This is a genomic window from Oceanimonas marisflavi (genome assembly GCF_003049725.1).
In the GTDB taxonomy this organism is placed as follows: Bacteria; Pseudomonadota; Gammaproteobacteria; order Enterobacterales; family Aeromonadaceae; genus Oceanimonas; species Oceanimonas marisflavi.
This window is the reverse complement of sequence record NZ_QAGM01000006.1, coordinates 57,672-113,680: the sequence shown is the minus strand read 5'-3', so window position 1 is coordinate 113,680 and position 56,009 is coordinate 57,672. Positions and strand designations below refer to the sequence as shown.

Genomic DNA, 56,009 nt, shown 5'->3' with positions numbered 1-56,009 from the left:
TGAAGGCAAACCAGATCAGGGGCGCCAGGGTCTGGCCCGCCACCGGCACCAGAAACAGCAGCAGACAGCCCAGCGCCCGGGGCAGGTAATAGGCCATTTTGCGCCATTCCCGGGCCAGCATGCGGGGCGTGTCCTTTATCAGATCCAGCCAGCCGCTGTCGGGCACCGGAGTGCCGGTGAGCTTGAGCTCCACCCGCTCCGCCAGCAGGCCGTTAAAGGGGGCCGCCAGCATGTTGGCGAAACCGGTAAACACAAAGGAAAACCCCACCACTATGGTGAGCATCGCCAGCGGCCACAGCAGGTAGCCCAGCCAGTGCAGGTAGTCGGGGGTCTGGACTGCCAGCCAGGCAAACAGGGCCTCTAGCTGAGTGTAGAGATAATAAAAAGCCCCCCCGAACAGCAGCAGGTTGACCAGCAGCGGAATAACGACAAAAGGACGCAGGTCGCGCTCACCGATAAGAGACAGTCCCTTGATCAGATATTGCGGTCCGCTGGCACTGTGGTAACTGGCAGACATAGGTTCCCCCTTTGAAATGAGCCGCACATTTTAAAGAAGCGTCCGCCATACCGCTACCGCTGCGCGAAACCGGCTGTCGCAGCCCATTTTTCCCTTCACGGCGGGACGGGAACGGGAAAAGGTCATGATTTTGTGGAATGAGGACGGGCCAGGCTCTTGTCAAACCGGAGTGGTAAACATACCCTTATCGCATATTTGGGTGACAGTCTGTATGCCCTGTGGATTGCGCCGGCGCCAGCGGCTCTGCCGGCAAACAAAAACAGAGAAACGATAATGCAGGACTTGCGAATTATCTTGATTATTCTGGGCGCCATGGCCATTGCCGCCCTGCTGATCCATGGATTGTGGACCAGCAAGAAGGAACGCCAGCCTTCCATGCGCAATAAACCCATGGGCAAGGTGGCTTCAGAGCCGGCCGTGAATGATGATTTTGATCAGGACGGTATTGGCCGGGTGCGGGTGGTGAACGGTCACAAGGCCGGTGCATCCGCCAGCGAGAAACCGGAGCGGCGTGAAGAGCCCCATTTTTCCGCTCTGGATGACGATGATGATGCCGAGCCTGACGTCACGCCGGTGCGGCAGACTGCCAAACCGGCGGCCGGGCGATCTGCGCCTGCCGTACAGGAGCAGGAAGAGGAATTCGATCCCCTGTTTGATGAACCTGTCCGCCCGGCGGCACAAAGCGCCAGGCCAGCTGCCGCAGAAAGCCCCGAACGGCACCATGTTGCGCCCGAGCCGGTTCAGGCCCCCGCTGAGCCGGTGGCAGGCCCGGATACCGAAGAGCCGGTAGCCGAACCGGCCGCTGTCGCCGCTGCAGAGCCGGCACCGGCCAGGCCCGAAGCGCCCCTGCGCGAGGTGCCGCGCACCTGGCAGGATGTGTACGTGGTCAACCTGATGGCACGCCCCAACCAGCAAATTGACGGCGCCGCCCTGATGCGTGCGCTCACCAGCAACGGCTTTCACTTTGGTGACATGGACATTTTCCATCATCACCAGACGCCGGGCGGGCAGGGCAGCGTGCTGTTCAGTTTGATCAACATGGTCAAGCCTGGCACCTTCAACCCCAAAGCCATGAGCAACTTCAGCACGCCGGGCGTGTCCATCTTTATGCAGTTGCCGCGCCCGGGCATGGCCAAGAATCAGTTCAACCTGATGGTGCAGACGGCCGAAAACCTGGCGGAAGAGCTGGATGCGCTGCTGTTTGACGGCGCGCGCTCGCCGCTCAGTCCCGACTACCTGGCCCACTGTCGCGGGCAGTTACGCGACTACGACAGCCAGGCCGAGTAACCTCATAAACAAGGGTCCAGTTCGCTGGACCTTTTGTAGCTGCCGCTTTAGCCGGCAGGGCCTGCTCAGCAGGCCTTTAATTTTTTAAGTGAATTTCAAATGAACGACGCCCACGCCCGCCTTCTCGCCCTGCGCGACCAGCTCGAAACCTGGAATTATCAGTACTATGTGGAAGACGCACCCAGTGTGCCCGATGCGGAATACGACCGCTGCATGCGCGAGCTGATCGCCCTTGAGCAACAGCATCCCGAGTGGCTGGACCCGGCTTCACCCAGCCAGCGGGTAGGGGGGGCGCCCGTGTCGGCCTTTCCCGAAGTACAGCATGCCCTGCCCATGCTTTCCCTGGACAATGTGTTCAGCGAAGACGAACTGGCCGCCTTTGAAAAGCGCATTCTCGATCGTCTGGGCCGCAGTGAACCGCTGGCATTTTGCTGCGAGCCCAAGCTTGACGGCCTGGCGGTCAGCCTGGTGTATGAGCAGGGCCGGCTGGTGCAGGCCGCCACCCGGGGCGACGGCGCCACCGGCGAGGGCATTACCGAAAATGTTCGCACCATTCGTGCGGTACCCCTTGCCCTGCGGGGCGAAGGCTGGCCCGAGCGGCTGGAAGTGCGCGGCGAAGTCTATATGCCCAGGGCCGGTTTTGAGCAAATGAACGAGCGGGCCCGGGCCGAAGGCGGCAAGGTGTTTGCCAACCCGCGCAATGCCGCCGCCGGCAGCCTGCGTCAGCTCGACTCGAAAATTACCGCCAGCCGGCCGCTGGCCTTTTACTGCTATGGCACCGGCCTGGTGGAAGGCGAGCCCCTGGGTGAATGCCACTATGACATTCTGCAGACCCTCAAGGGCTGGGGTCTGCCGGTCAGTCCGGAGATCCGGCGGGTCAGCGGCCGTGAAGGCTGCCAGCAATACCACGACGATATTCTGGCCCGCCGTGATCAGCTGCCCTACGAGATCGACGGCGTGGTCTACAAGGTGGACGAGCTGGCGCTGCAAAGCCGGCTGGGCTTTGTGGCCCGGGCGCCGCGCTGGGCCACTGCTCACAAGTTTCCCGCTCAGGAAGAGCTGACCGAACTGCAGAACGTGGAGTTTCAGGTGGGGCGCACCGGCGCCATTACCCCGGTGGCCAAGCTCAGGCCGGTGGCGGTGGCGGGGGTAACCGTGTCCAACGCCACCCTGCACAACGCCGACGAAATCGCCCGCCTGGGCGTGATGGTGGGCGATACCGTGATCGTGCGCCGGGCCGGGGATGTTATTCCCCAGGTGGTAGGCGTGGTGCCGGAACGCCGGCCGGCGGAGGCGCGGGAAGTGATATTCCCCGAACGCTGTCCGGTGTGCGACTCCGATATTGAGCGCATCGAGGGCGAGGCCGTGGCCCGCTGCACCGGCGGCCTGATCTGCGCCGCCCAGCGCAAGGAGGCCCTGCGTCATTTCGCTTCACGCAAGGCGCTGGATATTGAAGGCCTGGGCACCAAACTGGTGGAGCAGCTGGTCGACAACGAGCTGGTGAAAACCCCGGCGGATCTGTTTCACCTCGACCAGGCCACCCTGACGGGGCTGGAGCGCATGGGCGAAAAGTCGGCGGCCAAGCTGCTGGCGGCCTTTGACAAGGCCCGCCACACCACGCTGCCGCGTTTTTTGTATGCCCTGGGCATTCGCGAAGTGGGCGAGGCCACCGCCAACAACCTGGCGCGGCATTTTCTTGAGCTGGAAGCGGTTATCAACGCCGAGGTGGAAAAGCTGGTGGAGGTACCGGATGTGGGCGAGATCGTGGCCAAGCACATCTACTACTTTTTCCGTCAGCCCCACAACCGGGAAGTGGTGGAGGCCCTGATCACCCCCCGGGAGCAGGGGGGCTGCGGTCTCACCTGGCCGGCGATGGAAGCGCCCAGGGCCGATGCCCAGCCCCTGGCGGGCCAGACCTTTGTGCTGACGGGAACCTTGAGCCGCCTGTCCCGTACCGAGGCCAAGGCCGCGTTGCAGGAGCTGGGCGCCAAGGTGGCCGGCTCGGTGTCTGCCAAAACCAGCGTGCTGGTGGCCGGTGAAGCCGCCGGCTCCAAACTGGCCAGGGCTCAGGAGCTGGGGATTAGCATTCTGGACGAAGACGGCCTGCTTGAACTGCTGGGGCGTGAGGGATAAGACACCGAAACTTGTTCTGGCGCAATAAACTCCTGCTAATTCAGGTTCATGGTCTGAAGCGAGGAGTCTGCCAGCGCGGCTTGTGCTAGACTGGCGCCCATTTTGAACGGTCTTGATCTTACCTATGCTTGAAGCCAACGCCCTGACCTGCGTTCGTGAAGAACGCACCCTGTTCAGTGAGCTGTCGCTCCGTGTCTCGCCCGGCGAGCTGGTGCAGATTGCCGGCCCCAACGGGGCCGGTAAAACCAGCCTGCTGCGGCTGCTGGCGGGTTTGTCCCGGCCTTACGGTGGCGAGGTGCACTGGCAGGGAGAAAACATAGAGCACTGCCGCGACGGTTATCATCAGGAGCTGTTCTACCTGGGGCATCAGGCCGGCATCAAGCACGAGCTGACCGCCTATGAAAACCTGGCCTTCTTTCGCCGCATGCACCATCAGGGCAGCGACGCCAATCTGTGGGAAGTACTGGCTCAGGTGGGCCTGGCGGGGCTGGAAGATCAGTATGCCGGCCAGCTCTCCGCCGGTCAGAAGCGGCGGGTGGCGCTGGCCCGGCTGTGGCTGGGCGGGCCAAAACTGTGGATCCTCGACGAGCCCTTTACCGCCATCGACAAGCACGGTGTCAAGGTGCTGGAGCGGCTGTTTCTCGAGCATACCGATGCCGGTGGCATGGTGCTGATCACCACTCATCAGGATCTCAACCTGTGCGCCGACCGGGCGCGCATTCTTCATCTTGCTCCGCCCCGGGAGGACGCCCAATGATGCATGCCTTTACCGGCGTGGTTCGCCGGGAGCTGGTCAGCGCCCTGCGCCGGCGCGCCGATATTCTTAACCCGCTGTGGTTTTTCGTGATCGTCATTACCCTGTTTCCGCTGGGGGTGGGGCCGGAGCCGGCGCTGCTGGCGCGCATTGCCCCCGGCATTGTGTGGGTGGCGGCGCTGCTGGCATCGCTGCTGGCGCTGGAGCGGCTGTTCCGGGACGATTTTATTGACGGCACTCTGGAACAAATGATGCTGATGCCCTGTCCTTTGGGGGTAGTGGTGCTGGCCAAGGTGCTGGCCCACTGGCTGTTGACCGGGTTGCCGCTGTTGCTGCTGTCACCCCTGGTGGCGGTGCTGCTGAGCATGGACATGAACGGCTTTGCCGGCATGTTCTGGACCCTGCTGCTGGGCACCCCCATTCTCAGCCTGCTGGGGGCGATCGGCGTAGCGCTGACCGTGGGCATCGGCAAGGGGGGCGTGCTGCTCAGCCTGCTGACCCTGCCGTTGTACATTCCGGTGCTGATCTTTGCCACCTCGGCCATCGAGACCGCCGGCCTGGGGCTGCCCTACAGCGGTCAGCTGGCCATTCTGGGCGCCATGCTGGCGGGCAGTGTGACCCTGGCGCCCTTTGCCATTGCGGCGGCATTGCGGGTGAGTGTGAACTAGCGCCGTGTGAAACTGCCCAAAGTGGCAAAGATTTTTAAAGGGGGCGGATTTGGGGTATCTTAACTCCGCCCGAAAATGCGTAGTATACAAAAGGTCTTTGAGCAAGATGTGGAAATGGTTACACCCTTACGCCAGGTCGGAAGAAGCCTACCGAATTGCCGGCCTGTGGCTGCCCTGGTTTGCCGTGTTCAGCGCGGTTTCCTTTGTAACAGGACTGGCCTGGGGGCTGGCGTTTGCGCCCGCCGACTATCAGCAGGGTGACGCCTTTCGCATCATCTATATTCATGTGCCTGCGGCCATCATGTCGATGGGGGCCTACTCCTCCATGGCCATCGCCGCCTTTATCGGCCTGGTGTGGCAGATCAAAACCGCCGACATGGCGGTGTCGGCCATTGCCCCGGTGGGCGCGGTATTTACCTTTATCGCCCTGTTTACCGGCGCCGCCTGGGGCAAGCCCATGTGGGGCACCTGGTGGGTATGGGATGCCCGCCTGACTTCGGAGCTTATTCTGCTGTTCCTTTATCTTGGCGTTATCGCCCTCTATAACGCCATTTCCGACAAGGTGCTGGCGGGCCGCGCCGCCGGCATTCTGGCGCTGGTGGGAGTGATCAACCTGCCCATCATTCACTATTCGGTAGAGTGGTGGAACACCCTGCATCAGGGCGCCACCATCACTAAGTTTGCCAAGCCGTCCATTTCCAACGACATGCTCTGGCCGCTGCTGATCATGATTTTTGCCTTTATCTGCTTTTTGGGTGCGGTCACCCTGATGCGGCTGCGCAATGAGCTGATCCGGCGCGAGTCCCATCGTCCCTGGGTGCTTAAGATGGCGGAGAAACAGAATGAAATTTGATAGCTGGTCTGACTTTCTGGCCATGGGTGGTTATGGCTTTTATGTCTGGCTGTCCTTTGCCGTGACCCTGCTGGCCCTGCTCGGGCTGGTGGTGGCCACCATAACAACAAAAAAACGCTTGCTGCGCGAGGTTAGCCAAAAACAGGCCCGGGCCGCCCGACGCGAGGCTGCCCGCAAGTTGGAGAATACGTTATGAACCCCAGACGTAAAAAGCGAATGACCCTGTTGCTGGCCGTGGTGGCCGGGCTGTCGGTGATGACCGGGCTGGTGCTCTATGCGCTGCAGCAGAATATCGACCTCTTCTATACCCCCACCGAGCTGGTGCAGGGCAAGGGCGAGGATCATCTCAAGCCGGAAGTAGGCCAGCGCCTGCGCATCGGTGGCCTGGTGGTGCCGGGCTCTGTGTCCCGGGATCAGCAGAGCCTGAAGGTGAGCTTCGGTCTGGTGGATGCCGGCGGTGAGCAGGTGACGGTACGGTTTGACGGCATTCTGCCCGATCTGTTCCGGGAAGGGCAGGGCATAGTGGCCCAGGGGACCCTGGCGGATGCCCGCACCATAGACGCCTTTGAGGTACTGGCCAAGCACGACGAAGAATACATGCCACCGGAGGTGGCGGAAGCGCTCAAGGGAATGGAGCACTTTAAACCCGAATACACGGAGGCACAGCTGAAGGGCAGCAACCTATGATCCCCGAGCTTGGTCAATTCACCCTGGTGCTGGCGCTGGCCAGTGCCCTGGTGCTGAGCATTTATCCGCTGCTGGGAGCGACCCGCGGCAATACGTCCATGATGCTGCTGGCCCGGCCCCTGGCCTATGCCCAGTTCGGCTTTCTGTTCATTTCCTTTCTGTGTCTGACCTGGGCCTTTGTGGAGCACGACTTTACCGTGCTCTATGTGGCGTCCAACTCCAACAGCCTGCTGCCCCTGGCCTATCGTATTTCGGCGGTATGGGGCGCCCACGAAGGCTCACTGCTGCTGTGGGTGCTGATCCTGGCCGGCTGGACCGCCGCCGTGGCCCGCTTCAGCCGGGCGCTGCCGCTGGATGCGGTGGCCCGGGTACTGAGTGTGATGGGCATGATCGCCATCGGCTTTTTGCTGTTTGTGCTGTTTACCTCCAACCCCTTTGAGCGCACCCTGCCGTATTTTCCGGTGGACGGCCGGGATCTGAACCCGCTGCTGCAGGATCCGGGGCTGATTTTCCACCCGCCCATGCTCTATATGGGCTATGTGGGCTTTTCGGTGGCCTTTGCCTTTGCCATCGCCTCGCTGATGACCGGCAAGCTGGACGCTGCCTGGGCCCGCTGGTCCCGGCCCTGGACCATGGCCGCCTGGATCTTCCTCACCCTGGGTATCGCCCTGGGCTCCTGGTGGGCCTATTACGAGCTGGGCTGGGGCGGCTGGTGGTTCTGGGACCCGGTGGAAAACGCTTCCTTTATGCCCTGGCTGGCGGGCACGGCGCTGATCCACTCCCTGGCGGTGACCGAAAAGCGGGCCAGCTTCAAGGCCTGGACCGTGTTGCTGGCGATACTGGCGTTCTCCCTGAGCCTGCTGGGTACCTTCCTGGTACGCTCCGGGGTACTGGTGTCGGTACACGCCTTTGCCTCCGATCCCACCCGGGGTCTGTTTGTGCTGATCTTCCTGTTGCTGGTGGTGGGCTCATCCCTGCTGCTGTATGCCATCAAGGGCGCCGAGGTGCGCAGCCACGGCAAGCATGAGCTGGCCAGCCGGGAAAGCCTGCTGCTGGGCAACAATATCGTGCTGATGGCCGGCCTGGTGGTGGTGCTGATCGGCACCCTGCTGCCGCTGGTACACAAGGAGCTGGGACTGGGCAGCATCAGCATAGGTGCCCCCTTCTTCAACAGCCTGTATGCCTGGCTGATCATTCCCTTTGCCCTGCTGCTGGGCGCCGGGCCGCTGTTCCGCTGGCGCCGGCAGCCGATGAAGGAAGTGAACGGCAAGCTGCTGCTGGCGCTGGTGCTGAGTATTGCCCTGGGCATTGGCCTGCCGGTGCTGTTTTCCGATCACTTCGAGCCCTGGGCGGCCGTAGGCATAGGTCTGGGTGTGTTTATCGCCATTACCAGCCTGCAGGAAACCTGGACCCGGGCCACCCATCGCCACGCCTTTATGACCGGGGTGCGCAAGCTGGGCAACAGCCACTGGGCCATGATTCTTGGGCACATTGGTCTGGCGGTGACCATCATCGGTGTGAGCTGCACCCAGCTCTACAGCATTGAGCGGGACGTGCGCATGAGCAAGGGCGACACCGTGACCTTTGCCGATTACACCTTTACCTTTGACGGCATTCGCGAGGCCGACGGCCCCAACTATGACGGTTTTAAAGGGGTGATCAGTGTGGCCAAAAACGGCCGGCCGCTGACCGAGCTCAGGGCCGAGAAACGCATGTATCTGGTGCAGCGCATGTCCATGACCGAGGCCGCCATCGACGCCGGCTTCACCCGGGATCTCTACGCTGCTCTGGGTGAAGAGCTGGACGACGGCGCCTGGGCGGTCCGGCTGTACTACAAGCCCTTTGTACGCTGGATCTGGTTTGGCGCCCTGCTGATGGGTATCGGTGGTGTCATTGCCATTGCCGACAAGCGTTACCGTTTTGGCCGCAAGCAACAGGAGGCTCAATGAACCGCCGTATTCTGATCCTGTCCATTCCGCTGGTGCTGTTTCTGGCGGCCAGTGTATTTCTGTACAAGGGGTTGTTTTCCGACCCCACCAAACTGGAGTCGGTGCTGATCGATCAGCCCATCCCCGAGTTCACCCTGCAGGATCTGCACGACCCGGGCAAGCAGCACGACAAGGCCATTTTTACCGGCCAGCCCATGCTGCTGAACGTGTGGGCCACCTGGTGTCCCACCTGCTATGCCGAGCATGAATACCTCAACGAGCTGAAAGCCAAAGAGGGTGTTTACATTATCGGCATGAACTACAAGGACGAGCGGGACAAGGCGCTGCGCTGGCTCAGCAACCTGGGCAACCCCTATGCCATCGATCTCTACGATCCCCGTGGCATGCTGGGACTGGATCTGGGCGTGTACGGCGCGCCCGAGACCTTTCTTATCGACAGCCAGGGGGTTATTCGCTACCGCCATGTGGGGGATGTGAATGCTCAGGTGTGGGAGCAGACCCTCAAACCCATTTTCGAGCAAATGGAGTAAGTCATGCTGCGCGTGCTGATGCTGGCCACCCTGTTGTGGCTTCCCCTGGCCCAGGCGGCCATCGATGTATACGAATTTGACGACCCAAAGCAGGAAGAAGTGTTCCGCGAGCTGCTGCGGGAGCTGCGCTGCCCCAAGTGTCAGAACCAGGATATTGCCGACTCCAATGCGGAGCTGGCAAAAGACCTGCGGGAAAAGACCTATCAAATGCTGCAAGCTGGCAGCAGCAAGAGCGAGGTGGTCGACTATATGGTGGCCCGCTACGGCAACTTTATTCTCTACAAGCCGCCCGTTATGGCCTCAACCCTGATCCTCTGGGCCGGCCCGGTGCTGGTGCTGGTGATCGGCGTCATTGTGGTGCTGGTGCGTACCCGCAAAAAACCGGTGGCAACCGCCGGTGAGGCCCTCAGCGACGAGGAAAAACAACGCCTCAATCGCCTGCTGAACAAGAACAAAGAGAGCTGAAATGACCCTATTCTGGATCCTTTGTGCCGCCCTGGTGGCGCTGCTGGCACTGATCATTATTCTGCCCCTGACCCGTGGTCGGGCCGAGTCGAGCCAAAGCCGTAACGAACTCAACACCCGGCTTTATCGCCAGCGTCTGAAAGAGCTGGAGCAGGACAGCGAACAGGGCCTGCTGGAAGACGACGAGGTGCTGCAGCAGGAGCTGCAGAAAAGCCTGCTGGATGACGTGGTCAGCGACGAGCCCGTTGCCCGTCGTGGCCGCAGCCCGCTGGTGCTGATCTCGGCGCTGGCGTTGATTGTGGTGGTGAGTTTTGGCGTTTACTGGCAGCTGGGCGCTCACCGCCAGGTGGCCGAATGGCAGCGGGTGGCGGCCGAGCTGCCCGAGCTGTCCCGTCATGTGCTTATTCAGCCCGACGAAACCGTGACCGATCAGGACGTGCGCGAGCTGATGCTGGCACTGCGTACCCGGCTGCATCAGGACGGCGACGACTACCGGGGCTGGCTGTTGCTGGGCCGGCTGGCGCTGGAGCTGCGTGACGGCGAAACCGCCCGGGATGCGCTGGAAAAGGCGATGAAGCTGACCGACGAGCCCGATACGGTACGGGTGCCCTACGCCGAAGCCCTGGCCATGACCGGCGAAAGCCTGCGCGCCGAGCAGCTGGTGCGGGATGTGCTGACCCGCCAGCCGGGCAACCTGGAAGCCTGGTCGGTATTTGCCTTTATGGCGCTGCAGCAAAATGATTTCAGCCTGGCCATTGCCCGCTGGCAGCAAATGCTGGAGATCATGCCCACCGACAATCCGCGCTATGCCATGGTGCAGCGCTCCATTGCCTTTGCCGAGCAGCAGCTGTCCGGCAGCGAGCAGGCGCCGGTCACCGGCCCCCGTTATCAGGTGGAGATCAATGCCGCCAGCTCGGTGCCTTATCACCCGGGCGCCGTGCTGTTTGTGTTTGCCGTGGATGCCAACGGTGGTGACATGCCGCTGGTGGCCCGGCGCATCGAGCAGCCGGCCTTTCCCATGACCATCACCCTGACCAACGCCGATGCCATGGTGCCCGACAACAACCTCAGCAGCCGTGACGCGGTGATCATCAAGGCGCGCATCGCCCCGAGCGGCAATGTCGGCGACGCCACCGATGCCTGGGAAGGCCGCAGTGGAGTGCTGACTACCGACGAGGATCGCCAGCTGAGTGTGCTGATCGACACACCTCTGTAAATTACGGCTGGCCGCCATGGACAGCGGCCAGTACACTTGGATTTTTAATAACAAAAAGCAGAACAACTGATGATGTGGCATCGAGTGCTGATGCCCGTAGCCGGTGTGGTGTTGACCGGCTGCGCGGCACACCAGGGAGTGGAGCAGGAACGGGTCAGCGATCCCTTTTCACCCGTGGTACCGGCGGACTACGCCCAGTCCACCGCGGCGGACCCCCGTGACCCGTTTGAGCCGGTCAACCGGGTCAGCTGGGTGATCAATTACGATGTGGTGGATCCCTACGTGGTGCGCCCGGCGGCTCATGCCTATGCCGACTATGTGCCCCGCCCGGTGCGGGTGGGCATTCAGAATGTGGTGCTCAACCTGGAAGAGCCGGCCAGCTTCGTTAACCACCTGGTCACCGGAGACATTCCCGGTGCCGGTACCAACCTGGTGCGTTTTGGCGTCAACAGCACGGTCGGCGTGCTGGGTTACTTTGACGTGGCCCGCCGCATGTCGTTCGAGCCCAAATCCAAGGACTTCAGCCAGGTGCTGGGGCAGATGGGGGTGGGCGACGGCCCGTTCCTGATGATCCCCTTGATGGGCCCCACCACCCTGCGCCAGCTCTCCGGCGACATGGTGGACAGCCTGTATTTTCCCTACGATGTGATGACCTTTGCCATGCGCACCGGCAAGTGGGTGATGGACGGTCTCTATCAGCGCAGCGAGCTGATCGACCGGGAAGCCATTATCGACAACTCCCTCGACCCTTACGGCCTGACCAAGGATCTGTATCTGCAGTATCAGGACACCAAGATCGGCAAGGAATTCGAGCCCGCCTCGGAAGAGGAGCTCGACGCCTTTATGGACGAAATAGACGGATGATTTCCGTGAGGAGTGAAGGGTGAGGGGAGAGGATACCCCCTAACACCTCACCCCTTACGTTAATTCCGGCGGCGCAGCCGTTGCCACCAGCGCTTGTACCAGGGCGGGGAAAAACGGCGGCTGTGCTCGGCGGCAAACAGCGCCTTCTGCATGGCGCCCGGGCTGGGGCGGTAGCCGTAATGCTGCTGCCAGCTGTCGGCCATCTCGTCCAGAATCAAGCGGCACTGGTGATCGTAGAGGGTATCGTAGTTATAGGACGGCGGGCTTCGCCGGTAATCCACCCCGTAGTGATCCAGAATACGCCGCAGGGCGACCACCAGCTCCCGGTAGTCATGTTCGCTCATTTGCACGTGCAGGCTCCTTGTTTATTCTCATTATATATTCGACCCGCTCGCAGCCCATTTCTGCACATTAAAGCGGCATTCTCCAAAATTACCGTTATTTGCTGCATACCGGGCTTTGCAAGCCTGCTCAGCCTTGATAAGGTGAAGGTGGTTGCGTAAAAGAGAAATGGTCATAAGTCAAACATAGGTGGCTCTTTCTTTTTATTTGGTTGTAATTATAAGTTTACAGTGAGGATGTCATCATGCAGAAAGACACATTGAACAATATTCACATTCAGTCCGAAAAGGTGATGATCACCCCGGCCGAGCTCAAGGCCAAGCTGCCGATCTCGCAAAAGGCACTGGATTACATCGGCCAGGCCCGCCAGACCATTTCCGATATTGTTCACCGCAAGGATCACCGTCTGCTGGTAATTTGTGGCCCCTGCTCCATTCATGACATCGACGCAGCCAAAGAGTACGCAACCCGCCTCAAAAAACTGCATGATGAATACAGCGACAGCCTTTATATCGTAATGCGCGTCTATTTCGAGAAGCCGCGCACCACCGTGGGATGGAAAGGCTTTATCAACGATCCTCACCTGGACGGCAGCTTTGACATTGAACTCGGTCTGCACAAGGCTCGCGAGCTGCTGTGCTGGCTGGCCGAGCTGGAGCTGCCCCTGGCCACCGAGGCACTGGATCCCATCAGCCCGCAATACCTGGCCGAGCTGTTTTCCTGGTCGGCCATCGGCGCCCGCACCACCGAATCCCAGACTCACCGGGAAATGGCCTCGGGCCTGTCGATGCCGGTGGGCTTCAAGAACGGCACCGACGGCAATCTGGGCACCGCCATCAACGCCATGAAGGCGGCGGCCGAGCCCCATGCCTTTATGGGCATCAACCAGGAGGGCCAGGTGGCGTTGCTGGTGACTCAGGGCAACCCCGACGGCCATGTGATCCTGCGCGGCGGCAAACACCCCAACTACGACTCGGTCAATATTGCCCTGGCCGAGAAGGCCATGACCGCCGCCGGCCTGGCCCCGCGCCTGGTGGTGGACTGCAGCCACGGCAACTCCAACAAGGACTACAGTCTGCAACCCCTGGTGACCGAAAACGTGGTGCATCAGATCCAGGAAGGCAACCAGTCCATTCTGGGCATCATGCTGGAATCTCACCTGTTCGAGGGCAACCAGTCCAGCGAGCAGCCGGTCGGCGACATGCAGTACGGTGTGTCCATCACCGATGCCTGCATTGGCTGGGACACCACCGCCGAGCTGCTGGAACGCTGCCACAAGCAACTGTCGGCGGCGCTCAAGGCCCGGGTGGCCTGAGGCGGCGATTTGTCAGCTCTGGCCTTGAACAGGCATAATGATGTGGCGCCGGGCCTTTGAGTCCGGCGCCTTAATTCTGGGATGGAACCAATGGTAGATGAACTCAAGGTCCTGCGGGATCAAATCGATGAAGTCGATCAGCAGCTGGTGGAGCTGTTTGCCAGACGGCTGAAGCTGGTGGCCGGCGTGGGCGAAGTCAAAAGCCGTAACGGCGTGCCCATTTACGCCCCCGACCGGGAAGCGGCCATGCTGGCCAGCCGCCGCGCCGAGGCCGAAGCCAAAGGCGTGCCGCCGGATCTGATTGAAGACGTGCTGCGCCGCTTTATGCGCGAGTCATACGCCAGTGAAAAGGATACCGGCTTCAAGTGCGTTAACCCTGATCTGGGCAAGGCGGTGGTGATTGGCGGGGGCGGCCAGCTGGGTGGCCTGTTTGCTCACCTGCTGACCCTGTCCGGCTACGCCGTCGAAGTACTGGAAAAGGACGACTGGGACAAGGCCGACCGCCTGCTGGCCGATGCCGGCCTGGTGATGGTTGCCGTGCCCATCGATCAGACCGTTGCCGTGATCGAGCAGCTGCCGGCGCTGCCCGAGCACTGCCTGCTGGTGGACCTGACCAGCGTCAAGAGCGAGCCGCTGGCGGCCATGCTCAGGGTACACACCGGCCCGGTTCTGGGGCTGCACCCCATGTTCGGTCCCGACGTCTCCAGCCTGGCCAAGCAGGTCATTATTCACTGTGATGGCCGTGGCGCCGAACAGTATGAATGGCTGCTGGCGCAGATCCGTATCTGGGGCGCCCGGCTGCAGGCGGTGCCCGCCGAAGAGCACGACGAGGCCATGAGCCTGGTGCAGGCCCTGCGTCACTTCACCAGCTTTGCCTACGGTGCTCATCTGTGCGCCGAAGGAGCCGATCTGGCCAAGCTGCTGCGGCTGAGCTCGCCCATCTACCGGCTGGAGCTGGCCATGGTGGGGCGGCTGTTCGCCCAGGATCCGGGCCTGTATGCCGACATTATTTTGTCTTCGCCCCGCAATCTGGCGATGATCCGCCGCTATCACCGTCGTTTTGGCGACCTGCTGGAACAGCTGGAAAGCGGCGAGCGCGACGCCTTTGTACGCCAGTTTGAAACCGTAAGCGAATTTTTCGGTGATTATGCCGACACTTTCCTTAAGGAGAGCCGGCTGCTGCTGGCCCAGGCCAACGACAGCCGCCACCACGCAGACTGAACAGGCTTTAATCAGGCTTCGTAGTGGTAGGCGCCACTTTAGTTGGCGCACAGCGGCGCAGCCGGTGTTGATGGCCTGCTTTGCAGGCCCTGCCGGCTAAAGCGGCAGCTACAGCTGCATGGATTCCCGTTTTCACGGGAATGACGGAAAGCAAAAGCCCGGCCATCTGGCCGGGCTTTTGCGTTTGGCCGTTGGCCGGATCAGCCGCGATAGAGGCTGTGGGCCAGCTGCCCAAGGGCGCTGTCGTCATCGCTCACATCCAGGCAGAAGCCGCTGACGCCGGCGGCATTCAGCGCTTCGCCCAGACGGGGCAGGGTGCTGGCATCGCCACCGAGCCGGCTGACCAGAGGCAAATGCGTCTGGCTGCTTAAATCCAGCAGCCGGGCCAGGGGCAGTGCCTGGGTGTCCAGCAGCGCCAGCTGCTGATTGCCCTGCTGCAGAATGCGCTGGGCCAGGCTCAGGCTGTGTTCGGGCTCGTCGGCCAGCTCCAGCAGCAGCGGGCGGGTACAGCGGCCGGCGGCGCTGAGCAGCTCCTCGTTACCGGCGGCGTCAGCCTCCAGCAACAGCAGATCCACCGACTCGGCGGCCCGGTGCACCTGTCCGGCGCTGGTGACCCGGGTCATGGCGGCCAGATCAAAGCGGGCGGCGGTGGCGCGCAGCTGTTTCAGCCGGGCCATCCCCTGCTCGGTGTCGACGCCATCAAAACAGTTTGCCGCCAGCACCTGGGCGCCCTGCTCCTTCACCCGGCGGGCGGTTTCCTGCAGCCGGGCTTCGTCGGTAAAGTCGTGCAGCTCGGCAATCAGCAGCGGCTCCTCGCCCCCCAGAATAAAGGGGCCTACCTGCACCTGAGTATTGTCGGCCTTGTAATGACGGCTGTAGCGCACCGGCTCGCTGCGTTCACCGGCCTGGCTCAGCAGCCGGGCCGGAATGCGGGTGGGCGCCACTTCGGCGCTGGGGTAGCAGCCCAGCACCTTGATAAAGCGGGTAATGCGGCCCAGCTCTTTCATGGCCGCCTGCATGTCCTCGCTGTTGACGTTGGCGGCCACATCCACATAGAACATCTCTTCCCAGGGGTTACCGATAATGGGGCGCGACTCCAGCTTGGTCATGGTAATGCCATGGCTGCGCAGCACCAGCAAGGCTTCCACCAGGGCGCCGCTCTGCTGACCGGTGGACATGATAAAGCTGGTCTTGGCGGGGATCTGCTCCGCCACCTCGATGGGCTTGCGCGCCACCACGATAAAGCGGGTCATGTTCTGCTTCTGGTTGGCCAGGCCTTCCACCAGCGGAGTCAGTCCGTGCAGCTCGCCGCCGTCGGCGCTGCCCAGTGCCGCCACATCGGGGCGGTTCAGTCTGGCGACCTGCTCCATGGCGTTGGAGGATGCGGCGCAGAACTTCACCTCCAGCTCGCCCAGCCGGCTCAGATACTGGGAGCATTGTTGATAGGGCTGGGAGTGGGTGTACAGGGTCTTGATCTGCTCCACACTGGTGTCGGTGGCCACCAGCAGGCAGTGTTCAATGGGCTGGGTCAGCTCGCCGACAATGGACAGGCTGGTGTGCTGCATCAGATCGAACACGTCGTTAATGGAGCCGGAGCTGGTGTTCTCGATGGGCAGAATGCCGTACTGGGCCTGGCCCGACTCCACGGTGTCGAAGATTTGCTGAAAGGTATCGCAGTTGTGCTCCACCAGCGGCGCCTGAAAACGGGACAGGTATTTGCGTGCCGCCATGTTGGAGTAGGAGCCCTTGAGCCCGAGAAAGGCCACGCTGATGGCGGGCACACTGTCCTGGGGGTTGAGCAGGTCCTGCAGCAGCGCCTGCTGGGACAGCACCGAATCTTCGATAATGGTGTGGAAAATGCGGGTGACAAAATGGGCGTCCAGGCCAAGCTGACGGCCCTGGTTAACCAGCTCTACCAGCAGCGCCTGCTCCCGCTCCTGATCCCGAATGGGGCGCGGGTTTTCCAGTTTGGAGCGGGCCACGTCCAGGCTCAGGGCCTTGCGCTGGGCCAGCAGGCTCAGCAACTCCCGGTCCAGGCGGGTGATCTTGCTTCTAATGTCGTCCAGATTCATGAATAGGGCTTCCTTCCTCGCCAGACTGCGCGTCAATAAAAAAGCCTCCCGGTGGGAGGCTTGGCTGTTCGTCTTTCGCTTGTTTTTCGCCAGACAGCTGCCTCCCGGTGTCAGGATGCAAAAAAGAAGCGAAAGAAAAACGGCTGAACGGGCATACTTTTTACGGCTCTTGAGTAACGCAATCCATAGGAATACTGAAAAGTGGCGGAGCTGGCAAGATCTTTCTGGAAATTTGGGGAAATAACGGGGAACTGGGCAGGGAATAGGGAGCAGGGAAGGGGGAATAGTAAAGGCCGCGGACAGACCGCGGCCGGGGGAAGTACGCTTAGCTCTCTTCTTCTTCCACCACCGGTTGGGTGGCCTGGGCACGCTGGGCCAGGGGTTTTTCCGCGTAGCGGGTCAGCTGACGTTCCAGCTTGTGGCCCAGATCATTGATGGCGGCATAGAGGTTCTCGTCTTCCGCCTGGGCGAACAGGGTTTCACCGGGCACGCCGGCACTGGCTTCCACCTGATAGTTCAGGCCTTCCTTCTGAATAACCACATGGGGGGTGATCAGCGCAATCTGGCGCCGGTTCAGCTTTTCAAAACGACTTTCAATCCGTTCACGAATGGCGGGAGTGATGTCGATAACATGGCTGGTAATGGCAATGGACATAAGGAACCCCCTTGATTGTTGTCTCTGCTTTACGGTTTCAGATTAACCCCTTGGTAAAATGGTTTTGTGAGCTGGATCAAGTAATCATGGCGGTGCCGCCCATATGGAAGGGAAGTGTGAGCCAGACGGCGAAAATGGAGCTTAACGACTCTCTCTGTCTTGTCCGCCAAAAGAATTTATGTTCACCCATTGGCAGCCCTGCCGCCATTTCTTACGATAGCTTCACTACAGTGTCGCGGGAGAGACCAGGGTGTTTAAACGGGTTGGATTGGGCGTGTTATTACTGACCCTGGGGCTGGCTGCCCAGGCGTCGCCACTCAGAGATCAATACCGCCAGGCAGAGCAGGCTCTGGAGCAGGGCAAAACGAATGAATACCGGCAGCTGCGGCAGGGCCTCGACGCCTATCCGCTGGTGCCCTATCTGGATTATCGTTATCTGGCCGATCGGCTTGACCACATCAGCACCAGAGACGTGGAGGGCTTTGTCAGCCGTTATAACGATTCCCTGCTGGCCGACCGGCTGGAGCGGCTTTACCTGTTCAGGCTGGCCCGGGAGCAGCGCTGGCGCGAATTTCTGGCCCTGTATCCCGAGCTGCCCAACAGCACAGAGCTGCAGTGCGCTCACTACCGGGCCAGGTGGGCCACCGGTGACCGGACCGGGGCCATCAAGGGCGCCGAGCGGTTGTGGCTGTCGGGCCAGTCCCGGCCCAATATCTGTGATCCCCTGTTTGAAGCCTGGCAGAGCGTGGGCGGGCGCAGCAACGAGCACGTATGGCAGCGCATGTTGCTGGCCTATGAAACCGGACAGAGCGGCCTGATCAAATACCTGTCGGAGATGCTGGCGCCCTCTTCCCGGGCCGCCGGCGAGCTGCTGCTGGCGCTGGACAAGGATCCGGCGCTGCTTGCCGACACTGCCCGTTTTGAACACGCGGACCAGCGTCACCGGGCGGCCATGGCCGTTGCCCTGGTGCGGCTGGCCGACCGCAATCCGCAACTGGCCATGCGACTTTATTCCCGTTATCAGCGTCAGCCCGGGCTGACGTCCTTGCAGGTGGCCGAAGTAGAGCGCAGCCTGGCCCGCCGGCTGATGTATAACCGCACGCAGGAATACCGCCGCTGGCTTGATCAGCGTTTGCCCGAGGTGGGCAGCGATGCCCTGTTTGAACTGCGGGCCCGGCTGGCCATCTGGGAGCAGGACTGGGCTCATCTGAACGACTGGCTGGACCGGCTGCCCGCCGACGAGCAGAACAACAGCCGCTGGCAATACTGGCGGGGCCGGGCGCTGGAGCACAATGGCAATCAGAAAGCGGCGGATGCCGCCTGGGCCAGGGCCGCCGGCGAGCGGGATTATTACGGCTTTCTCGCGGCCCAGCGCAGCCAGCGGCCGTTTTCCCTGAACCGGCAGGCGCCGCCGCCGGCACCGGAGTGGCGGCAGGCGGTTACCCGCTGGCCGGCACTGGCCCGGGTGGCGGAATGGCTGGCCCTGGGCAACAAGGGATCGGCCCGCAGTGAGTGGTATCACCTGCTGGGCAAGGTCAGCAAGGACGAGCAGCTGGCGCTGGGCGCCCTGGCGCTGGAACGGGGCTGGTACGACAAATCGGTGCTGGCCAGCATCAGCGCCAGGGCCTGGGATCAGCTGGAGCTGCGCTTCCCGGTGGTATACAGAAATGTGTTTCGTGGACAGGCCCGCAAACTCAATCTGGACGAGTCCACCCTGTTTGCCATTGCCCGTCAGGAAAGCGCCTTCTATGAGCAGGCCCGCTCACCGGTGGGCGCCGGCGGCCTGATGCAGCTGATGCCGGCCACCGCCCGGGAGACGGCGCGCAAGCATGGCATCAGCGGCTATCGCCACAGTAATGACGTATATGTGCCCGAAATCAATGTGCAGCTCGGCGCCAGCTACTTCAAGGAGCTGCTGGAGCGTTATCAGGGTAACCGGATCCCGGCCATTGCCGCCTACAATGCCGGCCCGGGACGAATCAACCGCTGGCTGGCGGAAAGCGGCAGCCGTCCGCTGGATGTGTGGGTGGAAAATATTCCCTACCGGGAAACCCGGGGGTATGTGCAGAACGTGCTGGCTTATTCGGTGATCTATCAGGATATGCTGGGGCATAAAAAGACCTTTATCACTCCGGGAGAGCTGGCTTATGTCTACTGAACACAGTATCGCCATTCTGGGGCTGGGCTGGCTGGGAGAGCCGTTGGCTCACACCCTGCTTGCGCGGGGCTGGCGGGTGGCCGGCACCAGCCGGGATCCGGAAAAGGTGGCCCGGCTGAACGATGCCGGCCTTCACGCCGAGTGTTGGGACTTCAATGCCCCGCTGCCGGCACACTGGCCCGAGCGGCTGCGCGCCCACACCCTGGTGCTGTGCGTGCCGCCGGGCAAGGTGAATGACTACCCGGCCACGCTCGGGAACCTGGCGCGGCTGGCGGTGGCCGGCGGCATACAACGGGTGATCTTCACCAGCGCCACCTCGGTTTACAGTGGTATGGGAGTTAAAACCGAAGCCGACGCCGCCCCCGACGGCCCCCGGGGCGAGCGCATGCTGGCTGCCGAGCGGGCGGTGCAGGCCTGTGGCGCTCGTAGCGTACTTATCCTGCGGTTGTCGGGGCTGGTGGGCGGCAACCGGGAGCCGGGCCGGTTTCTGTCGGGCAAGCGCTTTGACGGCGGTGACGAGCCGGTCAACCTGGTGGCGCTGGATGATTTGCTGCGCTTTCTGCCCGCCATACTGGAACGCAGTGACTGGCCCGCCGTGCTAAACGTCAGTGCGCCTCACCACCCCAGCCGGCACGATTTCTACGGTGAAGCCGCCCGGCTGCAGTCACTGCCGCCACCCGAATTTACCGGCGGCGGCGAGGGCAAGACCATAGACGGCAGCGCCCTTTGCCGCTGGCTGAATATGGACTATACCGTGACCGACTGGTTTCAGTGGCTGGGACAGCGCAAGCCGTCAAACTAAGCGATAATTGCGAGGGAAAACGGGGCGGACTATGATGCCGGCTTTCAGTGCGACACAAGAGTAAGAGAAAACATGAGCGAACCACAAAACCCCAGGGGAGACCTGCTGCTGCGCACCATGGCCATGCCGGCCGACACCAATGCCAACGGTGATATCTTTGGTGGCTGGATCATGTCGCAGATGGATCTGGGTGGCAGCCTGCTGGCCAACGAAATTGCCCTTGGCCGGGTATGCACCGTGGCCGTTGAGAAAATGGTGTTTGCCCGTCCGGTGCAGGTAGGCGATGTTGTTTGCTGTTATGGCGAGCTGGTCAGGGTGGGGCGCACTTCCATTACCATCAAGGTGGAAGTCTGGGTCAAGCCGGTACTGACCCCGGAAAGCGGCCCCCGTTACCCGGTGGCCGGGGCCGAGTTTGTGTATGTGGCCATTGACGAAAATGGCCGTCCGCGCGCGGTTAAACCCGGACAGACACAGGCAGAATAAAACAAAAAGGGAGCCTTAAGGCTCCCTTTGCTATTGAACACTCACACATCAGCCGGCATTGGCGGCCACAATCAGCTGCTGTCCGGCACGCAGCATGTGCTTGTTGCTCAGCTGGTTCCAGCGCAGCAGATCGGCAATGCTCACGCTGAAGCGGCTGGCTATCACCGACAGCGAATCGCCGGCCTGCACGCGATAGATGTTTTGATCGCCGCTGGTGCGTGAAGGAGCCGGCGTGGTTACCGAGGGCACCAGCAGGGTCTGACCAATGCGAATGGTGTTGCCGCGCAGGTTGTTGGCCTGTTTCAACGCCACCACCTGAGTGCCGTAACGGCGGGCGATCACGCCCAGGCTGTCGCCGCCCTTGACCCGGTAGCGCTGGTAATTCATGCGCTCTTCGGCGGGCAGATCGGCCATGGCCAGTTCAAAGGTCTCGGCATGGCGCACCGGCACCAGGATCTCCGCAGCGATCAGCGGCGAGGTGGACGTGTGCTTGTAGGCCGGATTCAGCGCCTTGAGCTGGCTGCGACTGACGCCGGCCAGATCCGCCGCCATGTTCAGATCCACCTGGCCTTCCACTTCAACCGCCGCCACCTGGGGACGATTGGGCAGGGCGGGCACGTCCATGCCGTAATGATCGGAACGCTTGAGAATATCGGCCAGCGCCATCAGCTTGGGCACATAGTTCTGGGTTTCCTTGGGCAGTGACAGCGACCAGTAGTCGGTGGCCTTGCCCTGGCGACGGTTGGCGCGAATGGCGCGCTGCACCCGGCCTTCGCCCGAGTTATAGGCGGCCAGGGCGTGGGTCCAGTTGCCGTCAAAGAACTTGTGCAGATACTCCAGATAGTCGAGCGCCGCCCGGGTAGAGGCCATGATGTCGTAACGGCCGTCGTACCAGCTGTCGTAATGCAGACCAAAGTTCTTGCCGGTGCCGTGCAGCATCTGCCACAGACCGGCGGCATGGCCGTGGGAATAGGCCTTGGGATTAAAGGTACTTTCCACCACCGGCAGCAGGGCCAGCTCCATCGGCATGTCCCGTTTTTCTATCTCTTCCTTGATGAGATAGAGAAACGGTCTGGCGCGTTCGGTGACGGAGCGCATGTAGTTGGGTTGTTTCAGGTACCACTTGCGCTGAGCCACCACCCTGGGGTGATTGGCCGGAATATCCAGCTTCATGTCGTCGGCGATGGCCTGCCACAGATCCTGCTGTTCCTGCTCGCGGGCTTCGGTCTGGCGCTGTCGCGGGCTTTCATCGGACGAATGGCGGCTGTCGCGGCCGGCGGCCCTGAGCACGGTATAGTCCCTGGCTTTGGCGTTCTGCGGCTGGCTTTTCTGCTCTTCGGCACCCTTCTGGAGACCCTGGGTCTGGCGCGCCGAATCGGTCGATACCGCCTGGCAGCCAGCCAGGAGCAAGGCACCGGATAAAATGCAAAGTCTTATCATCGTGTCTGCTTCTCGAAAAAACGGCGGCCAGTGTATGCTTTGTGAGCAGTTTAATCAAGTTCGTTAAAAATGGTCCTTCCAGCGGCGAAGTGCAGCGAATACTTGACAGTCTTCGTTTAACTCCTCCATTGCCTCAACCTGAGCGGCGGCCCGGACGGCAGGCTCGGCGGTGCGCAGAAACACATTAACGGCTTTTTCCCGGCTAATGGCAGAGGGCAGGGTGGGCACATCCTGCTGGCGCAGTTTGGCCACTTCCTTCATGTAATTCAGCAGGGCTGTATTGTCCGGCTCCACCGCATAACAGAACGCCAGATTGGCCTGGGTATATTCATGGGTGCAATAAACGTGAGTGTTGTCGGGCAGGGCGGCCAGACGGGAGAGCGAGCGGTGCATCTGCTCCGGTGTCCCGTCAAACAGCCGGCCACAGCCACCGGAAAACAGGGTATCGCCGCAAAACAGCATGCCGGCGCCGTAATAGGCAATGTGACCCAGGGTATGGCCGGGCACTTCCATCACCTGCAGCGCCAGATCCAGCGCCGGCAGGGAGACGGTGTCGCCTTCCTTCAGGGCGATGGCGCCGGGGGCGGGCAGGCGCTCGGCGGCAGGGGCATACAGGGTGGCATCCGGCCAGGCGGCCAGCAGCTCGCGCACGCCACCGGTGTGATCATGATGATGATGGGTAATGAGAATGGCACTCAGCTCAAGACCGCGCTCGGCCAGCGCCGCCTCCACCGGGGCGGCATCGCCCGGATCGACCACGGCGGCCTGACGGCCATTGCCAATCAGCCAGATATAGTTATCGTTAAAGGCACGAAGCGGTGTTACGTTCATCATTGATTAATCCTTGGCATGACAGAATGCCAAAGCTTACCAGAGGGATAATGAACTCAGCCAGCAAGACCCCACAGCCGGCCCCCGACAGCTGGCGCAGCCTGCCCAGGGGCCCCTATATTGCCGAGCAGCTGCAGCAGCGCCTGGATGAATGGGCGCCGGGGCTGTTTGGCTTCAGTCTGCTCAAGGTAGACGCCCTCAGCGCGGAACTGTCGCTGGAACGCAGCCGCCTGCGTCAGGGCGTGGTGATGGCCCAGCGTGAACGTGACGGCATGGATCTGCTGGGGGACGCCACCGCCATGCCCTTTGCTCCGGGCAGCCTGGATGCCTGTCTGCTGGCTCATGTGCTGGACTACAGCGAGCATCCCCATGCCATTCTGCGGGAAACCGAAGTGGTATTGCGGGACGACGGCTGGCTGGTGCTCACCGGCTTCAATCCCTACGGCAGCGCCGGCCTGGCCCGCTGCTGGCCAGGCTGGCGCCAGCGGTTACCGAACTGGCGCCACATGCTGGCGCCGGCCAGGGTGGAAGACTGGCTGAAGCTGCTGGGATTTGAGGTGATTGAGCGGGATTACATCGGTTTTACCGGCTTTATGCCCTGGCTGGACCGGTGGCAGCGGCGTTGCTGTCCGGCGGTGCTGCCATCACCGGCGGCGGTCTATATATTGCTGGCGCGCAAGCGGCGTTTTCCGCTCACCCCGGTGCGTGAACGGAAACCGGTGGCCGCGCCGGTGGCACGGCCGGAGATGGCTCGTCAGCGCGAGTAACCTTCATCTTCCTGATGATTGTTTGAGTCCATGGCCGCTTCCCGGGCCAGATCGTCACAGCGCTCGTTTTCCGGGTGGCCGGTATGGCCACGCACCCAGTGCCACTGTACCTTGTGGCGCTGGCACAGTTCATCCAGCTGCTGCCACAGATCGGCATTTTTCACTGGGGTTTTGGCGGCGGTGCGCCAGTTGTTGCGCTTCCAGCCCTTGATCCACTGGGTTATGCCCTGACGCACATACTGGCTGTCGGTGGTCAGCTCCACCTCACAGTCGTGGCTGAGGGTTTCCAGCCCCTTGATGGCGGCCATCAGCTCCATGCGGTTGTTGGTGGTCAGCCGGTAGCCGCCGCTCAGCTCCTTGCGGTGCTGCTTGTAAATCAGCACGGCGCCATAGCCGCCCGGGCCCGGGTTGCCGAGGCAGGAGCCGTCGGTAAATAGCTGAACCTGTTTCATGGTGTCGCTCTTTGTATTGCTGCAGTAAAGGGCGAAGTCTGCCACAGGCCGGAGAGAGCGGCCAGCGCAGCGGCGCTTATCATGGCCGGGCGCAGACGATATACTGACCGCCGAATTTGCGGAGGAAAACACAGTGATCACCGAATCAGGCTATCAGCGGCAGGTGGTGCTCGATACCGAGACCACCGGCATGAACATGGACACAGGTCCCCACTATGTCGGGCACAGGGTCATTGAAATTGGCTGTGTCGAGGTGGTGAACCGGCGCCTCACCGGCCGGCACCTGCACCTGTACCTGAAGCCGGACCGTCAGGTAGACGAGGAAGCCATTCGCGTTCACGGCATTACCGATGATTTTCTTGCCGACAAGCCGGAATTTGCCGACACGGTCGATGAGTTTCTCGACTTTATTCGCGGCGCCGAGATGGTCGCCCACAACGCGCCCTTTGACGTGGGCTTTCTTGACTACGAAATGGAGCTGCTGGGCCGCCCCGAGCGCATGGCCGAACTGTGCAAGGTAACCGATACCCTGGCGCTGGCCCGGCAGATTTACCCGGGCAAGCGCAACAACCTGGACGTGCTGTGTGAACGTTACGGCATCGACAACAGCCACCGCACCCTGCACGGGGCCTTGCTCGATGCCGAGATCCTGGCCGACGTCTACCTGCTGATGACCGGCGGCCAGACCAAGCTGAACCTGTATGCCGACCATGGCCAGCAAAACAGCAATGGCAGCGAACTGCGCCGGCTGCCGGCCGACCGCCCGCCGCTGAAAGTGATCCGGGCGGACGACAGCGAGCTGCAGGCTCACGAAAGCCGGCTGGATCTGGTAGAGAAAAAGGGCGGAAGCTGCCTGTGGCGCCCCTGAGGGCACCGGAGCCGGCCACTAAATCTGCATTTTTGAATGCTTGGGATTAAAAATTAACCGAAATAAACGAAAGTGATATTTTTACCCTTGACGCCCGGACCGGACAGCCATATTATTCGTCCTGCTTAAGGCGACAAGCCAAGCACCGGAGCGGTAGTTCAGTTGGTTAGAATACCGGCCTGTCACGCCGGGGGTCGCGGGTTCGAGTCCCGTCCGCTCCGCCACATTTAAGAAGCCCTTAGCTAGTTGATAGCTAAGGGCTTTTTGCTTTTCTACATCTAATAAAATCACAATTATTAATTCTATCAAATCCTCTTCGTGACCAAACCGTGACCATTTCGTGACTCAGACGTTGTTTTGACCGGAGGTCAAAGCACACTATCTGCGCTATCCATATGAGCTGATAAAGCTTCAGATAGAAATATTGAGCCCGCTTTTTGAATTTGAGTGAAACGTGCCTCTTATATTCGTGGAATCATGAGTTTTTCGTATCCCTCTGTGTGAAAGTATCACTGGCGCTTGCTCAGGTATTTGGTTCTGATAACTCTCAGCGTTTAGTTCAGGGAGAGAGGAATCCATGGCCACAACACAGCGGCAATACCGTATAGAAGAAGACTTGATAGGGGAGCTGAAAGTGCCGGCACAGGCACTGTTCGGGGTGCAAACGCAAAGGGCAATCGACTTGTATCCGCTCAATGGCGAGAAACCCCTGTCGGCCTACCCGGAGCTGCTGCGCGGCTTGCTGCTGGTCAAAAAGCTGGCGGCCCAGACCAACCTCGATATCGGGGAAATCGAGCCTGATATCGGTCAGGCCATCGTTTCGGCGGTGGACCTGCTGCTTGAGGATATACCCACCGACGCGTTTCCGGTGCATGCCTTTCATGGCGGCGGAGGGATCTCCAGCAACATGAACGTAAACGAGGTGGTGGCCAACCTGGCCAACCGCCATGCCTTCGATCGCCCCCTGGGAAGCTACCAGCCGGTGCATCCCAATGATCACGTCAACCTGAACAACTCGACCAGTGATGCCTTGAATACCGCCTGCCACCTGGCGGTGATCGACAAGATGAAGCGACTGGATAGCGAGCTGGCAGCCTTGATCGGTACCTTCGATGAGCAGGGGCAGCAGTGGCAGCATGTGCTGAAGATTTCCCGCACCTGCCTGCAGGACGCGGTCGAGATCAGTTTTTCCGATCTCTTTAGCGGCTATTCATCACAGCTTGCACGGCACCGTCAACGACTGGAGACGGATACGTCCGAGCTGTACCGGGTCAACCTGGGGGGAAATATTATCGGGCGCAAGGGGGATTGTTCCGAGGCCTTCTTCAACCGGGTTATCGATGGACTGAACCGCATGACGGGGGAGACACGGTTTGTGCACAGCGACAACCTGTTTGACTCTTCCCAGAGTCATGACGATCTGGCCCGGGTGGCTGCCGGACTGGACCAGCTGGCGAGGGCCCTGCTGCGCATTGCCAAGGACTTTCGCCTGATGGCATCGGGGCCTGAAACCGGGCTTGGCGAAATTCGCCTGCCCGCGGTGCAACCCGGCTCCTCGGCCATGCCGGGCAAGGTCAACCCGACCATTCCGGAATACCTGATCCAGTGCTGCATGCAGGCCTGCGGGCGCTGTTACTCGGTGCAGATGACCCAGGATCATGGTGAGCTCGACTACACCCCCTGGCAGTCGGTGGTGATCAGTAATCTGCTCGACGCCATCTCGGTTTTGACCAGCGGTATGGAGGCCTTCCGGCAGCATTGCCTTGCCGGTATGGAGCCGGATCTGGCGCGTAACGCCCATAACGTTAATACATTGATTCCCACACTTATTCGGCTTAAGCAGCAACGCGGTTATTCGTTCGCGGCCCGTGTTTACAAGGAAAGCGGCGGTGATCTGGAGCAAATCCGGCGTTACCTGGAGGAATAAGCATCAGGGAAGAAGGATGAGTTTTTTGCAGGTCGCCATACCCTAATGTCAATTGTGCTCGAAAAGCCATCCTTCTACTCTCGTCGAGAACCGTTACAGCAAACGTCCTCACAGGATGTAACCATCGTCGCAACAGAAATGGAGTATCAAATGGATTCTGTAAAAAACATTCCCCTGTCCTGGGCCTACGACTGGCTTCAGCAACCCAAGCGGCAGTATATCGATGGCCAGTGGGTAGACGGCACCGGCCAGGACAAGTGGGTAGTGACCAACCCGGCCAACCGCGAAGCGCTGTGCGAATTTGTGATGGCCGATGCGGAGCAGGTGGAATACGCCGCTCAAATTGCCAACCAGCGGCACGAGTCCGGCGTTTGGTCAAAGGTCAGCCGCACCCAGCGAGCCGACATGCTGCGCCAGATAGCCCGCCTGATCCGTGAACATACCGAACAGCTGGCGGTACTCGAGTCCCTGCCCAACGGCAAGCTGTTCACCGAATCCATGGCCGACGACATTCCCACCTGCGCCGATATCTTCGAGTACTACGCCGGCTGGACCGACAAATTCTATGGCGAAACCTCGCCGGTTGAAGACGGCTTTCTGAACTACACGGTAAAAGAGCCGATTGGCGTCTGTGCGTTGATCGCACCTTGGAACTTCCCCCTGTATCAGACCAGCCTCAAGATGGCGGCGGCACTGGCCATGGGCAATACGGTGATCGTCAAGCCGTCGGAATACACGCCGCTGACCACCATCTACCTGATGGAGTTGATCGACAGCGAGCTTGAGTTTCCGAAGGGCGTGATCAACATGCTGCTGACCGATGGCGCTATGGCCAACCAGCTGACCCTGAGCCACAATGTGCACAAGGTGTCCTTTACCGGCAGCACCGGGGTGGGACGCAAGATAGTGCAGAATTCCGGCCTGTCCAATCTCAAGGCCGCCACCCTAGAGCTGGGCGGCAAGTCTCCCTGTATCTTCTTTGAAGACACGCCGAATCTGGATGGCGCCATCGATCGTGCCTTCACCGTGATGTTCTCTCACAAGGGGGAAAAATGCTCGGAGCCGACCCGCTTCCTGATCCACGACAGCATCTATGACCAGGTGCTCGAGAAGCTGATCGCCAAGGCCAATGCGGTGAAATGCGGCAATCCGTTCGACGAAAATGTCGATCAGGGCCCTCAGTGCAACGAGGCGCAGTTCAACAAGATCCTGGAGTACATTGAAATCGGCAAGGGCGAGGCCAAGCTGGTGGCCGGTGGGTATGCGGATACCGAGGGCGACAACGCAAACGGTTACTTTATTCGCCCCACCATCTTCTCCGAGGTGGATCAGAAAGCTCGCATTGCTCAGGAAGAGATTTTTGGCCCGGTGCTGTGCTGTACCCGCTTCCACACCACGGAAGAAGCCGTGCAAATGGCCAACGCTACCGCCTACGGACTGGCAGCCGGCCTCTATACCGGTGATGTGTCCCGCGCCCACCGGGTAGCGGAACAAATCGATGCCGGTATGCTGTTTATCAACCGTTACGGCTGCTACGGCCTGGCCGCGCCCTTCGGCGGCTTCCGCCAGAGCGGCTGGGGCAAGGAGATGGCAATCCATTCCCTGTCTTCCTACACCAAGACCAAGGGTGTCTGGGTATATTACGGCGACGCCTGATCCCTGTTTCTTCCTGCTTGACGGGTACGCCCGTTTATTCACAGCCGCCGGCCTTCTGGCCGGCGGCTGCCTGCGCGAGCCCGCTTTTTGCCCGGGACTTTTACCTTCGGTCCTTCGACTTATATAAACCGGAATGATAACTACCTTGTCTCCTGGAACAGGAGCCTGGAATAGTTCCGAGAGTTCTGAGCTTCGCTCTTTCTTGATGTCCCGTTCCGATTTGATACCGGTGATAACCCTACAAATATCATGTTGACTTTGTGTTATGACTTTTTGTCATGGTTGATCGCATTTATGTCATTTTGAAAATTTTCCCTGTTGAAGCATGCTTGCCGGCGATTGGAATAGTTGAAGGAACATTCGCCATACCGGTGAATCATGCTGTAGGGATTTATATGAAAAACATCAGACCCATTACCTTCTGGCCGGCATTTGCCTGCCTTGTACTGACGGTTATCTACACCATCATCGACAAGCAAAACTTCATTGCCGGCACCTCGACACTAAACAGTGGGATCATGGACAACCTCTCCTGGCTGTTTAATCTCAGTGCCCTGTTGATGGTGTTTATCGCCGCCTATGCGTTTTGCTCGCCCATCGGCCGAGTGCGCATTGGCGGCGAAAAGGCCGCTCCCATGCTGACCCCGTTCCGCTGGTTTGCGGTTTCCTTAACCACCGTCATTGCCATGGGCATCCTGTTCTGGTCGGTGGCCGAGCCGGTGCTGCATTACCATGAACCGCCGAAGTACCTGGGAGTGACGCCGGAAAGCGCCGAGTCGATGCGGTTTTCCATGTCCACCATCTTCGTGCACTGGACCATTACCCCATACAGCATCTATACAGTTGCAGGCCTGGCCTTTGCGCTGGCGTTTCACAACCTCAAGCTGCCCTTTTCCATCGGCTCCATGCTGCGTCCGCTGCTGGGCCGCCGGGTGGATGGCATCGGTGGCCAGGTGATCGATGGGCTGGCGCTGTTCTCCGTGGTGCTGGGCATGTCCGCCACCCTGACTTCCGGCCTGCTGGTGATCGGCGATGGCATGGAATCGGTACTGGGCATCGAGAAAAGCGTGACCGGGTACGCGATCATCGCCATTGCCATTATCGGGTCTGCCATTATGTCGGCTGCATCCGGGCTGTACCGTGGCATTCAGACGCTGGCGCGCATCAACACCTGGCTTTACTTTACCGGTGCCTTGTTCATCTTCTTCGTGGGTCCGACCGTGTTCATTCTGTCCCTGGGCGTGGAATCACTCGGGGTTTATCTGTCGGACTTCTTTGCCCGCAACCTGGTAACCGGCGCTTCCGGGAACGACCAGTGGCCTGGCTGGTGGACCGTGGCCTTCTTTGCCAGCTGGTTTGCCTGGGCCCCGCTCAGCTGCCTGTTCCTCGGCAAGATTGCCCGTGGCTACACGGTGCGTCAGTTCATTATCGTCAACCTGTTGCTGCCGTCCCTGTTCGGTTTCCTGTGGTTCAGCATCTTCAGCGGCTCTTCGCTGTATTTCGACACCACCCTGGGCGGCATCATGTACCAGGCCTACCAAGACCATGGCTTTGCCTCGGTGATTTATGTGCTGTTCGATCAGTTGCCCGGCAGCACCCTGCTCAGCGCGCTGTTTATCTTTGCCTGTTTCATCACCTTTATTACCGCAGCCGACTCCAATACCGATGCCATCGGTGGCCTCTGTATCAAGGGGGTAGATGCCGAAAACCTGAAGTCACCCTTGTGGGTCAAGGCCACCTGGGGTTGCGCCATCGCCTTTGTCGCCTGGATTAGTGCGAGTTATATCGGGGTCGATGCAATCAAGATGCTGTTCAACCTGTCGGGCGTACCGGGCATGTTGATTGTGCTGGGAGCGGGCTTTGCCTTTCTGAAACTGGCGCAACGGGTCCAGGTTAACGGCCAGACCGTCGAGCTGAAGCCGAGCGTGCTGGACGAGATGGAAGCCGGTGCCGAAGCCGGGCGTGTAGTACCGCTGGCGGGACTGGGACAGAAATAAACGATTCAACCTTGTAACGCATGGAGCCGGGCTGGCTTGGCTCCACCATTACCTTTTGAGGATTTAACATGCAATACGTAAGACTCGGTCAGTCCGGCCTGAAAGTATCCCGTCTCTGCCTCGGCACCATGAACATGGGCTCCAAGGAATGGAAACCCTGGATTTTTGATGAAAAGGAAAGTGAGCCGATTATCGCGCACGCACTGAACATGGGTGTCAACTTTATCGATCTGGCTGACTTCTACTCTACCGGTGCCGGCGAAGAAGTGGTGTGCAATGTGCTGCGCCGCATTGCCCGCCGTGAAGAGCTGGTTATCACCACCAAGGTGGGTTATGCCATGAGCGATGACATCAATGCCCAGGGGCACTCACGCAAGCATATCTTCGATGCCATCGATGGCTCTCTCAAGCGCATGGGCATGGATTATGTCGACATCTACATGCTGCATTATTTCGATACTGAAACCCCGGTGGAAGAGACCATGGGTGCCCTCAACGATATCGTGCTGGCCGGCAAGGCTCGCTATATCGGTGTATCCACCATGTACACCTGGCAGCTGGCGAAGATCCTGCAGGTCTGTGATAAGAACGGCTGGGCCCGTCCGATTAACATGCAGCTGCAGCTGAACTGCGCCTACCGGGAAGAAGAGCGGGAAATGATCCCCTTCTGTATGGATCAGGGCATTGGCGTGTCGGTATTCAGCCCGCTGGCCCGGGGCATTCTGACCAGCGATCTGCAATCCACCCGCAACCAGACCGACTTCTTTACTGCCGAGATGTACAACGATCAGGCCTCCAGGGATATCGCACATTCCGTGGCCAAGGTGGCCGACGCCCGTGGTTGTCTGCCGGCGCAGGTGGCACAGGCCTGGGTACTGCAGAAGCCGGAAGTGTCCTCCATGCTGGTGGGTGCCGACAGCCCGGCCCAGTTCGACAGTGCGCTGGCGGCACTCGAAATGACCCTGACCGCAGACGAGCTTTACGAGATTGAGCGTAACTATACCCCTTGTGACGTGATCAACGACTACACTGCTGGCAAGCGTATTGCGCGCAGCCCGCGTCCGGCCCGGGTTCCCTTTATTGACTGATCACCCTCGATTGTTTCCGTAGTACGTGATTTTGCTTCAGGTCTATTTTGCCCCGCTTGCCGGGGCTTTTTTGTGACTCATTGGCGGGGTATGTGTCTGCTCACCCTGGAGGGAGTTAATCAGGGCTGATTGCACGCAGCCACTCGGTAAAGCGAATGACCTTGGCCAGCCCTTGGCGTTCGGCATTGATGTCCAGCCAGTAGCCATAGGGGCCGCTGACCTCGACATCACTGAAGGGTACCAGGGCACCTGACTGCAGTTCGCGGTTGATCATGTGTTTGTCGATAATGGCGAAGCCGGCACCGTTGATGGCGGCATTGGTCACCTGATCCAGGGTGCTGAATTCCATGCCGCGACTGGCATCAACTTGGTCGGTAAGGCCGGCGGCCTGCAGCCAGTTTTGCCACACCGGCAGCCGTTCACCCTTGTGCAGAATATGAAGCAGGCTGCCAGCAGCCTGTTCCAGGTGTTGCGCCCGGTCGACCAGCTCCGGGGCACAGACGGCGACATGCTGCTCCAGCATGATCAGCTCACTGTAATGGCTGGGTCTGGCGGTGCGGCCAAAGCGGATACAGCAATCGAACAATTTGCTGTCGACGTCGCTGTTGTGAATGGACAGCTCCAGCTCGGGGGAGTGCCGGTGCAGGTTCGCCAGTCGGGGGGCCAGCCAGCGTGTGGCAAAGGTGGGGGGCACCAGCAGGGCCAGCTTTTGCCGTTGTTTGGGATCCCGCAGCTCCTGTACCGCACTTTCCATCAGGTTGAAAGACTGTTCCAGCTTGGCAAGCAGTTGTTTTCCGGACTCGGTCAGCTCCAGGTGGTGATGGCGGCGAATGAACAGCGCCACCCCAAGATAGTCTTCCAATTGCTTGATTTGTCGGCTGACCGCGCTTTGCGTGACATGCAACTGGGTTGCCGCCTGAGTGAAACTCAGGCACTTGCCTGTGGTTTCAAAAACGCGTAATGAGGTCAGTGCCGGTAATGAACGCATAAGGTTACTCTTGGATAAAGCCATCTTGGAGGGGGATTATATCTGAGCATACGCGACAGATCGTTTTTTCTAAATTTGGCACAAAGCCGGATATAGCTCTCCAGAACTACCAGCGCCGTCTGATGACAAGGCAATATCTGCAATACTGTCGTGATCGCCGTCACTGGCCTGATCCAGACTCTGGCCGGACAACCTTCTCCACATCAAGATTTTTCTTTAAAAAGTCCGTGTTTTGGGGTAAAAAATAACCCGCTTTTTAATGTTAGTCTTTTCTAATATTGCCCTTTCGGGGGCACCAGCGTTTTCCCCTCCGGCACGGATGCTGCGGCGAGTGAGGGCGGTTTCCTGGCCTCGTTCCGGTTTGAGTCCGGACTCTGGCAGTTCCAGTAAAAAATCCCGAGAGAGGGTTCAATCATGCATCTTCGCAGCAAGCTGATCCTGGGGCTGTGTCTGCTCCTGTCCGGCATTACCCTGGCGATCTGGCTGACCGTACGGCTGTTTATGCTGCCCCAGTTCGAGGCGAGCGAAGTGCAGGCGCGCCAGCAGGATCTGGAACGCGCCAAACGGGCGATATATCGCGATCTGGACCGGCTGCAGGGGTTTGCCATCGACTGGGGGGAGTGGGATGACACCTACCGTTATGTGCAGGACAATAATCCGGAATATGAAGAATCCAACCTGGTTGGCCTCAAACTGAACAAGATCGGCGCCGATCTGCTGCTGATCACCCGCAGCGACGGCCGGATAATCAACAGTGGGGTGTCGGGGCCGCAGGCCGCCGCCCGGCTGTCAGGCAGCGGGCTGCTGGAGCACACATGGCTGACACCTGCACATCCTTTTAACCGGGTGCTTGCCAGTGGCGGCACCGCCATTCTGGACACCCCGGCCGGTCCGCTGTTGCTGGCTGCCAGTGCCGTGCTGCCATCCAGTGGAGAAGGGCGTGCCCGTGGCGTCCTGTTCTTTGGCCGCTTTATGGACGCCGGTTACCGGCAGCAGCTGGCCAAACGCATTCGCCTGCCGGTGGAGTTCGAGCTGACGGCAGCCGGTCATGAAAAGACCAGGGTGAGCTTTGTTTCAGACTCCGAAAGCCGGGTCCATGGCACCATGCCCCTGTTCAACAACCCGGCCCGGGAGCTGTGTCTGATCATTCGGCAGGACCGTCCTTTCTATGCCCAGATGTTGCGCATGATGAACTACGCCATGGCCATTATTCTCGGTCTGGGAGGGCTGGTGGCGGTGGTCGCCTATGGTTTTCTGAAAATGACCCTGATCGGACCGATACTGCAGCTCAAACAACAGGCCGAAACGCTCGACTCGGGAGCCCCGGCACTGCCGGGCAGGGCGCTGCGCCGGCAGGATGAACTGGGTCAGCTGTCCCGCAGCTTTTATCAAATGGCCGGCAGGCTGGAGAAAAGCATGAGCATGCTGGAAGCGGAGCGGCAGCAGCTGAGGGCGGCCAGCCTGACCGACTCCCTGACCGGGCTGAAAAACCGGCGTTACATGGAGCAGTATCTGGCAGCCGGCATGCAGGCGGCGGATACCCATGGCTGGTTGCTGATGGCGCTGGATCTGGATTATTTCAAACGGGTCAACGATGAGTATGGTCACGATGCCGGCGATCGGGTGCTGCAGCAGTTTGCCGGGCTGCTGCAGCGCCTGTGTCGCGCCGAAGATATAGTGGTGCGTTATGGCGGCGAAGAATTCGTGATCATCTGCAAAAATGCCGATGAGCGCCTTGGCTGTGTTCTGGCGGAGCGGATCCGTCAGCAGGTATACTCTTTTCCGTTCGGGTCCGAAAGTGAGCCGATCGTCAAGAGCTGCTCCATCGGTTTTTTCACCCTGACATGGAATGCGGCCCGGCAACCTTCATCCGGCTGGATGTCTGTGTTCAAGGTGGCGGATCTGGCGCTTTACGCCGCCAAGCGCAGTGGCCGCAATACCTGGGTAGGGCTGAAACAGGTGGGAGAAGTGCCCCGGTCCGGCTATCCCGGCAACGGGGAGCAGGTGAGGCAGGCCCTGGCTGAGCAGCGCCTGCTCAGTTTCAGCGCCGGCACCGCCGGTATCAGCTGGCCGCCGGCATAGGACAGGCTTCTCCGCTATTCTGTAGTTACCACAGGTTGCAACAGTGTATTTCTGGCCATGACAAGCAGCCTGGCGCCGTGGTTTTACGGGGTTGTTTTTCGCTTCATAACGATTGAAAATTGGTCATTTAACCTTTTAATCAAGAGGTTAGTGATTTTTTGTGTTACCTTTAGCGGGTGTATCATTACAGCTCTAATGAAGTTAGGGTGGAAGGATTCCGAACAATGACAGACAAAGACAATCACGACGTTATCGCCCCCGAGGGCAAGGCCAATCCGATTGATACGGATTATCAGATTGGTCAGGACAACATTGCCCTGCAAATCGGTCCCTTCGGACTCGACATTCACAACCGGGTCTTCATGATCTCCGGCCTGGCCATTGTGGCCTTCGTATTCCTTACCCTGGCGTTTCAGAACCAGGTGGGGCCTCTGTTCAGTGATTTGCGCAGCTGGCTGACCTCCACCCTCGACTGGTTCTTTCTGGCTTCCGGCAACATCATAGTGCTGGTGTGTCTTGGCCTGATCCTTTCGCCTCTGGGCAGAGTGCGCATCGGCGGCACCCAGGCCACCCCCGACTTCAGCTATATTGGCTGGTTTTCCATGCTGTTTGCCGCGGGCATGGGCATTGGTCTTATGTTCTTTGGCGTGTCGGAGCCGCTGACCCACTTCAGCACCTCTCTGGCCGGCACCACGGTGGAAAACGGGGTGCGCACCGACTGGGCGCCCCTGGGCGGTGCCGCCGGTGATGCCGCCGAGGCCACCCGTCTGGGCATGGCCGCCACTCTCTATCACTGGGCGCTGCATCCCTGGGCCGTGTATGCGGTGCTGGCGCTGGGGCTGGCCATTTTCTCCTTTAACAAGGGCCTGCCACTCACCATGCGCTCTGTGCTCTATCCGTTGCTGGGCGAGCGGGTATGGGGCTGGCCGGGTCACATCATCGACATTCTGGCGGTGGTGGCCACCCTGTTTGGTCTGGCCACGTCGCTGGGCTATGGTGCCTCCCAGGCCTCTGCCGGCCTGAACTTTCTGTTCGGCATTCCCGATACCACTACCACTCAGGTGGTGCTGGTTATTCTGATCACCGCGGTGGCGCTGGTGTCGGTGCTGGCCGGCCTGGATGCCGGGGTCAAGCGGCTGTCGGAAATCAACATGGGGCTGGCGGCATTGCTGCTGCTGTTTGTGATCATTGTGGGCCCGACCCTGCTGATTTTCACCGGCCTGTTTAACAATTTTGTGTCCTATTTTGAATATTTCCCGGCGCTGTCCATGCCCTTTGGCCGTGAAGACGCCAACTACTCTCAGGGCTGGACCGCCTTCTACTGGGCCTGGTGGATCTCCTGGTCGCCCTTTGTCGGCATGTTTATCGCCCGGGTTTCCCGAGGCCGCTCCGTGCGCGAGTTTCTGATCGCCGTGCTGGTGGTGCCCACCACCGCCTGCATGCTGTGGTTCAGCGCCTTTGGCGGCACCGCCATTCATCAGGTGGTAAGTGAAGGCTATCAGGCGGTCACCGAGGCCGATCTGCCGCTGCAGCTGTTTGTCATGCTCGAAGACCTGCCGCTGACCGCCATTACCTCCTTTATCGGTATCGTGCTGGTGGTGGTGTTCTTTGTTACCTCGTCCGACTCCGGCTCCCTAGTGATCGACACCATCGCCGCCGGCGGCAAGGTCAATGCGCCCAAGCCCCAGCGGGTGTTCTGGTGTACCTTTGAGGGCCTGGTGGCCATTGCCCTGATGCTGGGCGGCGGCCTGGCCGGTCTGCAGGCCATGGCGGTGTCTACCGGCTTTCCCTTTACCATCGTCTTGCTGATCTCCTGTGTGGCCCTGATCAAAGGGCTGATGTCGGAGCCCAGGGGCGACTGAGGTGCTTCATTCATGATCAAGGCAGCCTCAGTGCTGCCTTTTTTTCGCTTTGCAGGAGAGAGTAATGGAAGCGGAGCAGCTGGAAGTGCTGGCCTTTATGCGCCAGTGGTATCCGTTCAAGGACTTGCCGGAAGAGGTGCTGGAGCGCATCGCCCCCGAGGTGGAAGTGGCCTATTACCGGGCCGGCACCCCCATTCTTGAGTACGGCGACCCGGTGTACGATCTCTATCTGGTGCGCAGCGGTGCGGTGGAAATCTACCGGCGTAACGGTGAGCTGCACAACCGGCTGAGTGAAGGCAATCTGTTTGGCCAGATGGGCCTGTTGATGAACAACAAGAACCGGCTGCCGGCCAAGGCGCTGGAAGATACCCTGGTCTACTGCCTGCCGGAGTCGGTATTCAACGAGCTCTATGAGCAGTACGAGACCTTTTCCGATTTTGTGGAGCTCGGGGAAAGCACTCGGCTGCGTCATGCGGTGTCCCGCCATCAGGGCGCCAACGAGCTGATGACCTCCAGTGTGCGAGAGCTCATTTCCCGGGATACGGTCTCCATTGGCCGCTCGGCCAGCGTGTTTGACGCCGCCCGCAAAATGACCGAAGAAGGGGTGTCGTCCATTCTGGTGCTTCATGAGGGGGGCGAGGACGACGCCGAGGTGGCCGGCATCATTACCGACCGGGATCTGCGCACCCGGGTGCTGGCCGAGCAGCTGCCGTCGGGCACGCCGGTGGGAGAGGTGATGTCCACCGATCTGGTGGCCGCCGAGAGCGATCAGTACGTGTTCGAGGCCATGCTCACCATGCTGCGCTACAACCTGCATCACCTGCCGGTGCTGCACAGGGGCAAGCCCATCGGCGTGGTAGCGCTGTCGGACGTGATGCGTCACGAATCCCGCAACAGCCTGTTTGTGGTGCGTCATATCTTTCGGGCCCAGGACGCCGACGAGCTGGCCACCATTGCCGATGATGCCCGTGCCTGCTTTGTGCGCATGGTCAACGAAGACGCCAATTCCCACATGATCGGCTCGGCCATGGCGGTGATCGGGCGCAGCTTCAAGCAACGCTTGCTGGAGCTGGCGGAAGAAAAGCTGGGGCCACCGCCGGTGCCCTACTGCTTTCTGGCGCTGGGCTCCATGGCCCGGGATGAGCAACTGGTGGTGACCGATCAGGACAATGCCATCATTCTCGACAACGGCTACAAGGCCGAGCTTCACAACGACTATTTCGCCGCTCTGGCCAAGTTTGTGTGCGACGGCCTGGCCGCCTGTGGCTACAGCTACTGCACCGGCAATATCATGGCCACCAACCCGGAGTGGCGCAAAACCCGCCGGGAGTGGGAGCTGTGCTTTATGGACTGGATAGACAACCCCAGCGCCCGCTCTTTGCTTAACAGCGCCATCTTTTTTGACCTGGACGGGGTCTACGGCCATCTGGAATGGGCCGAGCAGCTCAACCGGCTTATTCTGCGCCGGGCAAAACGCAGCCCGCGCTTTCTCGCCAGCATGGCCCGCAATGCCCTGCTGCGCACGCCGCCGCTGGGCTTTTTCAAGGAATTCGTGATGGAGCAGGACGGCAAGCACAACAACTCCATCAACCTCAAGCGCCGGGGCACGGCGCCGCTGTCGGATCTTATCCGGGTGCATGCGCTGGCGGTGGGCTCCAAGGCGCGCAATTCCTTTGAGCGGCTCAATGACGTGATAGAAGCCGACATACTGCCCCGGGGCAGAGGGCCGGATCTGCGTGACGCCATGGAGTTTATCGCCACGGTGCGCATTCGCCATCAGGCCATGGACGTGGAGGCGGGCAGAGAGCCCGACAACAACATTGAGCCGGAAAATCTGTCCGACTTTGAGCGGCGCAACCTCAAGGATGCCTTTCAGATCCTGAGTCAGGCCCAGAAGTTTCTGAAATTCCGTTATCAGCCCGGACGGGCGCCCTGAGGACGTTATGGTATACCTGAGACCTTCATCCCTGGTGGATCCGGCCCATGCTCCCGACTGGCCGGCGCTGTTTGACGAGCGGGCGCGCAGCGCCCGGGACTACCGGCTGCAGCGCTTTTACCGGGCCGGACTGCCCGCACCCGACACACCGCTGGCCGAGGTGCCCTTTGTGGCGCTGGACTTTGAAACCACCGGGCTGGATGTGAAAAAGGACGCCATCGTCAGCATTGGTCTGGTGCCCTTTACCCTGCAGCGCATTCGCTGCCGCGATGCCGCTCACTGGATTGTGAATCCGCACAAGCCCATGGCGGGAGAGACGGTAGCCCTGCATCACATTACTCATTCCGAGGTCAAGGAAGCGCCGGATCTGCTGCAGGTACTCGACGATTTGCTGTCGGCCCTGGCGGGCCGGGTGGTGGTGGTGCATTACCGGCGCATTGAACAGGTGTTTTTCGCCGCCGCGCTCAAGGCCCGGTTGTATGAAGACATTCGTTTTCCGGTGATCGACACCATGGAGCTGGAAACCCGGTTTCATCCGCGCCGGCTCGGCCTGTGGGACCGGCTGCGCGGGCGCAAGCCGGTGTCCATTCGGCTGGCCAACAGCCGGGAGCGCTATCACCTGCCCTATTATGCGCCCCACCATGCCCTGACCGACGCCCTGGCCACCGCCGAGCTGCTGCAGGCACAGGTGGCCCACCACTACAGCCCGGATACGCCCCTCAGCGAGCTGTGGCTTTAGGCATTATGGAGCGCAGGCTGCCAGCCTGCATTGGCCGCCGAGTAGGTTGTGAATGAGCGAAGCGAATTCCAACATTTTACAGTCGTCTGCGTGTTGGGATTCGCTGCGCTCATCGCCAACCTACGGGTGAGTCGTTACAGCCTAAATCGGGGCTCGTCGTCGGGCTCTTCATCGGGCAGGCTGAGCACCGGCTCCTGACGGCCGCCGGGGAGGGGCGGGGCTGCTTCGGCAGGTTTGAGCAAAGACTGCAGCTCGTCGCGCAGCTCCGCCGGTGTGGGCCAGTCCTTGGGGGAGAGGTGCAGCACCGGCAGGCCGGCATCTTCAATGCGGGCCAGCAGGGTGTGACGGTGGCGGCCGTCGGCCTGGCTCAGGCTGTCGTCCACCAGCGCCACCACCAGGCGTACCCGCAGCTCCTTGGGGGAGCACAGCACAAAGTCCAGCTTTTCTCCGAACATGTCCTGCCAGGCCGTTTCACGGTGGGCCTTGCCAAGTTCGGGCGACAGCGCCAGCACTTCTGTCATGGGCACCGAGGGAAATACCCGCAGCTGGCTGCCGGCGGCCTGCTCCAGCAGGGTCAGGGCGGTAGCGCCTTCAGGGGTAAACATCAGCTTCTGCACATAGAGCCTGCCCGGTTTTCCGCGCCAGATCCGGCGCAACAGGCTGAACAGAACGAGCACCACCAGCAGCACGACCAGGCCGGACACCAGCCAGTCGAGCAGGGAAACGGGTAACAAATCGATCATCGGGAACGCAATCCGGGGCTGAAGGGAACAAGAGGTTGTTATGCAGTTTACTCAGCCGGCGCGGGAAAATGAACTGTTTGCCGCCGGTCATCTCTGGCATGCGCCGGCGCTGGCCCCTATAATCCACAGCCATTAATCGCAGCCAGAGGTTTGCATGTCCCGGCGACTCCCCCCGCTTAACGCGCTCAAGGCCTTTGAGGCCGCCGCCCGCAATCTGAGTTTTACCCGGGCGGCGGAAGAGCTGTTTGTTACCCAGGCGGCCATCAGCCACCAGATCAAGGGGCTGGAAGAATTTCTGGGCATCAAGCTGTTCCGCCGGCGCAACCGCTCGCTGCTGCTGACCGAGGAAGGGCAGAGCTACTTTCTGGAGATAAAGGACATCTTCACCGCCATCTCCGACGCCACCGAGCGGCTGCTGGCGCGCAGCGCCAAGGGCGCGCTCACCGTCAGCCTGCAGCCGAGCTTTGCCATTCAGTGGCTGGTGCCCCGGCTGGTGCGCTTCAGCGAGGCGCACCCGGACATTGACGTGCGCATCAAGGCGGTGGATCTGGACGAAGGCTCGCTCACCGACGACGTGGACGTAGCCATCTATTACGGCAAGGGCAGCTGGCCCGGCCTGCGGGCCGACAAGCTGCACGCGGAATACCTGATCCCGGTGTGTTCGCCCATGCTGCTGATGGGCACCCGGCCGCTGAAAACCCCCGAGGATCTGACCCGTCATACCCTGTTGCACGATACCTCCCGGCGCGACTGGAAGGCCTGGTTCAAGCAGCTCGACATTCAGGCGGCCAACGTCAATCAGGGGCCCATTTTCAGCCATTCCTCCATGGTGATCCAGGCCGCCATTCACGGCCAGGGCGTGGCGCTGGGCCACAGCGTGCTGACCCAGCCGGAAATTGACGCCGGCCGCCTGGTGTGCCCCTTTGAGCAGGTGCTGATGTCGAAAAACGCCTACTACCTGGTGAGTCACGAATCCCAGGCCGGCCTTGGCAAGATCGCCGCCTTTCGCGACTGGATGCTGGCCCTGGTGGAGAAGGAACAAAAACAGAAGAGCTTGAACCCATGAAGATACTGAAAAACGGCCCCGACAGCGCAGCCAGCCGGGTGTTGCTGGCCCATGGCGCCGGTGCCGGCATGGAGCACGCCGTGATGCAGGCTCTGGCCGAAGGCCTGGCCGGCGACGATATTCAGGTGGTGCGCTTTGAGTTTCCCTATATGCAGAAAACCCGGGCCGACGGCCGCCGTCGCCCGCCGGATCGCGAGCCTGTGCTGCTGGACTGCTGGCGGCAACTGGCCGGTGAATTTGCCCATCCCAGGTTGTTTCTGGCGGGCAAGTCCATGGGCGGGCGCATGGCATCACTGGTGGCCGACGAGCTGGCCCCGGCGGGGCTGATATTGCTGGGTTTTCCCTTTCATCCGCCGGGCAAGCCGGAGCGCTTTCGCGGCCAGCATCTGGCTACGATCAAAACGCCCACCCTGTTGCTGCAGGGGGAGCGGGACACCTTTGGCAACCGAGAGGCGGTGGCGGACTACGATCTGGCCGACACCGTCACCACCCGCTGGATCACCGACGGCGATCACGGCTTCAAGCCGCGCAAGGCCTCCGGCGCCACCCTTGAGCGCAATCTGGCGCAGGTGGTGGCAAGCATGAGGAACTTTATCCGTGATCATTAATCTTGCCTTTTACGCGGCGGCCCTGTGCGGTCTGTCGGCCACGGCGCTGGGGGCCTATGGCGCCCACGGTCTGGTGGCGGCGCCGGCACTGGTGTCGGCCTTCAACACCGGCGTGCAGTACCAGTTTCTGCACGCCCTGGCCCTGCTGCTGGTGGCGGTGATGTTAAAGCAGCGGACCACGGCGGCACTGAACGCCGCCGCCGTCTTTTTTGTGCTGGGCATTGTGATGTTCAGTGGCAGCATTTATGCCCTGGTGCTGTTGGGCGCCAGGGGAATTGGTTTTGTGACTCCCCTGGGGGGAGTGAGTTTGATGGTGGGCTGGTTGTGCCTGTTGCTGGCCGGCCGCACCTGGATGAGGTCTGAATGAAACAGTTGTTGATATATTGCCGTCCCGGATTTGAAAAAGAAGCGGCGGCCGAAATTCAGGACCGGGCCGGGCAGATGGGCTGCCCCGGCTTTGCCCGCACCAGGGACGACAGCGGTTATGTGGTGTATGAGTGCTTTCAGCCGGAAGACGGCGATCTGCTGGCGCGCAAGCTGCCGTTTCGCGAGCTGATTTTCGCCCGCCAGATGCTGGTGGTGTGGGCCGAGCTGACCGAGCTGCCCCTGGATGATCGCATCAGCCCGATCCTCGACGCCGCCGAGGGCATGCCCCTGTGCGGCGAGATCCGGGTGGAGACCGCCGACACCAACGAGGGCAAGGAGCTGTCGCGCTTTTGCCGCAAGTTCACCGTGCCGGCGCGCCAGGCCCTGCGTGGCAAGGGCGTGCTGACCCGGGCCGAGGCCCGCAACCGGCCCACCCTGCATTTGTTCTTTACCGCCAACAACCGGGTGATGCTGGGCTATTCCTATTCTTACAACCAGTCGCCCTTTCATATGGGTATTCCCCGGCTGCGTTTTCCCGCCGATGCCCCCAGCCGTTCCAGCCTCAAGCTGGAAGAGGCCTTTCATGTGTTTATTCCCCGGGAAGAGTGGGACACCCGGCTCACCTCCGGCCTGCGCGGCGTGGATCTGGGCGCGGCTCCCGGCGGCTGGACCTACCAGCTGGTGGCCCGGGGCATGATGGTGGCAGCCATCGACAACGGCCCCATGGCCGAGAGCCTGATGGACACCGGCCAGGTCAAGCACTACCGGGAAGACGGCTTCAAGTGGCGGCCCAGCCGCAAGAACGTGTACTGGCTGGTGTGCGACATGGTGGAAAAACCGGCCCGGGTGGTGGCGCTGATGGCCGACTGGCTGCTGGAAGAAGACTGCCAGGAAGCCATTTTCAACCTCAAGCTGCCGATGAAAAAGCGTTACGCCGAGGCGGTGCACAACCTGCAGCAGCTGCAGGAAAAGCTCGACCAGCTGGGCGGCTTTCAGGTGCAGGCCAAACAGCTTTACCACGACCGGGAAGAGATCACCGTGCACGTGTGCCAGCCGCGCAAGGTAGCGAAACTGGAGCCCAAAGCCTGACCCCTTCGGGGAGCCGTCAGGAGGCGCCTGCGGAATGTTGGAATTCGCTTCGCTCATTCCAACCTACGCGGCTTTGGAGCGCGGGCAGCTTGCCCGCAATTTGGCGCGAAGCGGCAACCCGATTATTCACAACCACGTATAAAAAACGGCGCTGTTTTCACAGCGCCGTTTTTGTAGGCCCGAATTCATTCGGGCAAACCGTACCGCATGTGGCACTGTTGCCCCGTTAAAACGGGGCCTACAAATTTAAAGGTTGGCAATAATGGCGTCGGTAAATTCCGTGGTGCTGGCGTTGCCGCCCAGATCCCGGGTAACCGTCTTGCCCTCGGCAATGGTTCTGGCCACGGCGTTGCGGATCTGCGCCGCCTTGTCGGCCATGCCAAGATGCTCCAGCATCTGAATGGAGGCCAGGATCACCGAGCAGGGGTTGGCGATGTTCTGGCCGGCAATGTCGGGGGCCGAGCCGTGAACGGCTTCGAAAATGGCCACATCCTTGCCGATGTTGGCGCCTGGCGCCATGCCCAGACCGCCGACCAGGCCGGCGCACAGATCAGAGAGAATGTCGCCAAACAGGTTGGTGGTCACGATCACGTCAAAGCGTTCCGGATACATCACCAGGTTCATGCAGGCGGCATCCACGATCATCTCATTGGTTTCAATGTCCGGATAGCGCTGTGACACTTCCCGGGCCACTTCCAGAAACAGCCCGGAGGTGGATTTGAGAATATTGGCCTTGTGCACCACGGTCACCTTTTTGCGGCCTTCGTTGCGGGCCAGCTCATAGGCAAAGGTCACGATGCGCTCGGCCCCTTCCCGGGTGATGATGCTCATGGCTTCGGCGCTGGCATTGTCCTCGGAGCGCTTCTGACCGGCGCCGGAATACATGCCTTCGGTATTTTCCCGAATGGTGATGATGTCGATATTGTCGAAGCGGCTTTGAGTGCCTTCAAACGACACCACCGGGCGCACGTTGGCGTAGAGGTTGAACAGCTTGCGCAGGGACACGTTGATGGAGGTAAAACCGCCGCCCACCGGGGTGGTGAGGGGGCCCTTGAGGGCGATTTTATTCTGGGTAATAAGGTCGAGGGTAGCCTGGGGAAGCAACTCGCCGTGTTTTTCCAGGGCCATCAGGCCGGCGTCGGCGTAGTCATAGTGAAAGTCACAACCTGCGTGATCCATAATGCGCAGGGCGGCATCGATAATGCTGGGACCGATGCCGTCCCCCGGGATCACGGTAATACTGCGTTTATTCATGGGGCAGCTTCCGTTGTCAGTGGTCTGGTTATATTGTCTTTTGCAGCGACTTTATAACATTTTATACCTGTTTTTCCTATGGCCCTTTGGTCTGATTGCGATATCGAAGCTGCTGCAAATTCACCCCCAGCTCAATATCATCCACCAGCTTGACCAGCTGCCGTGCCAGTAGCGCATCGTCTTTGTGCTGCTGCACGGTGTTTTGTTCTTTGGTGCCGGCAGAGGCGGTCAGCATGGCATCCAGGTTGCCGAATTGTTGCAGCAGGGCGTTTGCCCGTTTGGGGCCAATGCCGGGCACGCCCCGAATGCCGCTGCCGGACACACCGGTCAGCGCCCAGTAATCCACCAGCTGAGGCGGTGCCAGGCCGAACTTTTGCTGCACATGGGCTTCGTCCAGCCAGCGCTGGCCGAAGTGATCCCAGACCTGAACATGGGGCCCCAGCAACTGGCAGAACCCCTTGTCGGTGGAGACGATAATGCTGTGACCGCCGTGTTGAGCCAGCCGGCAGGCCAGGGTGGCCACCAGATCGTCCGCTTCCTCGCTGTCCGACAGCAGGGCGTCTATGCCCTGCTGCCACAGCGCCTGCTGCAGCTCCCCGAGGTAGTCTGCCAGCTCTGCCGGCATGGGCTGGCGGTTGGCCTTGTAGTCGGGGTGAAGGCGATGACGAAAGCCCACCGGGGCGCCGTCGAACACCGCCACCACATGGCTGGGCCGGAACCGGGCCAGCAGCTTGCCGGCTGCCTGCACCAGGGCGGCCTGAGTGGCCGCCAGCTGTGCCTCGGTCTGACTGTGCTGACCCTGCTGCACCGCATGCAGCCGGCGGATCAGATTCATGGCGTCGAGGATCAGCAGTTGCACCGTCACCTCAGCGGTTAATGCGGTAGCAGGGCTCGTAGGCGGAGCCGGGCAGCTTCATGCGCTGTTGCTCCACAAACTGGCGCAGCAGCTTGTCCATCATCTTCATCAGCTTGGGATCGCCGTTGATCAGGAAAGGTCCCTTTTTCTCAATGGCGCGCAGGCCGCTTTCCTTGACGTTGCCCGCCACTATGCCCGAAAAGGCCCGGCGCAGATTGGCGGCCAGCTGCTGGGGCGCCTGCTCCCAGTGCAGGTTGAGGTTGGCCATGTTGTCGTGATCGGGCTCAAAGGGCAGCTGAAACTCGGGCTCGATCTTGAGCGACCAGTTAAAGGAGTAGGCGTCGCCCACCGACTTGCGGTAGTCCCGCACCAGCGGCATGGTGGTTTTCAGGCGCCGGGCCACTTCGGCCGGATCATCGATAATGATTTCATACATGGCCTGGGCATCCGGCCCCAGGGTATTGCCGATAAATTCGTCCACACTGCGGAAGTAGTTGGCGCTTTCCCTGGGTCCGGTAAGAATGATCGGCAACGGCTGATTGCGGTTTTCCGGGTGCATCATGATGCCCAGAATATAGAGGATCTCTTCCGCCGTGCCCACGCCGCCGGGAAAGACAATAATGCCATGGCCCAGGCGCACAAAGGCTTCCAGGCGCTTTTCAATGTCCGGCAGTATCACCAGCTCGTTAACGATGGGGTTGGGCGGCTCGGCGGCGATAATGGACGGCTCGGTCAGGCCCACATAGCGGCTGCCGGTCACCCGCTGTTTGGCGTGGCCCACGGCGGCGCCCTTCATCGGGCCCTCCATGGCGCCGGGGCCGCAACCGGTGCAGATATTGAGCTCGCGCAGCCCCAGCTCGTTGCCCACCTCCCGGGTATACTGATATTCGGCCGGACTGATGGAGTGCCCCCCCCAGCACACCACCAGGCTGGGATCGGCGCCCGGGTTAATGGCCCGGGCGTGGCGCAGAATGGAAAACACCAGATCGGTGATATGGGTAGACGCGGTCAGGTTCAGCTGGGGGTTGGCCTGCAGGTGGCTGTTGACATAAATGATGTCGCGCAGCACGGAAAACAGGTGATCCTGAATACTGCGAATGATTTCACCGTCCACAAAAGCATGTTCGGGCGGGTTGAACAGCTCCAGCTTGACTCCCCGTTCCCGGCGGATGACGTTAATGTCGAAGTTTTTGTAACGCTCAAGAATTTCCTTGGAGCTGTCGGTTTTGCTGCCGGAGTTGAGCACCGCCAGCGCACAGTTGCGAAATAACTGGTACAGACTGCCTGAAGCCGATTGCTTGAGGCGATCCACCTCGATTTGGGACAGCAGGTTCATGCTGCCCACCGGATTAATATGGGTAATCATGGTTTATCCCTAAAAAATAATAAAACAGGCTCAGACGAAAACGAGCTGATGGCATCCTGCATGGCTTCGCCCGGAATGGCGCTTTTTCACTTAGTTGGTCGAATCGGTTGATGTTAATGCCGGCAGCAGTGCCTGCCAGTCGACCTGATGTTTTTTATGAGAGCTGTTGACCTTGACCAGTCCTTTCATAATACCCTGAATACAGCAGGTGCGAATATCGCCGGTAAAAAAGGCCGCCTGCTGGCAGTCCACCGCCACCAGCTCCACCCAGGCCGACTCACCGGTTTTTTCCCCCAGCTGCCGGGCCGCCGCCATGGCCAGGTAGAGAATGTCACCCAGGCGCATATCGTCCAGCGCGTGGGGCGCCTTGGGCAGAAACGGATGGCCGATAATGCCGGTAAACAGGCGTCTGTCCAGATCAAACTGGCAGGGAAACTCGGCAAACATGCGCTCCAGAGCCGTCAGGGTCTGTTGCAGCGCCGGCACTTCTTTCTGGGGAATGGCGTAAATAAACTGGCCATCACGCAGATCGTAAAGCCGGGCGCCGGGGTGGGTGCGGCCGCGCAGGTACTCGCCCAGCTGATGCTGGATCTCGGTGGTATTGGCCAGCCCCACCCGTTCGCGCATGCTGATCATAAAGGGCACCTGCAGCAGCAGGTAATAAATCTTGTCGTCAAAGGGCCGGGCCTGCTCTTCGTCCAGATACCACTGCTCCGAGCGCAGTTGCTGACGGGCCATTTCCTGGGGCAGGCGCTGCATCAGCTGACGCCAGTTGGGGAGGCCGGTCAGGGGTTCGATCAGCAGGGTCTGCTGCAGCTCCTGATTCTGAGCCAGCAGCCGGCGGCTGCGAATGTAATTGCGCAACAACCCGTAGAGCAGCAGGGGCGACAGCAGGCTGAGGCCGGCGGCCAGCAGGGCAAAGTGCTCCCTGTCCTGCTGCAGCTTTTCGCTGCGCCGGCCCAGATCGCTCAGCTCTCTTTCCTGTTGCAGTTGCTGTTCATTGTCCTGCACCAGGCTCTGGGTCAGCAGCCGGTTAACCGTGGTAGCCTGCCGGAAATAGGCGTGCAGCGCCTTCTGGTGTGTCAGCGCTCCGGCCGTGTTGCCGCTTTGCTCAAACAGCTGAGCCAGCAGCCGGTGGCTTTCCATCAGCCGCAGCACATCGTCGAGCCCCTGGGACAGGGCCAGGGCGCGCTCCAGGCGTAGCAGCGCCAGGCCATATTCCTGCTGGGCCAGGTGCATTTTACCCAGCTGCATCAGGGTGTCGGCCTGGCGGGGAATATCCTGGCTGTGTTCAAAGCCGGTACGGGCCATGTCCAGGTAGTGGCGGGCCTCACTAAAGTTGCCCAGCTGGGCATAGGACTGGCCAATGTCCAGATAAAGTCGGGCCATCAGCTCGGCGTCTCCCTGTATTTTGACCAGATCCAGGGCGTTAAAAAAATACACCAGCGCCAGGTTGGCATCGTCTCCGGCCCGGGTGACCTGGCCCAGATTGATCAGTGAACTGATCAGCAGCGGGCTGTTGCCCAGCTGTTCAAACTCGGTGGTGGACTGGTTGGCGTATTGCAGCGCCTTGTCGTTCTGGCCCAGGGTGGCATAAATGCTGGCGGCCTTTTTGGTGGCCAGTGCCTTGACGTAGAACTGACGGCGATCACCCAGCACGTCCAGGGTTTCCTGAAAGTGAGACAGGGCCAGCTCGTCCTGCTGCAGCTGCAGGTAATACTCCCCCAGCAAAAAGTTGGCCCAGGCCTGGCGGGGTGAGTCGTCCTGCTGCATGGCCTGCAGTCGCACCTGCTCAAAGGCCTGGCGGGCTTCGTCAAAACGATTCCGTTGCAGCAATACGGTGGCCTGCAGCAACTGCAGATCTCCCGACAGTCCGGTATCGGCAGGCAGGTTTACCTTTCTGGCTTCGTCCAGCAGCGCCTGTGCCTTGTCTGGCTGCTGGCCGGCCAGCGCGAGTTTGGCCTTGAGCAGCAGGGCGATGACCAGGGCGTCATGCTGGCGGTGCTGACGGGCCAGACTGATGGCCTTGTTGATGCTGGCGTCGGCCGGCAGCAGCTGGCCGTCGTTGGCCTGACACAGGGCCTGCAGCTGCCAGGCGGTAAAGGTCTGTCCGCGGGTGCGATAGCGTTTGGCCTGCTCCAGTTTGTCCAGCTCCTGGCGCGAGTTGAACATGGAGGCGGGCTTGGCCTCCTTGCGCTGCAGAAAATGGTGGGTCAGGGCCACGCACTCGCCGGGCCGGCTCAGCATAAGCTGCCGGGCCCGCTGCAGTGCAGCGGGCTCCGGTTGGTAAGACGACAGTGGCGGGGTGCCCGCCAGATGTGACACCAGAACGGCGACAGACAGAATCACAATAATCGATACCGAAGCAATCGGGCCAGTGGCGCAGTGTACGAAGCCCGCCGGCCTGCGTCCAGCCTTGGTGTGTCAGCCGGTTACTGGCGCAGCAGCCGCACGTTGGCGGCCTTGCCGGCCACATTGCTGCGATAGGGGTTGATATCCAGCCCGCCCCGGCGGGTATAACGGGCGTAAACGGTCAGCTCCTTTGGTCGGCAGTGCTGCATCAGATCCATGAAAATGCGCTCCACGCACTGTTCATGAAACTCGTTGTGCTGACGAAAGCTCACCAGATAGCGCAGCAACACATCCTGACGAATGCGCGGCCCCTGATAGCGGATCATGATGCTGCCCCAGTCGGGCTGACCGGTGACCAGGCAGTTGGACTTGAGCAGGTGGGAATGCAGGGTTTCGCTGACCTCTTCCGTCTCGGTGGCGTTGGCCAGCAGGGCGGGATCGGGCTGGTAGCGGTCAATGTCGATATCGAGCTGATCGATGCAGTGGCCGGGCAGACGGCCGAACTGGGCCGGCGCAAACTGCAGCTCATAGAGTTTGACGGTGACCTTGCCCTGGGCGCAGGCGGACAGATCCCGGGCCAGGGTTTCTTCCACCGCGGTCAGGCTCTCAAAGCGGCTCTGGTTAAAGCTGTTGAGGTAAAGTTTGAACGACTTGGATTCGATCAGGTTGACGCTGGTGGCGGGCACCCGCACCTCGCCCATGGCCACCATGGGCTTGCCTCTGGCATTGAGCCAGGACAGTTCATACAGGTTCCACAGATCTTCACCGGAAAAGGGCAGGGCAGCGGCCTCCAGGCCCAGATCGTCCCGGTTCAGGCTGCGCGGCACCGCCTGCAGCTGATTGGGATCATATTCGCTGACATAGCTGCTCTGCTTGCCCAGGGGCAGTTCGGCAAGGGCGGGGCTCTGTTGGTATTTCTGCTCTGGTGTCATTTGAAAGTCCGCTTGATAAAATGGGGCCTTGTATACATTTCTAAAAACATTGTGAGGCTTTGCCATGGAGAATCAAGTGGTGCCGGCACTGGCTGCCCTGTTTGAACACTATCGCCGGTGCTATGGCCAGCCCCTGGCAGAGCACGACCCCGGCGAGCCGTCGCCCGCCGAGTTGTTGCCGGCGCACCATGGCCGGGTGGCCTGGCGCCCCTTTGCGCGCCCCGAGCCCGGCAGTTTTGACAATCTGGGCGAGGCGCTGGACATGCCGGTGCATCCGTCGCTGGCGGCGCTGTTCGGCCATTATTACGCCGGGCATGTGCCCCTGTGTTACAAGGGGCTGTTCGTGACCCTGCTGCAGCCCTGGAATCAGGCCGACTTTGAGCGGCTGCAGCAAAACCAGATTGGTCACCAGCTGATGCAGCGCAAGCTCGGGCTGCCGGCCACCTGGTTTATTGCCACCTGCCGGGACGAGCACCGGCTGGTGACGCTGGACAATGCCAGCGGCGCCGTGCTGCTCGAGCGTCTGGGCAAGGGCGCCATCGGCACCCTGGCGCCGGATCTGGCCACCTTTCTGCGCCGGGCCGAGCCGGTCAGTCTTTGAAGTCCCAGGACAGGTTGGACACCAGCCGGCAGGGCTCACAGAAAAAGTCGAAAATATCGTGCAGCGGCGCGTCAAGGCGCCAGTCACCGCCACAGCCGGGGCAGGGGCGGGACTGCTCGGCCGCCAGGCTGTCGCCGCCCACCCGGTAGAGGTAGTAGAAGGTCGGCACCTGGGTCAGGTATTCGATGCGTTTGGCCAGATCCCGGCCCCGGCGGCTCAGCAAACTGGTGGTGGCGGAAATTTCCTGCACCGCGGCGTGTTCGAGAATGGAGCCGTTCATCTGCAGCTGATCACAGGCTTCCCAGTCTTCCTGCCATTTGACTACCTGCTTGAAATCGCCGTTGGCCACCGCCGGAATGCGGTAAAGGGGGATGGGCGCAAAATGGTCGCCACAACGCAGGGGGGAGCAGGTATGCAGATAGCTGGTATACAGCACCTGCCACCGGGGCGTGTGGGCCTCGTCTGTGGTGTCGGAGTTGAGATCCGGCCCGCGCGGATTGACCCTGGGGCTGGTGAGCCCGGCCCGGTGCAGCTGCTCCACCGCCAGCTCTACCTGACGGCTGTAATGGCGCGGGTGCAGGCTGTCCTGCTCGGGACACACCACCCGGCTGGTGAGCCAGCCCTGATGGATCACGGTGGGAAATTCCCGGCCGATGATCTGGCCGTTGTAGCGCAGGGAATCCAGCAACTGGCGAATGGCCTGCTCGGCCTCGGCCAGCCGGGTGTCCTGATAGCAGTCAAACTGAAGTTCACAAACCCACATCAGGCGTCCGGCCCCTCTAACCGTGCCAGCCGGGCTTCCAGGGCGCGTACTTTTTCTTCCAGCGCCGTCAGCCGGTCTTCCGGGGGCTGAGCGGCCGAAGGCTGCGCCGCGACGGCCGAGGCCGCCGGCAGCGATTCCGGCGCACTGCGATAGCGGTTCACCAGGCTGATCAATTCAGCCATATTGACCGGGCCCGACAAGCGGGCCCGTACCGTGGCGGTGGTGACCGCCTTGCCTTCGGCGGCAAGACGGTGAATAACATCAATAATGTCCTGAGACATGAAAACTCCGTTAATTACTCAGACTGGCGTTAAGCTGATCGATCACTTCGGCCCAGTCGGAATCGTCCTGCAGCCCTTCCTTCAGAAAGCTGGCCTGGGAAGGACTCCAGAATGGCGCTTCCACCAGCTCCACCTCCGGCGGCAGTTTATGATTATGCAAAAAATGCTCAATGCCTTCGTGGCTGGCATCCAGCCCCAGTTGTTCAAACAGCTCACTGAACGGGTGAACGATGTGCTCCATGTTGACCTCCTTTTTTAGCTGTCAGCTTTAAGCCTTAAGCTGTAAGTGGTGTTGTCTGAAAGATAGACGCCGGCCCGGCAGCTTGTCACTCTGCGAAGGCGCGAGTCCATCTCGCAACGACCACCACATTATCAGGCACCAGACGGGGTCTTCAATCAACACCACTTAAAGCTGACAGCTTACCGCTTACCGCTCGTGATTTTCCCGCAGCACCGGCACCGATACCTCCACCACCTGCAGCCCGGCCAGCCAGAGATCTCCCTCGTTATGCTGCACGCCGTCGTGGCTGAACTCAAAACGAAAGTGCGCCAGTAGCCGGCCCTTGCGCCAGCAAAAGCGGTAACGGTAAATGCTCAGCAGCTGAAACTGCTGGCGCCTGCAATAATGGGCCAGCCAGCGGCTGGCAAACTCGCTCTGGCGGCGCAGCTGCCAGACCCCGGCGCCCAGCACAAACAGCGCCAGCAGCCCCAGCAGCTCAGCCACGGGCAGCGGCGAACAGGCCGCCCAGTGCCTGCTTCAGCGAGGCGGGCAGCTCGGGATTGTGCAGGTTGGCCAGGATCAGCGGGCGCAGCGCCGGCACCGACACCAGCTCGGCAAACAGGCCGTTAAACAGCTCGCCGTGATGCTCTGCCAGCAGGGTCAGATATTGCAGCAGCAGGGCCTCGTCGGTCAGCTCCTGCCACAGCCGGGCCGCCAGGGTCAGCAGCAGAGTGGGGCCCGGGTTCAGGCTCATCAGACTGGACAGCTTGGCGCTGCGCTCGCGAAAGGGGGCACAGCCGGCGGTGGCCCGCAGCAGCAGACCGATGCGCTCTTCGTCGGGCCCGGCGCGCTCCTGCTCACTGCTGATGGCCTCGATGATCGCCTTTGCCAGCGACGCGGGCAGGGGATGATGCTCGCACTGGGTCAGCAGGGCCTGTTGCACCGGCGCCGGCAGTTGCCACAGCCGCTGCTGTACCCGTCTGGCCAGGGCGGCATCGGTGTTGAGCCGGGCGGCCACGTCCGCCAGTCCCTGCAGGCCCAGCTGCTGCCAGTCGTGAGTGTCGGGGCTGTCCAGATAGTCGAGCACGCCCTGATAAAAGGCCGACGGCGCATGGTCCAGCGCCAGGCTCAGGCGGGCGTGAAAGGCGGCCAGCTTGTCCTGGGGAGGCTGAAAGGTAAAGGGGGTGTCCGCCAGCCGTTGCTGCTGCTCTTCGGTCAACGGCGCGTGAATATCCCCGCCCAGCTGTTCCACCAGCGCCGACAGAAAGTGTTTGACCGCGGCATTGTTGAACAGGCCGCGTTCGTCCAGGGGAATCTTCAGAAACCACACATAGGGCTGGCCGCCCTGTTGCTGCCAGTAACACACCGCCAGCCAGGCGTGACGCTGCAGGGGCCAGGGATAGGGGCGGCGGCCCGCCTCAATGGCGGCAAAATCGGCCTGCTCAAGGGGCTGCAGCCGCCGGCCCAGATCGAACAGCCGAAACTCGGTACCGGCCTGGGTCAAAAAGTCGCTGAGTGTGTCTATGTGCATGGGCTCCTCCTGTCTTGAGGGCGAATTATAGGGAGTCGGCGGCCGGGATGGTATAGTAGCGGGTCGTTTTACCCGGAGTTTGCTCAATGCCCGCTGATATTCAACACCTGCTGCTCAACATGGAACGGGAGCTGAAAACCCTGGGCTGGTGGGACAGCAAGCCCCCGTCGGCCGAGGCGCTGGCCAGCACCCAGCCCTTTTGCATCGACACGCTGAGCCTGCCCCAGTGGCTGCAGTTTGTGCTGCTGCCCCGGCTGCGGGCCATGCTGGCGGCGGGTGTGCCTCTGCCTGGCCGTATTGCCGTTTATCCCCTGGCGGTGGAAAGCTTCAAGGGGCTGAATGAAGACACTCAGGCTCTGCTTGAAGCCATTGCCCGTCTGGATGAAGCCCTGAGCGGCCAGCCGGTGGAGCGTGAGTCATGAGCATTGAGCTGGTGTATGAAGACGACTGGCTGGTGGCGGTCAACAAGGAGCCCGGTCTGCTGGTGCACCGCAGCTGGCTCGACCGGCACGAAACCCGCTTTGCCATGCAGCTGACCCGGGACGCCGTGGGCTGCCATGTATTTCCGGTGCACCGGCTCGACCGGCCCACCTCCGGCCTGCTGCTGTTTGCCAAGAACGCCGGGGTGGCCCGTACCCTGACCGAGGCCTTTGGCGGGCGCCAGATCAGCAAGACCTATCTGGCGCTGGTGCGGGGTTACCTTGAAGGTGAAGGGCGGCTGGAATATGCACTGACCCGGGAGCTGGACGACATTGCCGACAAGTTTGCCGATCCCGACAAGCCGGCTCAGGAGGCGGTGACCCGCTGGCAGGGCCTGGACCGGGTGGAGCTGCCCTTTGCGGTGTCGAAAAAGCACCCCACCAGCCGCTACAGCCTGGTGCAGCTCAGCCCGGAGACCGGCCGCAAACATCAGCTGCGCCGGCACATGGCCCACCTGCGCCACCCCATCGTGGGCGACACCAGCCATGGTGACGGCCGCCACAACCGCTTTTTCCGTGAACAGTACCAGTGCGACCGGCTGATGCTGCACGCCGCCCGGCTGAGCCTGACCCACCCGGTGACCGGTGAGCCGCTGACCCTCAGTGCCCCGCTGGACGCGCACTGGCACCGCCTGGCTACCGAATTCGGATGGATTTTGTAGGCCCCAATTTATTGGGGCAAACCGTGTTGAATCTGGCACCCGGCGTTGCCCGGTTGAAACCGGGCCTACACGCCCCCGTTCTACAAATGAATCCAAGAGCCGAGAGCGGTAGGTTGTGATGAGCGCAGCGAATCCCAACAAAGGCAGGCGACGGTGGAATGTTGGAATTCGCGCTGCTCATTCCAACCTACGGGACCCGGACCCCACCTTGGGGCCGGCGCAGGTTCCATGGCATAGTGCACCAGACAACAATATTGCCAAAAAACCAAGGAGAGCATAAATGGCGTCAGTGGATATTATTATCGGCACCGTATACGGCTCGGCCGTACTGGTGGCGGAAACTCTGGAAGAAGCGCTGGTAAAGGCGGGGCACAATGTCACCCTGCACGAAGATGCAGAGCTGGCCGATCTGGATCAATCCCACTTCTGGCTGTTTGTCACCTCCACCACCGGGCAGGGAGATATTCCGCCCAATCTGGTGCCCCTGTTTGAAACCCTGCGGGAAGCCTGCCCGCCCATCCCCGAAGTGCGCTACGCCCTGGTGGCCCTGGGGGACAGCAGCTATGAAGACTTCTGCGGCGCCGGCAAAAAGCTTGATGAACAGCTGCAGGAGCTGCAGGCACAGGCGGTGACCGACCGCCTGCTGGTGGATGCCACCGAAACCCTTGAGCCGGAAGTGCCGGCCCTGGAATGGCTTAAGGGCTGGATGGAGAAAATTTAAGGCGCTTGCGCTGTATCATCTCATTCCCACGCTCTGCGTGGGAATGCATACCAGAGCTGTGCCAGGACACGATATACACTCCCACGCAGGAGCGTGGGAGCGAGAAATTCACCTCGCTACAGCCTCCTCACTCCTCACATTTTCCGTCTCACGGCTTTGCCAGCCGGATCCCGTCCGCTTCAATCACGACTTTGCCCTGCTTGTACAGGCCGCCGATGGCTTTCTTGAAGGTGCCCTTGCTGATGCCGAACTGGCGGTAGATGGTGTCGGGATCGGTCTTGTCGCTCACCGGCAGGCTGCCGCCGGCGGCTTCCAGCCGGGCCAGCACCTTGTCTGCCGCCTCGTCGGTCTTGCCCGGGCCGGGTTTGAACAGGGTCAGATCCAGCTTGCCGTCGTCCCGCACCTGCTTGATATAGCCGCGCAGGCTCTTGCCCATGGGCAGGCGCTCGGGCAGCTCCGACTTGAACAACTGGCCCCAGTACTTGCCGTCCACCACCGCCTTCAGGCCGAGCGGG

54 protein-coding genes, 1 tRNA gene, 1 pseudogene and 1 other annotated feature (2 of these 57 cut by a window edge) are annotated in these 56,009 nt (G+C 60.9%); of the genes and pseudogenes, 36 read left to right on the top strand and 20 right to left on the bottom strand.

The genetic code is table 11. The features are described 5' to 3' along the window. On the bottom strand, positions 1-517 hold the 5' portion of the coding sequence (cysZ, locus tag DA373_RS05835) for a sulfate transporter CysZ (RefSeq protein ID WP_107851393.1). 245 nt of this gene lie to the left of the window's left edge; only the first 517 of its 762 coding nucleotides appear in the window; it begins with the start codon at positions 515-517; the stop codon falls past the left edge of the window. 273 nt (positions 518-790) lie between these two features. Between cysZ and zipA the strand changes: the two genes are divergently transcribed. From zipA to DA373_RS05775, 12 genes are all read left to right on the top strand, one after another. Then, a complete protein-coding gene (zipA, locus tag DA373_RS05830; RefSeq protein ID WP_232821204.1) occupies positions 791-1,804 on the top strand; it encodes a cell division protein ZipA in 1,014 nt (337 codons plus the stop codon). A gap of 99 nt (positions 1,805-1,903) precedes the next feature. Next, positions 1,904-3,937 carry an NAD-dependent DNA ligase LigA gene (gene ligA / locus DA373_RS05825; RefSeq protein WP_107851392.1) on the top strand — a complete coding sequence of 678 codons (2,034 nt, stop codon included), beginning with the start codon at positions 1,904-1,906 and terminating at the stop codon, positions 3,935-3,937. 124 nt (positions 3,938-4,061) lie between these two features. Beyond that, on the top strand, positions 4,062-4,694 hold the full coding sequence (gene ccmA, locus DA373_RS05820) for a cytochrome c biogenesis heme-transporting ATPase CcmA (RefSeq protein ID WP_107851391.1): 633 nt from the start codon (positions 4,062-4,064) through the stop codon (positions 4,692-4,694). After that, on the top strand, positions 4,691-5,359 hold the full coding sequence (gene ccmB, locus DA373_RS05815; protein WP_107851390.1) for a heme exporter protein CcmB: 669 nt from the start codon (positions 4,691-4,693) through the stop codon (positions 5,357-5,359). The genes ccmA and ccmB overlap by 4 nt, the downstream gene beginning before the upstream one ends. Before the next feature lie 106 nt (positions 5,360-5,465). Then, entirely contained in the window at positions 5,466-6,212 is a 747-nt protein-coding gene (locus tag DA373_RS05810) for a heme ABC transporter permease (RefSeq protein ID WP_107851389.1), read from the top strand. Further along, complete coding sequence (gene ccmD / locus DA373_RS05805; RefSeq protein ID WP_107851388.1) at positions 6,202-6,408, top strand: heme exporter protein CcmD; 207 nt, start codon at positions 6,202-6,204, stop codon at positions 6,406-6,408. The genes DA373_RS05810 and ccmD overlap by 11 nt, the downstream gene beginning before the upstream one ends. Then, on the top strand, positions 6,405-6,899 hold the full coding sequence (gene ccmE, locus DA373_RS05800) for a cytochrome c maturation protein CcmE (RefSeq protein ID WP_107851387.1): 495 nt from the start codon (positions 6,405-6,407) through the stop codon (positions 6,897-6,899). The genes ccmD and ccmE overlap by 4 nt, the downstream gene beginning before the upstream one ends. Next, positions 6,896-8,848 carry a heme lyase CcmF/NrfE family subunit gene (locus tag DA373_RS05795; RefSeq protein ID WP_107851386.1) on the top strand — a complete coding sequence of 651 codons (1,953 nt, stop codon included), beginning with the start codon at positions 6,896-6,898 and terminating at the stop codon, positions 8,846-8,848. Before ccmE ends, DA373_RS05795 begins: the two co-directional genes overlap by 4 nt. Beyond that, positions 8,845-9,378: a DsbE family thiol:disulfide interchange protein gene (locus tag DA373_RS05790; RefSeq protein ID WP_107851385.1), complete on the top strand. Its 534-nt coding sequence runs from the start codon at positions 8,845-8,847 to the stop codon at positions 9,376-9,378. The genes DA373_RS05795 and DA373_RS05790 overlap by 4 nt, the downstream gene beginning before the upstream one ends. 3 nt (positions 9,379-9,381) lie before the next feature. Further along, a complete protein-coding gene (locus tag DA373_RS05785) occupies positions 9,382-9,843 on the top strand; it encodes a cytochrome c-type biogenesis protein (RefSeq protein WP_232821203.1) in 462 nt (153 codons plus the stop codon). 1 nt (position 9,844) lies between these two features. Then, on the top strand, positions 9,845-11,059 hold the full coding sequence (ccmI, locus tag DA373_RS05780; RefSeq protein WP_107851384.1) for a c-type cytochrome biogenesis protein CcmI: 1,215 nt from the start codon (positions 9,845-9,847) through the stop codon (positions 11,057-11,059). 72 nt (positions 11,060-11,131) lie between these two features. Further along, positions 11,132-11,923 carry an MlaA family lipoprotein gene (locus DA373_RS05775; protein WP_198650250.1) on the top strand — a complete coding sequence of 264 codons (792 nt, stop codon included), beginning with the start codon at positions 11,132-11,134 and terminating at the stop codon, positions 11,921-11,923. A gap of 59 nt (positions 11,924-11,982) precedes the next feature. On the opposite strand, the gene DA373_RS05770 is transcribed toward DA373_RS05775, so the two are convergent. Beyond that, entirely contained in the window at positions 11,983-12,267 is a 285-nt protein-coding gene (locus DA373_RS05770; RefSeq protein ID WP_107851382.1) for a hypothetical protein, read from the bottom strand. Between the two features lie 242 nt (positions 12,268-12,509). Between DA373_RS05770 and DA373_RS05765 the strand changes: the two genes are divergently transcribed. Then, positions 12,510-13,580 (top strand): 3-deoxy-7-phosphoheptulonate synthase, encoded by a 1,071-nt coding sequence (locus DA373_RS05765; RefSeq protein WP_107851381.1) that lies wholly within the window; start codon positions 12,510-12,512, stop codon positions 13,578-13,580. Positions 13,581-13,670: 90 nt separating this feature from the next. Continuing rightward, a complete protein-coding gene (gene tyrA, locus DA373_RS05760; protein ID WP_107851380.1) occupies positions 13,671-14,801 on the top strand; it encodes a bifunctional chorismate mutase/prephenate dehydrogenase in 1,131 nt (376 codons plus the stop codon). A gap of 911 nt (positions 14,802-15,712) precedes the next feature. Here the strand turns inward: tyrA and DA373_RS16425 are convergent. Together DA373_RS16425 and hpf are read right to left on the bottom strand one after the other, a co-directional pair. Next, positions 15,713-16,873 (bottom strand): annotated as a pseudogene (locus DA373_RS16425) (chorismate mutase); the annotation flags it as partial. Between the two features lie 34 nt (positions 16,874-16,907). After that, positions 16,908-17,029 (bottom strand) — a sequence feature (Phe leader region). Positions 17,030-17,198: 169 nt separating this feature from the next. Then, complete coding sequence (gene hpf, locus DA373_RS05750) at positions 17,199-17,528, bottom strand: ribosome hibernation-promoting factor, HPF/YfiA family (protein WP_107851378.1); 330 nt, start codon at positions 17,526-17,528, stop codon at positions 17,199-17,201. Between the two features lie 274 nt (positions 17,529-17,802). On the opposite strand from hpf, the gene DA373_RS05745 reads away from it, so the two are divergent. The 3 genes from DA373_RS05745 (at position 17,803) to yciA (ending at position 20,971) form a co-directional block, all read left to right on the top strand. Continuing rightward, a complete protein-coding gene (locus DA373_RS05745; protein ID WP_232821202.1) occupies positions 17,803-19,686 on the top strand; it encodes a transglycosylase SLT domain-containing protein in 1,884 nt (627 codons plus the stop codon). Further along, complete coding sequence (locus tag DA373_RS05740; RefSeq protein WP_107851376.1) at positions 19,676-20,488, top strand: NAD(P)-binding domain-containing protein; 813 nt, start codon at positions 19,676-19,678, stop codon at positions 20,486-20,488. The genes DA373_RS05745 and DA373_RS05740 overlap by 11 nt, the downstream gene beginning before the upstream one ends. A gap of 72 nt (positions 20,489-20,560) precedes the next feature. Beyond that, on the top strand, positions 20,561-20,971 hold the full coding sequence (gene yciA / locus DA373_RS05735) for an acyl-CoA thioester hydrolase YciA (RefSeq protein ID WP_107851375.1): 411 nt from the start codon (positions 20,561-20,563) through the stop codon (positions 20,969-20,971). Between the two features lie 48 nt (positions 20,972-21,019). On the opposite strand, the gene DA373_RS05730 is transcribed toward yciA, so the two are convergent. Both DA373_RS05730 and gloB read right to left on the bottom strand, forming a co-directional pair. Further along, a complete protein-coding gene (locus tag DA373_RS05730; RefSeq protein ID WP_107851374.1) occupies positions 21,020-22,411 on the bottom strand; it encodes a LysM peptidoglycan-binding domain-containing protein in 1,392 nt (463 codons plus the stop codon). A 63-nt stretch (positions 22,412-22,474) separates the two neighbouring features. Further along, on the bottom strand, positions 22,475-23,245 hold the full coding sequence (gene gloB, locus DA373_RS05725) for a hydroxyacylglutathione hydrolase (RefSeq protein WP_198650244.1): 771 nt from the start codon (positions 23,243-23,245) through the stop codon (positions 22,475-22,477). A gap of 47 nt (positions 23,246-23,292) precedes the next feature. Between gloB and DA373_RS05720 the strand changes: the two genes are divergently transcribed. Beyond that, complete coding sequence (locus DA373_RS05720) at positions 23,293-24,009, top strand: class I SAM-dependent methyltransferase (RefSeq protein ID WP_107851373.1); 717 nt, start codon at positions 23,293-23,295, stop codon at positions 24,007-24,009. Here the strand turns inward: DA373_RS05720 and rnhA are convergent. Further along, positions 23,997-24,461 carry a ribonuclease HI gene (rnhA, locus tag DA373_RS05715; protein ID WP_107851372.1) on the bottom strand — a complete coding sequence of 155 codons (465 nt, stop codon included), beginning with the start codon at positions 24,459-24,461 and terminating at the stop codon, positions 23,997-23,999. The genes DA373_RS05720 and rnhA overlap by 13 nt on opposite strands. A gap of 133 nt (positions 24,462-24,594) precedes the next feature. Between rnhA and dnaQ the strand changes: the two genes are divergently transcribed. The 6 genes from dnaQ to DA373_RS05685 all read left to right on the top strand — a co-directional run bounded on the left by dnaQ (position 24,595) and on the right by DA373_RS05685 (position 31,997). Continuing rightward, positions 24,595-25,329: a DNA polymerase III subunit epsilon gene (gene dnaQ / locus DA373_RS05710; RefSeq protein WP_107851371.1), complete on the top strand. Its 735-nt coding sequence runs from the start codon at positions 24,595-24,597 to the stop codon at positions 25,327-25,329. 147 nt (positions 25,330-25,476) lie between these two features. Then, positions 25,477-25,553 (top strand) — tRNA-Asp (locus DA373_RS05705). A 353-nt stretch (positions 25,554-25,906) separates the two neighbouring features. Beyond that, positions 25,907-27,256 (top strand): lyase family protein, encoded by a 1,350-nt coding sequence (locus DA373_RS05700; protein WP_107851370.1) that lies wholly within the window; start codon positions 25,907-25,909, stop codon positions 27,254-27,256. Positions 27,257-27,406: 150 nt separating this feature from the next. Continuing rightward, positions 27,407-28,912 carry an aldehyde dehydrogenase family protein gene (locus tag DA373_RS05695; RefSeq protein ID WP_107851369.1) on the top strand — a complete coding sequence of 502 codons (1,506 nt, stop codon included), beginning with the start codon at positions 27,407-27,409 and terminating at the stop codon, positions 28,910-28,912. Positions 28,913-29,307: 395 nt separating this feature from the next. Further along, complete coding sequence (locus DA373_RS05690) at positions 29,308-30,909, top strand: BCCT family transporter (RefSeq protein ID WP_107851368.1); 1,602 nt, start codon at positions 29,308-29,310, stop codon at positions 30,907-30,909. A 68-nt stretch (positions 30,910-30,977) separates the two neighbouring features. Then, a complete protein-coding gene (locus DA373_RS05685; RefSeq protein WP_107851367.1) occupies positions 30,978-31,997 on the top strand; it encodes an aldo/keto reductase in 1,020 nt (339 codons plus the stop codon). 115 nt (positions 31,998-32,112) lie between these two features. On the opposite strand, the gene DA373_RS05680 is transcribed toward DA373_RS05685, so the two are convergent. Further along, the gene (locus DA373_RS05680; RefSeq protein ID WP_107851366.1) at positions 32,113-32,985 is read right to left on the bottom strand and encodes a LysR substrate-binding domain-containing protein; all 873 of its coding nucleotides are present in this window, start codon (positions 32,983-32,985) and stop codon (positions 32,113-32,115) included. Positions 32,986-33,399: 414 nt separating this feature from the next. On the opposite strand from DA373_RS05680, the gene DA373_RS05675 reads away from it, so the two are divergent. From DA373_RS05675 to DA373_RS05660, 4 genes are all read left to right on the top strand, one after another. After that, positions 33,400-35,067 (top strand): sensor domain-containing diguanylate cyclase, encoded by a 1,668-nt coding sequence (locus tag DA373_RS05675; protein ID WP_107851365.1) that lies wholly within the window; start codon positions 33,400-33,402, stop codon positions 35,065-35,067. 224 nt (positions 35,068-35,291) lie between these two features. Beyond that, positions 35,292-36,929, top strand: coding sequence for a BCCT family transporter (locus DA373_RS05670; protein WP_107851364.1), 1,638 nt, complete (start codon positions 35,292-35,294; stop codon positions 36,927-36,929). A gap of 64 nt (positions 36,930-36,993) precedes the next feature. After that, the gene (locus tag DA373_RS05665) at positions 36,994-38,865 is read left to right on the top strand and encodes a putative nucleotidyltransferase substrate binding domain-containing protein (protein ID WP_107851363.1); all 1,872 of its coding nucleotides are present in this window, start codon (positions 36,994-36,996) and stop codon (positions 38,863-38,865) included. A gap of 7 nt (positions 38,866-38,872) precedes the next feature. Continuing rightward, positions 38,873-39,604, top strand: a complete 732-nt coding sequence (locus tag DA373_RS05660; RefSeq protein ID WP_107851362.1) for a 3'-5' exonuclease — start codon at positions 38,873-38,875, stop codon at positions 39,602-39,604. Positions 39,605-39,738: 134 nt separating this feature from the next. Here the strand turns inward: DA373_RS05660 and DA373_RS05655 are convergent, their stop codons facing one another. Further along, on the bottom strand, positions 39,739-40,347 hold the full coding sequence (locus tag DA373_RS05655) for a DUF2726 domain-containing protein (RefSeq protein WP_107851361.1): 609 nt from the start codon (positions 40,345-40,347) through the stop codon (positions 39,739-39,741). Between the two features lie 154 nt (positions 40,348-40,501). On the opposite strand from DA373_RS05655, the gene DA373_RS05650 reads away from it, so the two are divergent. Genes DA373_RS05650 through rlmM form a run of 4 tightly spaced genes read left to right on the top strand, consistent with a single transcriptional unit; the run spans position 40,502 to position 43,476 of the window. Further along, positions 40,502-41,413 carry a transcriptional regulator GcvA gene (locus DA373_RS05650; RefSeq protein WP_107851360.1) on the top strand — a complete coding sequence of 304 codons (912 nt, stop codon included), beginning with the start codon at positions 40,502-40,504 and terminating at the stop codon, positions 41,411-41,413. Continuing rightward, positions 41,410-42,021: an alpha/beta fold hydrolase gene (locus DA373_RS05645; RefSeq protein WP_107851359.1), complete on the top strand. Its 612-nt coding sequence runs from the start codon at positions 41,410-41,412 to the stop codon at positions 42,019-42,021. Before DA373_RS05650 ends, DA373_RS05645 begins: the two co-directional genes overlap by 4 nt. Further along, the gene (locus tag DA373_RS05640; protein ID WP_107851358.1) at positions 42,011-42,388 is read left to right on the top strand and encodes a DUF423 domain-containing protein; all 378 of its coding nucleotides are present in this window, start codon (positions 42,011-42,013) and stop codon (positions 42,386-42,388) included. Before DA373_RS05645 ends, DA373_RS05640 begins: the two co-directional genes overlap by 11 nt. Continuing rightward, positions 42,385-43,476 carry a 23S rRNA (cytidine(2498)-2'-O)-methyltransferase RlmM gene (rlmM, locus tag DA373_RS05635; RefSeq protein WP_107851357.1) on the top strand — a complete coding sequence of 364 codons (1,092 nt, stop codon included), beginning with the start codon at positions 42,385-42,387 and terminating at the stop codon, positions 43,474-43,476. Before DA373_RS05640 ends, rlmM begins: the two co-directional genes overlap by 4 nt. Positions 43,477-43,722: 246 nt before the next feature. Here the strand turns inward: rlmM and DA373_RS05630 are convergent, their stop codons facing one another. The 5 genes from DA373_RS05630 to queF all read right to left on the bottom strand — a co-directional run bounded on the left by DA373_RS05630 (position 43,723) and on the right by queF (position 50,236). Beyond that, the gene (locus tag DA373_RS05630) at positions 43,723-44,730 is read right to left on the bottom strand and encodes an isocitrate dehydrogenase (RefSeq protein WP_107851356.1); all 1,008 of its coding nucleotides are present in this window, start codon (positions 44,728-44,730) and stop codon (positions 43,723-43,725) included. A gap of 76 nt (positions 44,731-44,806) precedes the next feature. Further along, positions 44,807-45,583, bottom strand: a complete 777-nt coding sequence (xni, locus tag DA373_RS05625; RefSeq protein ID WP_107851433.1) for a flap endonuclease Xni — start codon at positions 45,581-45,583, stop codon at positions 44,807-44,809. Between the two features lie 13 nt (positions 45,584-45,596). After that, a complete protein-coding gene (gene ppnN / locus DA373_RS05620; RefSeq protein WP_107851355.1) occupies positions 45,597-46,952 on the bottom strand; it encodes a nucleotide 5'-monophosphate nucleosidase PpnN in 1,356 nt (451 codons plus the stop codon). 90 nt (positions 46,953-47,042) lie between these two features. Further along, complete coding sequence (locus DA373_RS05615; protein WP_107851354.1) at positions 47,043-49,301, bottom strand: tetratricopeptide repeat protein; 2,259 nt, start codon at positions 49,299-49,301, stop codon at positions 47,043-47,045. An 83-nt stretch (positions 49,302-49,384) separates the two neighbouring features. Further along, a complete protein-coding gene (gene queF / locus DA373_RS05610; RefSeq protein WP_107851353.1) occupies positions 49,385-50,236 on the bottom strand; it encodes an NADPH-dependent 7-cyano-7-deazaguanine reductase QueF in 852 nt (283 codons plus the stop codon). 64 nt (positions 50,237-50,300) lie between these two features. On the opposite strand from queF, the gene DA373_RS05605 reads away from it, so the two are divergent. Further along, on the top strand, positions 50,301-50,837 hold the full coding sequence (locus DA373_RS05605; RefSeq protein ID WP_107851352.1) for a SecY-interacting protein Syd: 537 nt from the start codon (positions 50,301-50,303) through the stop codon (positions 50,835-50,837). Here the strand turns inward: DA373_RS05605 and DA373_RS05600 are convergent. The 5 genes from DA373_RS05600 to DA373_RS05580 form a co-directional block, all read right to left on the bottom strand. Next, entirely contained in the window at positions 50,827-51,600 is a 774-nt protein-coding gene (locus DA373_RS05600) for a Zn-ribbon-containing protein (protein WP_107851351.1), read from the bottom strand. The genes DA373_RS05605 and DA373_RS05600 overlap by 11 nt on opposite strands. Continuing rightward, positions 51,600-51,881, bottom strand: coding sequence for a hypothetical protein (locus tag DA373_RS05595; protein WP_107851350.1), 282 nt, complete (start codon positions 51,879-51,881; stop codon positions 51,600-51,602). Before DA373_RS05595 ends, DA373_RS05600 begins: the two co-directional genes overlap by 1 nt. Before the next feature lie 10 nt (positions 51,882-51,891). Beyond that, complete coding sequence (locus DA373_RS05590; protein ID WP_107851349.1) at positions 51,892-52,122, bottom strand: DUF2789 domain-containing protein; 231 nt, start codon at positions 52,120-52,122, stop codon at positions 51,892-51,894. Between the two features lie 186 nt (positions 52,123-52,308). After that, positions 52,309-52,605 carry a DUF3301 domain-containing protein gene (locus tag DA373_RS05585; RefSeq protein ID WP_107851348.1) on the bottom strand — a complete coding sequence of 99 codons (297 nt, stop codon included), beginning with the start codon at positions 52,603-52,605 and terminating at the stop codon, positions 52,309-52,311. Beyond that, a complete protein-coding gene (locus DA373_RS05580) occupies positions 52,598-53,632 on the bottom strand; it encodes a DUF3549 family protein (protein WP_107851347.1) in 1,035 nt (344 codons plus the stop codon). Before DA373_RS05580 ends, DA373_RS05585 begins: the two co-directional genes overlap by 8 nt. A gap of 86 nt (positions 53,633-53,718) precedes the next feature. Between DA373_RS05580 and DA373_RS05575 the strand changes: the two genes are divergently transcribed. The 3 genes from DA373_RS05575 to DA373_RS05565 all read left to right on the top strand — a co-directional run bounded on the left by DA373_RS05575 (position 53,719) and on the right by DA373_RS05565 (position 55,494). Further along, positions 53,719-54,054 carry a YqcC family protein gene (locus DA373_RS05575; RefSeq protein ID WP_107851346.1) on the top strand — a complete coding sequence of 112 codons (336 nt, stop codon included), beginning with the start codon at positions 53,719-53,721 and terminating at the stop codon, positions 54,052-54,054. Beyond that, a complete protein-coding gene (truC, locus tag DA373_RS05570; RefSeq protein WP_107851345.1) occupies positions 54,051-54,773 on the top strand; it encodes a tRNA pseudouridine(65) synthase TruC in 723 nt (240 codons plus the stop codon). Before DA373_RS05575 ends, truC begins: the two co-directional genes overlap by 4 nt. Before the next feature lie 280 nt (positions 54,774-55,053). After that, positions 55,054-55,494 carry a flavodoxin gene (locus tag DA373_RS05565; protein WP_107851344.1) on the top strand — a complete coding sequence of 147 codons (441 nt, stop codon included), beginning with the start codon at positions 55,054-55,056 and terminating at the stop codon, positions 55,492-55,494. Between the two features lie 148 nt (positions 55,495-55,642). On the opposite strand, the gene DA373_RS05560 is transcribed toward DA373_RS05565, so the two are convergent. Beyond that, positions 55,643-56,009, bottom strand: partial view of a CvfB family protein gene (locus DA373_RS05560; protein WP_107851343.1) — the final stretch only. Its footprint extends 467 nt past the window's final position; 367 of the gene's 834 nt are visible here — the last part of the coding sequence; its start codon lies beyond the right edge, outside the window; the stop codon is at positions 55,643-55,645.

Coding starts and splice junctions, on each gene's coding strand:
- zipA (WP_232821204.1), top strand. CDS start 791: ATGCAGGACTTGCGAATTATCTTGATTATTCTGGGCGCCATGGCCATT.
- ligA (WP_107851392.1), top strand. CDS start 1,904: ATGAACGACGCCCACGCCCGCCTTCTCGCCCTGCGCGACCAGCTCGAA.
- ccmA (WP_107851391.1), top strand. CDS start 4,062: ATGCTTGAAGCCAACGCCCTGACCTGCGTTCGTGAAGAACGCACCCTG.
- ccmB (WP_107851390.1), top strand. CDS start 4,691: ATGATGCATGCCTTTACCGGCGTGGTTCGCCGGGAGCTGGTCAGCGCC.
- DA373_RS05810 (WP_107851389.1), top strand. CDS start 5,466: ATGTGGAAATGGTTACACCCTTACGCCAGGTCGGAAGAAGCCTACCGA.
- ccmD (WP_107851388.1), top strand. CDS start 6,202: ATGAAATTTGATAGCTGGTCTGACTTTCTGGCCATGGGTGGTTATGGC.
- ccmE (WP_107851387.1), top strand. CDS start 6,405: ATGAACCCCAGACGTAAAAAGCGAATGACCCTGTTGCTGGCCGTGGTG.
- DA373_RS05795 (WP_107851386.1), top strand. CDS start 6,896: ATGATCCCCGAGCTTGGTCAATTCACCCTGGTGCTGGCGCTGGCCAGT.
- DA373_RS05790 (WP_107851385.1), top strand. CDS start 8,845: ATGAACCGCCGTATTCTGATCCTGTCCATTCCGCTGGTGCTGTTTCTG.
- DA373_RS05785 (WP_232821203.1), top strand. CDS start 9,382: ATGCTGCGCGTGCTGATGCTGGCCACCCTGTTGTGGCTTCCCCTGGCC.
- ccmI (WP_107851384.1), top strand. CDS start 9,845: ATGACCCTATTCTGGATCCTTTGTGCCGCCCTGGTGGCGCTGCTGGCA.
- DA373_RS05775 (WP_198650250.1), top strand. CDS start 11,132: ATGTGGCATCGAGTGCTGATGCCCGTAGCCGGTGTGGTGTTGACCGGC.
- DA373_RS05770 (WP_107851382.1), bottom strand. CDS start 12,267: ATGAGCGAACATGACTACCGGGAGCTGGTGGTCGCCCTGCGGCGTATT.
- DA373_RS05765 (WP_107851381.1), top strand. CDS start 12,510: ATGCAGAAAGACACATTGAACAATATTCACATTCAGTCCGAAAAGGTG.
- tyrA (WP_107851380.1), top strand. CDS start 13,671: ATGGTAGATGAACTCAAGGTCCTGCGGGATCAAATCGATGAAGTCGAT.
- hpf (WP_107851378.1), bottom strand. CDS start 17,528: ATGTCCATTGCCATTACCAGCCATGTTATCGACATCACTCCCGCCATT.
- DA373_RS05740 (WP_107851376.1), top strand. CDS start 19,676: ATGTCTACTGAACACAGTATCGCCATTCTGGGGCTGGGCTGGCTGGGA.
- yciA (WP_107851375.1), top strand. CDS start 20,561: ATGAGCGAACCACAAAACCCCAGGGGAGACCTGCTGCTGCGCACCATG.
- DA373_RS05730 (WP_107851374.1), bottom strand. CDS start 22,411: ATGATAAGACTTTGCATTTTATCCGGTGCCTTGCTCCTGGCTGGCTGC.
- gloB (WP_198650244.1), bottom strand. CDS start 23,245: ATGATGAACGTAACACCGCTTCGTGCCTTTAACGATAACTATATCTGG.
- DA373_RS05720 (WP_107851373.1), top strand. CDS start 23,293: ATGAACTCAGCCAGCAAGACCCCACAGCCGGCCCCCGACAGCTGGCGC.
- rnhA (WP_107851372.1), bottom strand. CDS start 24,461: ATGAAACAGGTTCAGCTATTTACCGACGGCTCCTGCCTCGGCAACCCG.
- DA373_RS05700 (WP_107851370.1), top strand. CDS start 25,907: ATGGCCACAACACAGCGGCAATACCGTATAGAAGAAGACTTGATAGGG.
- DA373_RS05695 (WP_107851369.1), top strand. CDS start 27,407: ATGGATTCTGTAAAAAACATTCCCCTGTCCTGGGCCTACGACTGGCTT.
- DA373_RS05690 (WP_107851368.1), top strand. CDS start 29,308: ATGAAAAACATCAGACCCATTACCTTCTGGCCGGCATTTGCCTGCCTT.
- DA373_RS05685 (WP_107851367.1), top strand. CDS start 30,978: ATGCAATACGTAAGACTCGGTCAGTCCGGCCTGAAAGTATCCCGTCTC.
- DA373_RS05680 (WP_107851366.1), bottom strand. CDS start 32,985: ATGCGTTCATTACCGGCACTGACCTCATTACGCGTTTTTGAAACCACA.
- DA373_RS05675 (WP_107851365.1), top strand. CDS start 33,400: ATGCATCTTCGCAGCAAGCTGATCCTGGGGCTGTGTCTGCTCCTGTCC.
- DA373_RS05670 (WP_107851364.1), top strand. CDS start 35,292: ATGACAGACAAAGACAATCACGACGTTATCGCCCCCGAGGGCAAGGCC.
- DA373_RS05665 (WP_107851363.1), top strand. CDS start 36,994: ATGGAAGCGGAGCAGCTGGAAGTGCTGGCCTTTATGCGCCAGTGGTAT.
- DA373_RS05660 (WP_107851362.1), top strand. CDS start 38,873: ATGGTATACCTGAGACCTTCATCCCTGGTGGATCCGGCCCATGCTCCC.
- DA373_RS05655 (WP_107851361.1), bottom strand. CDS start 40,347: ATGATCGATTTGTTACCCGTTTCCCTGCTCGACTGGCTGGTGTCCGGC.
- DA373_RS05650 (WP_107851360.1), top strand. CDS start 40,502: ATGTCCCGGCGACTCCCCCCGCTTAACGCGCTCAAGGCCTTTGAGGCC.
- DA373_RS05645 (WP_107851359.1), top strand. CDS start 41,410: ATGAAGATACTGAAAAACGGCCCCGACAGCGCAGCCAGCCGGGTGTTG.
- rlmM (WP_107851357.1), top strand. CDS start 42,385: ATGAAACAGTTGTTGATATATTGCCGTCCCGGATTTGAAAAAGAAGCG.
- DA373_RS05630 (WP_107851356.1), bottom strand. CDS start 44,730: ATGAATAAACGCAGTATTACCGTGATCCCGGGGGACGGCATCGGTCCC.
- ppnN (WP_107851355.1), bottom strand. CDS start 46,952: ATGATTACCCATATTAATCCGGTGGGCAGCATGAACCTGCTGTCCCAA.
- queF (WP_107851353.1), bottom strand. CDS start 50,236: ATGACACCAGAGCAGAAATACCAACAGAGCCCCGCCCTTGCCGAACTG.
- DA373_RS05605 (WP_107851352.1), top strand. CDS start 50,301: ATGGAGAATCAAGTGGTGCCGGCACTGGCTGCCCTGTTTGAACACTAT.
- DA373_RS05600 (WP_107851351.1), bottom strand. CDS start 51,600: ATGTGGGTTTGTGAACTTCAGTTTGACTGCTATCAGGACACCCGGCTG.
- DA373_RS05595 (WP_107851350.1), bottom strand. CDS start 51,881: ATGTCTCAGGACATTATTGATGTTATTCACCGTCTTGCCGCCGAAGGC.
- DA373_RS05590 (WP_107851349.1), bottom strand. CDS start 52,122: ATGGAGCACATCGTTCACCCGTTCAGTGAGCTGTTTGAACAACTGGGG.
- DA373_RS05580 (WP_107851347.1), bottom strand. CDS start 53,632: ATGCACATAGACACACTCAGCGACTTTTTGACCCAGGCCGGTACCGAG.
- DA373_RS05575 (WP_107851346.1), top strand. CDS start 53,719: ATGCCCGCTGATATTCAACACCTGCTGCTCAACATGGAACGGGAGCTG.
- truC (WP_107851345.1), top strand. CDS start 54,051: ATGAGCATTGAGCTGGTGTATGAAGACGACTGGCTGGTGGCGGTCAAC.
- DA373_RS05565 (WP_107851344.1), top strand. CDS start 55,054: ATGGCGTCAGTGGATATTATTATCGGCACCGTATACGGCTCGGCCGTA.